Origin of the sequence: Lachnoclostridium phytofermentans (assembly GCF_000733755.1) — a bacterium.
Lineage (GTDB): Bacteria > Bacillota > Clostridia > Lachnospirales > Lachnospiraceae > Lachnoclostridium > Lachnoclostridium phytofermentans_A.
In genome coordinates, this window is record NZ_JPOF01000003.1 from 1,565,001 (window position 1) to 1,622,671 (window position 57,671).

At 36.9% G+C, this 57,671-nt stretch carries 48 protein-coding genes, 2 tRNA genes and 1 rRNA gene (2 of these 51 cut by a window edge); 34 read left to right on the plus strand and 17 right to left on the minus strand.

The window, feature by feature from the left end; genetic code table 11:
• The 5 genes from CC92_RS0112205 to CC92_RS22555 form a co-directional block, all read left to right on the plus strand.
• Window positions 1-663: ribosomal RNA gene (locus CC92_RS0112205) — 23S ribosomal RNA — on the plus strand; it begins 2,235 nt to the left of the window's first position.
• A gap of 65 nt (window positions 664-728) precedes the next feature.
• Window positions 729-800 (plus strand) — tRNA-Asn (locus CC92_RS0112210).
• A 46-nt stretch (window positions 801-846) separates the two neighbouring features.
• Window positions 847-917: transfer RNA gene (locus CC92_RS0112215), tRNA-Cys, on the plus strand.
• A 428-nt stretch (window positions 918-1,345) separates the two neighbouring features.
• Entirely contained in the window at window positions 1,346-1,552 is a 207-nt protein-coding gene (locus CC92_RS0112220) for a hypothetical protein (protein ID WP_155998331.1), read from the plus strand.
• Between the two features lie 225 nt (window positions 1,553-1,777).
• Window positions 1,778-1,936 carry a hypothetical protein gene (locus CC92_RS22555; protein WP_155998329.1) on the plus strand — a complete coding sequence of 53 codons (159 nt, stop codon included), beginning with the start codon at window positions 1,778-1,780 and terminating at the stop codon, window positions 1,934-1,936.
• A 362-nt stretch (window positions 1,937-2,298) separates the two neighbouring features.
• On the opposite strand, the gene CC92_RS0112235 is transcribed toward CC92_RS22555, so the two are convergent.
• A complete protein-coding gene (locus CC92_RS0112235; protein ID WP_029502622.1) occupies window positions 2,299-3,231 on the minus strand; it encodes an AraC family transcriptional regulator in 933 nt (310 codons plus the stop codon).
• 136 nt (window positions 3,232-3,367) lie between these two features.
• On the opposite strand from CC92_RS0112235, the gene CC92_RS0112240 reads away from it, so the two are divergent.
• From CC92_RS0112240 to CC92_RS0112265, 6 genes are all read left to right on the plus strand, one after another.
• Window positions 3,368-4,822, plus strand: coding sequence for a Sapep family Mn(2+)-dependent dipeptidase (locus CC92_RS0112240; protein WP_029502621.1), 1,455 nt, complete (start codon window positions 3,368-3,370; stop codon window positions 4,820-4,822).
• A 59-nt stretch (window positions 4,823-4,881) separates the two neighbouring features.
• Window positions 4,882-5,838 (plus strand): uroporphyrinogen decarboxylase family protein, encoded by a 957-nt coding sequence (locus tag CC92_RS0112245; RefSeq protein WP_029502620.1) that lies wholly within the window; start codon window positions 4,882-4,884, stop codon window positions 5,836-5,838.
• Between the two features lie 58 nt (window positions 5,839-5,896).
• Entirely contained in the window at window positions 5,897-6,886 is a 990-nt protein-coding gene (locus tag CC92_RS0112250) for an aldo/keto reductase (protein ID WP_029502619.1), read from the plus strand.
• 83 nt (window positions 6,887-6,969) lie between these two features.
• Complete coding sequence (locus CC92_RS0112255; protein WP_029502618.1) at window positions 6,970-8,241, plus strand: ABC transporter substrate-binding protein; 1,272 nt, start codon at window positions 6,970-6,972, stop codon at window positions 8,239-8,241.
• Between the two features lie 197 nt (window positions 8,242-8,438).
• Complete coding sequence (locus CC92_RS0112260; RefSeq protein ID WP_242841336.1) at window positions 8,439-9,347, plus strand: carbohydrate ABC transporter permease; 909 nt, start codon at window positions 8,439-8,441, stop codon at window positions 9,345-9,347.
• Window positions 9,348-9,446: 99 nt separating this feature from the next.
• Complete coding sequence (locus CC92_RS0112265; RefSeq protein ID WP_029502616.1) at window positions 9,447-10,286, plus strand: carbohydrate ABC transporter permease; 840 nt, start codon at window positions 9,447-9,449, stop codon at window positions 10,284-10,286.
• Between the two features lie 8 nt (window positions 10,287-10,294).
• Here the strand turns inward: CC92_RS0112265 and CC92_RS0112270 are convergent, their stop codons facing one another.
• Window positions 10,295-11,251 (minus strand): AraC family transcriptional regulator, encoded by a 957-nt coding sequence (locus tag CC92_RS0112270; protein WP_029502615.1) that lies wholly within the window; start codon window positions 11,249-11,251, stop codon window positions 10,295-10,297.
• 352 nt (window positions 11,252-11,603) lie between these two features.
• On the opposite strand from CC92_RS0112270, the gene CC92_RS0112275 reads away from it, so the two are divergent.
• From CC92_RS0112275 to gnpA, 3 genes are all read left to right on the plus strand, one after another.
• Window positions 11,604-12,671: a M24 family metallopeptidase gene (locus CC92_RS0112275; protein WP_029502614.1), complete on the plus strand. Its 1,068-nt coding sequence runs from the start codon at window positions 11,604-11,606 to the stop codon at window positions 12,669-12,671.
• A gap of 189 nt (window positions 12,672-12,860) precedes the next feature.
• Entirely contained in the window at window positions 12,861-14,132 is a 1,272-nt protein-coding gene (locus CC92_RS0112280; protein ID WP_029502613.1) for a serine dehydratase subunit alpha family protein, read from the plus strand.
• A 44-nt stretch (window positions 14,133-14,176) separates the two neighbouring features.
• On the plus strand, window positions 14,177-16,336 hold the full coding sequence (gnpA, locus tag CC92_RS0112285) for a 1,3-beta-galactosyl-N-acetylhexosamine phosphorylase (protein ID WP_029502612.1): 2,160 nt from the start codon (window positions 14,177-14,179) through the stop codon (window positions 16,334-16,336).
• A 243-nt stretch (window positions 16,337-16,579) separates the two neighbouring features.
• Here gnpA and CC92_RS0112290 read toward each other — a convergent pair whose 3' ends face one another.
• The 4 genes from CC92_RS0112290 to CC92_RS0112305 form a co-directional block, all read right to left on the minus strand.
• Window positions 16,580-17,455, minus strand: coding sequence for a prolipoprotein diacylglyceryl transferase (locus CC92_RS0112290; RefSeq protein WP_029502611.1), 876 nt, complete (start codon window positions 17,453-17,455; stop codon window positions 16,580-16,582).
• A gap of 322 nt (window positions 17,456-17,777) precedes the next feature.
• Window positions 17,778-18,602 (minus strand): helix-turn-helix domain-containing protein, encoded by an 825-nt coding sequence (locus CC92_RS0112295; protein WP_029502610.1) that lies wholly within the window; start codon window positions 18,600-18,602, stop codon window positions 17,778-17,780.
• A gap of 474 nt (window positions 18,603-19,076) precedes the next feature.
• On the minus strand, window positions 19,077-20,288 hold the full coding sequence (locus CC92_RS0112300) for a hypothetical protein (RefSeq protein WP_029502609.1): 1,212 nt from the start codon (window positions 20,286-20,288) through the stop codon (window positions 19,077-19,079).
• A gap of 19 nt (window positions 20,289-20,307) precedes the next feature.
• Entirely contained in the window at window positions 20,308-22,695 is a 2,388-nt protein-coding gene (locus tag CC92_RS0112305) for a hypothetical protein (protein ID WP_029502608.1), read from the minus strand.
• Window positions 22,696-23,122: 427 nt separating this feature from the next.
• On the opposite strand from CC92_RS0112305, the gene CC92_RS21685 reads away from it, so the two are divergent.
• From CC92_RS21685 to CC92_RS0112385, 15 genes are all read left to right on the plus strand, one after another.
• Window positions 23,123-24,805 (plus strand): N-acetylmuramoyl-L-alanine amidase, encoded by a 1,683-nt coding sequence (locus CC92_RS21685; RefSeq protein ID WP_029502607.1) that lies wholly within the window; start codon window positions 23,123-23,125, stop codon window positions 24,803-24,805.
• An 83-nt stretch (window positions 24,806-24,888) separates the two neighbouring features.
• Window positions 24,889-25,503 carry an amidase domain-containing protein gene (locus CC92_RS0112315; RefSeq protein WP_029502606.1) on the plus strand — a complete coding sequence of 205 codons (615 nt, stop codon included), beginning with the start codon at window positions 24,889-24,891 and terminating at the stop codon, window positions 25,501-25,503.
• Between the two features lie 316 nt (window positions 25,504-25,819).
• Window positions 25,820-27,199, plus strand: a complete 1,380-nt coding sequence (locus tag CC92_RS0112320; protein WP_029502605.1) for a TldD/PmbA family protein — start codon at window positions 25,820-25,822, stop codon at window positions 27,197-27,199.
• A gap of 84 nt (window positions 27,200-27,283) precedes the next feature.
• A complete protein-coding gene (locus CC92_RS0112325; RefSeq protein ID WP_029502604.1) occupies window positions 27,284-28,627 on the plus strand; it encodes a TldD/PmbA family protein in 1,344 nt (447 codons plus the stop codon).
• A gap of 132 nt (window positions 28,628-28,759) precedes the next feature.
• Window positions 28,760-29,818 carry an alpha/beta hydrolase gene (locus CC92_RS0112330; RefSeq protein ID WP_029502603.1) on the plus strand — a complete coding sequence of 353 codons (1,059 nt, stop codon included), beginning with the start codon at window positions 28,760-28,762 and terminating at the stop codon, window positions 29,816-29,818.
• A 176-nt stretch (window positions 29,819-29,994) separates the two neighbouring features.
• On the plus strand, window positions 29,995-30,378 hold the full coding sequence (locus CC92_RS0112335) for a GntR family transcriptional regulator (RefSeq protein ID WP_029502602.1): 384 nt from the start codon (window positions 29,995-29,997) through the stop codon (window positions 30,376-30,378).
• Entirely contained in the window at window positions 30,368-31,753 is a 1,386-nt protein-coding gene (locus tag CC92_RS0112340; protein WP_029502601.1) for a PH domain-containing protein, read from the plus strand. The genes CC92_RS0112335 and CC92_RS0112340 overlap by 11 nt, the downstream gene beginning before the upstream one ends.
• A 353-nt stretch (window positions 31,754-32,106) precedes the next feature.
• Window positions 32,107-32,880 (plus strand): ABC transporter ATP-binding protein, encoded by a 774-nt coding sequence (locus CC92_RS0112350; RefSeq protein ID WP_031420381.1) that lies wholly within the window; start codon window positions 32,107-32,109, stop codon window positions 32,878-32,880.
• A 1-nt stretch (window position 32,881) separates the two neighbouring features.
• Window positions 32,882-33,940: an ABC transporter permease gene (locus CC92_RS0112355; RefSeq protein WP_029502599.1), complete on the plus strand. Its 1,059-nt coding sequence runs from the start codon at window positions 32,882-32,884 to the stop codon at window positions 33,938-33,940.
• Window positions 33,937-35,196 (plus strand): ABC transporter permease, encoded by a 1,260-nt coding sequence (locus tag CC92_RS0112360; RefSeq protein WP_029502598.1) that lies wholly within the window; start codon window positions 33,937-33,939, stop codon window positions 35,194-35,196. The genes CC92_RS0112355 and CC92_RS0112360 overlap by 4 nt, the downstream gene beginning before the upstream one ends.
• 342 nt (window positions 35,197-35,538) lie before the next feature.
• Complete coding sequence (locus CC92_RS0112365) at window positions 35,539-36,666, plus strand: sensor histidine kinase (RefSeq protein WP_029502597.1); 1,128 nt, start codon at window positions 35,539-35,541, stop codon at window positions 36,664-36,666.
• A gap of 47 nt (window positions 36,667-36,713) precedes the next feature.
• On the plus strand, window positions 36,714-37,343 hold the full coding sequence (locus CC92_RS0112370; protein WP_029502596.1) for a response regulator: 630 nt from the start codon (window positions 36,714-36,716) through the stop codon (window positions 37,341-37,343).
• A gap of 264 nt (window positions 37,344-37,607) precedes the next feature.
• Window positions 37,608-38,153, plus strand: a complete 546-nt coding sequence (locus CC92_RS0112375; RefSeq protein WP_029502595.1) for an NADH peroxidase — start codon at window positions 37,608-37,610, stop codon at window positions 38,151-38,153.
• A 70-nt stretch (window positions 38,154-38,223) separates the two neighbouring features.
• The gene (locus CC92_RS0112380) at window positions 38,224-38,547 is read left to right on the plus strand and encodes a DUF1540 domain-containing protein (protein ID WP_029502594.1); all 324 of its coding nucleotides are present in this window, start codon (window positions 38,224-38,226) and stop codon (window positions 38,545-38,547) included.
• Window positions 38,548-38,558: 11 nt separating this feature from the next.
• Window positions 38,559-39,176, plus strand: coding sequence for a flavin reductase (locus CC92_RS0112385; RefSeq protein WP_029502593.1), 618 nt, complete (start codon window positions 38,559-38,561; stop codon window positions 39,174-39,176).
• Window positions 39,177-39,290: 114 nt separating this feature from the next.
• Here the strand turns inward: CC92_RS0112385 and CC92_RS0112390 are convergent, their stop codons facing one another.
• Window positions 39,291-39,917: a GNAT family N-acetyltransferase gene (locus CC92_RS0112390; RefSeq protein WP_029502592.1), complete on the minus strand. Its 627-nt coding sequence runs from the start codon at window positions 39,915-39,917 to the stop codon at window positions 39,291-39,293.
• A gap of 160 nt (window positions 39,918-40,077) precedes the next feature.
• On the opposite strand from CC92_RS0112390, the gene CC92_RS0112395 reads away from it, so the two are divergent.
• The 4 genes from CC92_RS0112395 (at window position 40,078) to CC92_RS0112410 (ending at window position 44,203) form a co-directional block, all read left to right on the plus strand.
• The gene (locus tag CC92_RS0112395) at window positions 40,078-40,923 is read left to right on the plus strand and encodes a MerR family transcriptional regulator (protein WP_029502591.1); all 846 of its coding nucleotides are present in this window, start codon (window positions 40,078-40,080) and stop codon (window positions 40,921-40,923) included.
• 177 nt (window positions 40,924-41,100) lie between these two features.
• Window positions 41,101-42,123, plus strand: coding sequence for a D-alanine--D-alanine ligase family protein (locus CC92_RS0112400; RefSeq protein ID WP_029502590.1), 1,023 nt, complete (start codon window positions 41,101-41,103; stop codon window positions 42,121-42,123).
• Window positions 42,124-42,219: 96 nt separating this feature from the next.
• Complete coding sequence (locus CC92_RS0112405) at window positions 42,220-43,212, plus strand: glycosyl hydrolase (RefSeq protein ID WP_029502589.1); 993 nt, start codon at window positions 42,220-42,222, stop codon at window positions 43,210-43,212.
• Window positions 43,213-43,222: 10 nt separating this feature from the next.
• On the plus strand, window positions 43,223-44,203 hold the full coding sequence (locus tag CC92_RS0112410; RefSeq protein WP_029502588.1) for an anthrax toxin lethal factor-related metalloendopeptidase: 981 nt from the start codon (window positions 43,223-43,225) through the stop codon (window positions 44,201-44,203).
• Between the two features lie 214 nt (window positions 44,204-44,417).
• Here CC92_RS0112410 and CC92_RS0112415 read toward each other — a convergent pair whose 3' ends face one another.
• From CC92_RS0112415 to CC92_RS0112455, 9 genes are all read right to left on the minus strand, one after another.
• Window positions 44,418-44,678, minus strand: a complete 261-nt coding sequence (locus tag CC92_RS0112415) for a (2Fe-2S) ferredoxin domain-containing protein (protein WP_029502587.1) — start codon at window positions 44,676-44,678, stop codon at window positions 44,418-44,420.
• Between the two features lie 23 nt (window positions 44,679-44,701).
• Entirely contained in the window at window positions 44,702-46,402 is a 1,701-nt protein-coding gene (locus CC92_RS0112420) for a [FeFe] hydrogenase, group A (protein WP_029502586.1), read from the minus strand.
• A 17-nt stretch (window positions 46,403-46,419) separates the two neighbouring features.
• Window positions 46,420-48,306, minus strand: coding sequence for an NADH-ubiquinone oxidoreductase-F iron-sulfur binding region domain-containing protein (locus CC92_RS0112425; protein ID WP_029502585.1), 1,887 nt, complete (start codon window positions 48,304-48,306; stop codon window positions 46,420-46,422).
• Window positions 48,300-48,785 (minus strand): complex I 24 kDa subunit family protein, encoded by a 486-nt coding sequence (locus tag CC92_RS0112430; protein ID WP_029502584.1) that lies wholly within the window; start codon window positions 48,783-48,785, stop codon window positions 48,300-48,302. Before CC92_RS0112430 ends, CC92_RS0112425 begins: the two co-directional genes overlap by 7 nt.
• A 636-nt stretch (window positions 48,786-49,421) precedes the next feature.
• Complete coding sequence (locus tag CC92_RS0112435; protein WP_029502583.1) at window positions 49,422-50,876, minus strand: 4Fe-4S dicluster domain-containing protein; 1,455 nt, start codon at window positions 50,874-50,876, stop codon at window positions 49,422-49,424.
• A gap of 46 nt (window positions 50,877-50,922) precedes the next feature.
• Entirely contained in the window at window positions 50,923-52,095 is a 1,173-nt protein-coding gene (locus CC92_RS0112440) for a SpoIIE family protein phosphatase (RefSeq protein ID WP_029502582.1), read from the minus strand.
• Between the two features lie 68 nt (window positions 52,096-52,163).
• Window positions 52,164-53,897: a [Fe-Fe] hydrogenase large subunit C-terminal domain-containing protein gene (locus CC92_RS0112445; protein WP_029502581.1), complete on the minus strand. Its 1,734-nt coding sequence runs from the start codon at window positions 53,895-53,897 to the stop codon at window positions 52,164-52,166.
• Window positions 53,897-54,139, minus strand: coding sequence for a (2Fe-2S) ferredoxin domain-containing protein (locus CC92_RS0112450; RefSeq protein ID WP_029502580.1), 243 nt, complete (start codon window positions 54,137-54,139; stop codon window positions 53,897-53,899). Before CC92_RS0112450 ends, CC92_RS0112445 begins: the two co-directional genes overlap by 1 nt.
• A gap of 104 nt (window positions 54,140-54,243) precedes the next feature.
• Complete coding sequence (locus CC92_RS0112455; RefSeq protein ID WP_029502579.1) at window positions 54,244-55,083, minus strand: DegV family protein; 840 nt, start codon at window positions 55,081-55,083, stop codon at window positions 54,244-54,246.
• 657 nt (window positions 55,084-55,740) lie between these two features.
• On the opposite strand from CC92_RS0112455, the gene asnS reads away from it, so the two are divergent.
• A complete protein-coding gene (gene asnS / locus CC92_RS0112460; protein WP_029502578.1) occupies window positions 55,741-57,132 on the plus strand; it encodes an asparagine--tRNA ligase in 1,392 nt (463 codons plus the stop codon).
• 500 nt (window positions 57,133-57,632) lie between these two features.
• On the opposite strand, the gene CC92_RS0112465 is transcribed toward asnS, so the two are convergent.
• Window positions 57,633-57,671, minus strand: partial view of a QueT transporter family protein gene (locus tag CC92_RS0112465; RefSeq protein ID WP_031420382.1) — the 3' portion only. 480 nt of this gene lie beyond the right edge of the window; 39 of the gene's 519 nt are visible here — the last part of the coding sequence; its start codon lies beyond the right edge, outside the window; it ends in the stop codon at window positions 57,633-57,635.

The window sequence follows — 57,671 nt, forward strand, 5'->3', positions numbered from 1 at the left end:
GGGGAGTTTGACTGGGGCGGTCGCCTCCGAAAGGGTATCGGAGGCGCTCAAAGGTTCTCTCAGAATGGTTGGAAACCATTCGTAGAGTGCAAAGGCATAAGAGAGCTTGACTGTGACACCGACGGGTGGAGCAGGTACGAAAGTAGGACTTAGTGATCCGGTGGTATAAAGTGGGATTGCCATCGCTCAACGGATAAAAGCTACCCTGGGGATAACAGGCTTATCACTCCCAAGAGTTCACATCGACGGAGTGGTTTGGCACCTCGATGTCGGCTCATCGCATCCTGGGGCTGTAGTAGGTCCCAAGGGTTGGGCTGTTCGCCCATTAAAGCGGTACGCGAGCTGGGTTCAGAACGTCGTGAGACAGTTCGGTCCCTATCCGGCGTAGGCGTAGGATATTTGAGAGGAGCTGCCCTTAGTACGAGAGGACCGGGGTGGACTGACCTCTGGTGTATCGGTTGTTCTACCAAGAGCATGGCCGAGTAGCCAAGTCGGGACGGGATAAACGCTGAAGGCATCTAAGCGTGAAGCCCCCCTCAAGATAAGATATCCCATAGCATAAGCTAGTAAGACCCCTTAAAGACGATAAGGTTGATAGGACAAAGGTGGAAGTGTGGTAACACATGTAGCTGATTGTTACTAATAGGTCGAGGGCTTAACCTAAAAGGTTTGTTTAAACTTTTTCTGAGTTGACATTGTCAACCTCATTTGATACAATGTAGAAGTATTCCTCGATAGCTCAATGGTAGAGCACACGGCTGTTAACCGTGGGGTTGTTGGTTCGAGCCCAACTCGGGGAGTTTTTTAATAGCATAATTTTATGTATATTAATATATAATATAATATGGCGACATAGCCAAGTGGTAAGGCATGGGTCTGCAACACCCTGATCATCAGTTCAAATCTGATTGTCGCCTCTCTTTAAAAGTGCTTCAAACCGAGAAATATAAGGGTTTGAGGCTTTTTTTATTTTTAAACACTCCCAACAATAAGGCAAAATTTATTTCTTATTTTATTATTAATTATTTTTTCTTGTGTTTAAACGATTTCTCCAATACAACAAAAAGCTGATTTTTTTGTTTATAAATATGGGTTTATATGTCCTTGGATAGAATGTCTTAAAAGAAATGATTTAGGAGCAGTTAATATATTTCAGACTGTTTTATCTGATAGTAATTTGGGTATTTTATGGTATCCGCAAAATATAATATTAAGCATTATATTTGTAAACATATTTGTTGTATTTTTTCGTTATACACGAAGAAATTAAAACATTAACATCAAAGAATCCATTTAGATATTTATGCTATTTGGATTCTTTTTTATTACATGAAATTAAGTATACTTGATGTGCATAACATCTGTAAAAACTCATGTTGCATTGATAAAAGAATTGAAGGAAGCTGTAAAAACAGGAAAACTATATACGTATTTTAATATCTTGCGTAACATCCTTGTAACGGCGGCATCGTTTCATGGTTACACGGATTTTAGTGAATGTATTAAAACTGGAGAAAATGACCGTGCAGTTTATCTATGCGAGGTATGTTAATATACTTAGTCATAGAAATTATTCCATATTTGAATCCAAGGAAATGGTGGAGGATTGACGTATATCTATGAATGTGATTATAAATCGTTCCATAAAAAAGAAAATATTTCTTGTAATTCCAAGGATATATTTGCTTGTTGAAATAAGTAGTTATTTAGGATATGATAGCAAACGTAGTTTGTTTTCCCTCAGGGGAATGTGTTTGCTATTTGAGGAGGAAGTACAATGTTGAATATACCAGGAACATGTGTTAAATGTGATAATCATATAAAGTTTGAGCGAAATGAAAATCTTACAGGTGCAGTTTATTGTCCAAACTGTGATTTTGTATTAAAATTATCAAAGGAAGAGTTTGACGAGATTAGTTTATTAGTTGAAGAATAATAATTACATTTATATCTTACATGATTAAGATATAAATCCTTCTTATTCTAAAAATGATAAGTTGAATTTAGAAAGTTAGAAAAATTTTTAGTATAACAAAAATACAGCATGGCTAGAATTGTCTATAAAAATTCTATCCATGCTGTATTTTTATTCATGACAAGGAAACGTACGCGAAGCGTGCTTTTGAGTTGAGGAAAGATTAATACAAAGAAAGATTAATACAAAGAAAGATTAATACAAAGAAAGATTAATATAAAGAAAGAGGATATCTTCTTGTAGAAATTGAAAGTATAAAGGTATTTACTTTATAAATAAAATTATATGAAATCAAATCAAATAATAACCATCCGGTCATCCGTCTACAATGTAAAGAAGCTTTTCGTTGAGTCATCCTCTAAAGATACAATTTCATGATGATCTTTAGTGAAAGTTAGCTTTTTACGCCATTGTGTAGGAGAACAGCCCAGAAGGGAATGGAACTGTCGATTAAAGCTTGAGAGGGTTGTGAAACCAACCTCTTTTGCAATCAGGTTGAGTGGTTTCTCATTTCTGTAAATTTCGTAACAGGATGTCCGGATACGAAGATGATTTATGTAATCCAACGGGCTGATATGCATGACCTCAAGAAATTTTCTGCGAAAGTGTGGCTCACTTAAGTGACAAAGTGACGCAATTTCTCCAATCTGCAACTTTTCGGCGTAATGTTTATGAATATAAAGAAGTGCTGAATGTATCTGTAAATTAGTATTGTGTTCTGTAAATTGCTCAGGGATATAGCGATACATTACGGTAAGTAACGTAAGGAAGAGGCCTCTCAGGGAATCTTGGTAGTTAGAGCCTTTTTCATGAAATTCCGCAAACATCCTGCTGATGAGAAAATGCAAATAAGGTTCCTCACTATGGGGGAAGACCTTAGAGAGATGTGGGGAGCATACAAGAAGGCTTTCCAATTTATTTGTAGCAAAGTTTTTTTCAAATAGTAAGGATGGGTTAAAGTAAATGTATTCCCATTTACTCTTTTGATTGAAGGAACTCTTTGAAATATGAGCTATATTTTCTGGAATAAAGCAGATATCTCCTGCATGAAATTCATATTCTTTGTTTTCTATGTAAAGAGTTCCTTCTCCGCTAAGACAATGACCAATCTCAATGCAATTGTGAAAATGAAGGTATTCTAGAGGGGTATCAGGCAGTACCCAGCTGTCACCTAAAAATGCAACGGAAGGGAAGGAAGGCGGTAAGTTATAATGTCGATAATAATAGTTTTTTTTCAAAGATGATTGTTTTTGCACAGTTGGGACTCCTTTCTACAATGATTTTGATTTGGGTTATCTCTATAATAAGGTATATGAAGTTGATAAACCTACTTCATCAATCTTGTTAAACAAGTCTGCTGTTTTGGAGACAGAAAGGGCATGGTTGGTTCACATGCAGGATACGAATCAAATAAGAGAATGGGTGTATTCGAAACGTAAAGATATTATAAGGGATATTGGGCGCATTGTAAATATACGCAGTGTTTCTGAGAAAGAAGAACTACATAACATACATACTCCATTCGGACAAGGATGCCATGATGTACTTGACGAAATGTTAACAATAGGGAAAGAACATGGATTTCAGACGGAAAATTATGACTACTATTGTGGGCGTATCTATTATGAAAAAAGAAAGACTATAGAAAATAGCATTGCTATATGGGGACACCTTGATGTGGTTCCTGAAGGTGATGAATGGGAGTATACACCATATGAGATGGTAGAAGAAGATGACTATCTGATTGGTCGAGGAGTTCAAGATAACAAGGGTCCCACAATAGGTGCCTTGTATGCACTACTTTATCTAAAAGAATGTGGCATAACAATGAAGACTCCGATTAGTCTGATGGTGGGATGTAGTGAAGAAACAGGGATGCAAGATCTTGATTATTACATAAAAAATTATAATGAGCCTTCCTTATCTATTGTGGCTGATTGTGGGTTTCCGGTTTGCTATGGAGAAAATGGCATCCTAAATATCGAACTGCAAACTTACCTTGACAATAAGGACATACTGTCGTTTCATGCAGGAAGCACCAGTAATTCGATTCCTGAAGCTGCAACAATAGTGTTAAAGAGGAGCTTAATTACTGGGCGGATAAAGAAACAACTAGAAGCAAGCAAGTCACTTCTTATCGAAGAAGAGATGGATCAAGTTAAACTTACAGCAAAAGGGAAAGCAGCACATGTCTGTATGGTTCATGATAGCAAGAATGCAATTGGAATATTGGTCAAGGAGCTTTTAAGGCTAGGTATATTTCCAAAAGAAGAGAAGATTTTAAAAGGAATAGAGCTGTTAAGTAAAGATGCTTATGGGATAGCAGCAAATCTCTGGGATAGAAATTATAGCCTTGGCCAACTGACAGGTGGAGCGACTATGGTACGCTATGAGAATTCATTGCTTACAGTTAGTATTGATTATCGGTACCCAATCCTAAAGGATGGAATCAAATCAGATGGTAAAGAGCTAGTAGAAAGTTTAGAAAAACTTTCAAAGGAAGCGGGATTCACATTTCACATTATAAAACATCTAGTACCATCGTATTTGCCGGTGAATAAACCTCTGATACAAGAGTTAACCAATGTTTTTCAAGAGGTGAGTGGATTTGATAGTAAGCCTTACACAATGGGAGGAGCTACCTATACAAGAAAGCTTAAGAATGCAATCGGATATGGGATGGCATTACCTAATAAACATATTTTAAGGAGAAAACAAGGACATGGAGACTTTCATCAGCCAGATGAATCCATTCATATTGAAGAATTAATGGAAGGTATCGTCATTTACATAAAGGCATTTCTTAAATTAAATGACTTAGAATTAAATGATTTGCTTCTTAATTAAGAATAATCTAGTGGGATATGGATCCCCAAAATCCAAATAAAAATAAAGGTGATGAGGATATGACAAAGAGAGAGAGAGTTTTAAGCAGTTTAAATAATGAGGAAGTGGACAAGGTACCAGTAGGATTCTGGTTTCATTTTCCGGAAGATATGGATTTAAAGAACGAGTGTGTAGATGCAACGATAAAGTTTTATAAAGATAGTGATGTCGACTTTATCAAAATTATGTGTGATGGATATTTTGATTATCCAAATGAGATCATACCAAAGATTGAAAAGCCAGAGGATTGGTTTTTAATGAAACCGCTGGGAGAAGATCATCCTTTCATTGAAGAACAAGTACAGCGTGCAAAGGAAATCGTAGAGAAATTAAAAGGGGATTGTTGCGTATTCTACAATGTATTTTGTCCAATGTCCTCCCTCCGTTTTGGTACTTCAGATGAATTATTAATGGATCATTTAAGAAAAAATCCAGAAGCGGTTATGTATGCGTTTGATGTAATTGCAAAAGATGCAGTTGCTTTATGTAGAAGATTAATAAAAGAAGCAGGTTGTGATGGTGTATACTATTGTGTACAGAATGCGGAAGAATATCGTTTTACGGAAGAAGAATATAACAAATATGTAAGACCAAGTGACCTTTATGTTTTAGAACATGCAAATGAATACAGCCAAAATAATATTCTTCACTGTTGTGGTTGGGCAGGAGATAAAAACAGAATAGAAGTATGGAGAGATTATCCTGCAAAGGCAATTAACTGGGCTGTGTATGTAGAAGATTTGACATTAAAAGCAGGCAAGGAATTCTTCCATGGAAAATGTGTATTAGGTGGATTTGATAACAGACCGGAAGGAATTTTATGTTCAGGAACGAAAGAAGAGATTGAAGATTTTACTGAGCAATTAGTAAAGGAAAGTGGGAAAAAAGGTGTTATGATTGGTGCTGATTGCAGTCTTCCAAGAGATGTAGATAAAAAGCATATCCAATGGGTTGTAGAGAAAGTAAAAACATTGTAATATATTAGGTATCAATATTAACCAATTATATCCATGAAACAAGAGGAGATGAAGTATTATGATATATTCTGCAAACGATAACAGATACCAAACGATGGAGTATCGTCGTTGTGGTAACAGTGGATTGAAGCTACCAGCGATGTCCCTTGGCTTATGGCACAATTTTGGAGGAGAAAGCAGCTTTGAAAATGCGAGAAAAATAGTGCTTGGAAGTTTTGATCTTGGAATTACACATTTTGATTTAGCAAATAATTATGGACCACCTGCTGGCAGTGCAGAGGAGACTTTTGGTAGAATTCTTAATAGGGATTTAAAACCGTATCGAGATGAGATTATTGTTGCTACAAAGGCAGGCTATGGTATGTGGGAAGGACCTTATGGAGATGGGGGGTCCAAGAAATACTTAGTCTCGTCGTTAGACCAGAGTCTTAAGAGAATGAATCTTGAATATGTAGATATATTTTATCACCACAGACCAGATACTGAAACTCCACTAGAAGAAACAATGGAAGCTTTGGCGCTTCTTATTCAGCAGGGAAAAGCGTTATATATCGGTTTATCCAATTATAGCAAAGAGCAAATAAAAGAGGCTTCTGCTATATTAAAAACACTGGGTGTAAGGTGCTTGATCCATCAACATAACTATTCCATGCTAAACCAGCAAAACGCTGCGCTAAAACCGGTATTAAAAGAGGAAGGGATAGGCTCCATTGCCTTTTGTCCATTAGCGCAAGGACTCTTAACTAATAAATATATTCATGGCATTCCGAAAGACTCCAGAGCAGCAGGAAATAGTATTTTTCTTGGACCGGAGGCTATTACGGAGGAAGTTTTGAAGAAGATAGTGAAGTTAAATGAGATTGCGGAAAATAGAAATCAAAATTTGGCACAAATGGCGTTAGCATGGGCGTTACAAACTGGTGAATTAACCTCTGTTATCTTAGGTGCTAGTAAGCTTGCTCAGATACAAGATAATATAGGAGCGTTAAACCGTCTTATTCTTAGCGAGGAAGAACTTCAAACAATTGATACTATTTTATTATCATAATTTATTATAAATTACTTGCTTTAATTAATAAAGCTACATCAATGGTAATGAAAAGGTATAAAAAGAAAGGAAGGTATGTATTTATGAGAATCAAAAGATTGGGAGCAGTGTTATTAGCAGCATCAATGGTACTTCTTACTGCCTGTGGAGGAGGCGCTAAGAATGGGGGAAATCAAAGCAATGATAAAACGTCAGATGGCAAAGTAAAACTGGTATTCTATGATTGGACAGATGAGCAAGCTTACTTAGATCCAGCAGTCGAAGCTTACAATGCACAAAGTGAAGTAGCAGAAGTAGAGGTAGTTTATTTTCCGGCAACAGATTATGCAGAAAAGATTTTATCTTCATTTTCCAGTAATACAGAATTTGATATCTTAGGTGTTAATGGAGTTAGCTATTACGGGGATTATAAGAGTAAAAACTGCCTTCAGGACATCTCCTCCTATGTAAAGGATTCAGGCCTTGATACTTCTGTTTATGGTAATGTTTTCGAACAAAGTAATCAAGATGGTATCTTTGGATTACCTTACAGACAATCGGTTTGGCTACTCTTTGTGAATGAAGAATTATTTCAAAAGAATGGAATTGAAGTTCCAACGAAGCAGTTAACCTGGACAGAATATCGAGACCTTGCAAAACAACTTACCAAGGATGGTACATATGGCGGCCTCGTAGGTATGGATAACTTTGTATACATGCAGCAGATGGGTGGCAGTGTCATGGATAAAGATACTAGCATTATTCGTCAAAGCTTAGAATTATGGAAGTCATTAGAGGAAGATGGGAGCCATGTTCCATTTGCAGAAAAATTAGAACTTGGCCAAAATGCAGGTTCCTTATTTACAACAGCACCAGCTACGAAAGTAGCGATGTTCCAAAATGGTACTTGGGGAGTAGCATCCTATAATTCAAAGTATGACAGTGGAGAGATGCCATTTAAATACACGGTTATGCCTATGCCAATTCCTGAGGGAGGAAAAGAGTATTCTGCACCTTCCGGTATGAATTTCCTTTCAATTTCAAAGACCAGCAAACATCCGGAAGAAGCCTATGACTTTATACAGTTTATGTGTACTTATGAAGGTGCAAGCAGAATTGCCGAGAAGGGTACTTTAACAGCATATAGTGATGATAAAGTTAAGGAAATCTATTTAAATGCAGTAAAACAAGACACAGACACCCTTGCTAAAATTGTGTTCTCAGAAAACAATGTAATTGAGCAGATTTACGATGAAAATTATTCTGCGGTAGAAACTATCTTAAAAGAGGAAATGGAACTTTATATGATCGGTGAACAAGATATTGACACTACCATGAAAAACTTCGAAGAGAGAAGAGCAGAGTATATGAAGTAAACTGATTACTGGTTCAGATGAGGATGTTAGACTTTTAGATTCGACATCCTCATCTATATAGTCGGTGATTAAAATTTCAACATTGTTTCGAGTGAACCGTTTTTGCGAGGAGCAAAAGCGGGTTGTGAGCGAAAAAAGAATGTTAGAAATTAATCACCGACTATATACTTTAAAAAGATAAGAAAGGTGGGTTGGCAGTGGAAGCGAAAACGTTGAAAAAACGCACTAAACTGACGAAGGCAGAGCGACGCGAGGAATTAATTGCATACCTGTTTTTATTGCCAAATATGATTGGATTCATTATTTTCACTTTAATACCAGTTGTATGGGGTTTGCTTCTCTCATTTACCAATTACGATGGGTTCGGTGATGTTAAATTCATTGGGCTAACCAATTTTAAGAAATTATTCCAAGATGGATATTTTATTACTTCTTTAAAGAACAATATATTTTATACTGTTTTTAGTGTTTCTTTTACCTTACTATTTGGTTTACTGCTTGCAGTATTGCTGCAAAAGAAGTTAAAGGGAAGTATGGCATTTAAGACAATATTTTTCTTTCCTCAGCTGACTTCTAGTGTAGCATTTGGTATTATATTTGTTTGTCTGTTCCGTGGAAGCGGACCGATTAATGGAGTTTTACAGGCGATTGGAGTAGAGAATCCTCCGAAATGGCTGACTTCAACCGACTGGTCCATGATCACCATAACGATTGTTTCAGTCATAAAGAATATGGGCTATTATATGGTATTATTCTTAGCTGGTTTACAAACGATACCAGTAGATTTATATGAAGCTTCTTCTCTGGATGGAGCAAGTGGCTGGAAGCAATTTAAAGCAGTTACGTTACCTATGTTATCACCAACAACATTTTTATGTAGTATTATGTGTTTGATTAATTCCTTTAAGGTATTTGACTTAGTAAATATTATGACAGATGGTGGACCAGGTCGTTCCTCCAATGTACTTGTATATCGAATTTATCAAGAAGCTTTTGTTAATTATAAATTTGGCTATGCATCAACCTATGCCGTAGTATTATTCTTAATTGTTTTTGTAATTACAATGATACAGTTTAGAGGTCAGAAAAAATGGGTGAACTATTAGGAGAGAAAGTGATGAAGTCATAAAATCGTCACAATGAGTTTGTGGCAGTGATACCCACAAGCTTGATATGCGAAAAATAGCGCAGAAATGAGGTTAATTATGGACGGAAAGAAAACGAAAAAAGTATTACATAAAGTAGTAATCTATCTCATATTCTTGGTATTTGCCTCTGTAACAATTCTCCCATTTTTATGGATGTTATCGACTGCATTTAAGTTCGAGCAAGATGTGTTTCATTTTCCAATCGAATGGATTCCGAAGGCGATTCGCTGGGAGAATTTTAGTAATGTATTCACGCAAATTCCTTTTACTACTTATTATTGGAACTCTATAAAACTATCATCAATCATTACCTTTTTTACCTTAGTTACAAGTGCACTGGCTGCCTATGCGTTTGCCAAATTAAGATTTCGAGGTAGAGATAAATTATTCTTACTTTATTTAGCAACACTCATGGTTCCGTGGCAAGTTATTATGATACCACAGTTTATGGTAATCACGAAATTAGGATTAGTAAATTCACATTGGTCCTTAATTCTCACCCAAAGTTTTACTCCTTTTGGTGTATTTCTACTAAGACAGTATTTTCTTAGTATTCCAAAGGAATATTCAGAAGCAGCAAAAATTGATGGATGTAATGATTTAAAGATTTGCTTTAAAATTATTACACCGATGGCAAAACCAGGTTTTGTAACCTTACTAATTTTTCAATTTATGGGGATATGGAATGACTATTTAGCTCCACTTATCTTCTTAAATGATGATAAGTTAAGAACCTTACAATTGGGGTTACGCTATTTCCAAGCAGAGCATAGTACATCCTATGCGCTATTGATGGCAGGAACGTTGTTAACTTTGGTACCAGTGGTCATAGTTTACATATTTGCGCAAAAACAAATAATGAATGGTCTTGCTAATGCGGGCGGAATCAAAGGGTAAAAATAACCTTAAGAAGGCGTGCTATTTTTTAGAAAAGGAGAATACCGTATATTTTTCTTTTGGATGGCACGTCTATTATTACGCCAATCGGTAGGCGTAGTTTGAAAAGACTCTTTAAACAAACGGTTAAAATTGGAGACAGATTGAAACCCCACGCCCATAGCGATATCCAAAATAGTTGCTTCTGTGCTATATAACAACTCACAGGCTTTTTGAAGACGCAAGGAGGTAAGATACTTTAGTGGAGATTGCTGCATAGTATCTTGAAAGATACTTCGAAAATGTGCTGCACTCATGTAGCAATTCTTCGCAAGATCTGATAACTGTATTTTTTGTGTATAGTTTTTATTGATGTAATCAATGGCAGGTAAGATGGAAGACATTGTTTGATAGCGGATGGACTCTTCATTTTCTTTCGTATCAATCAGACGAGTGATCGTAACGAAGAAGGATAAAAACAGCCCCTTTACAGCATAGGTATATTCCTTTTGGTGATCCCTTAATTCTTCAAAAAGGTAAGTACAAAGGTCATACAGTTCTTCGTTATTCTTTCTGCTAAACAAATAAGGGAGATTGGAGTTTTTGTACCAATTCATCTCAGGAGCTAGCCCATTTGGATAAAATTCTTTTAGTAAGGCTTCTGGATCAAGATATAAATATTGGCAGCAGTCATCGTCTTTTGATACATTCGGGAGGTTACCTGCAAAGTGCATTGAATATGGTGGGATAATAAAAAATTCTTCAGAATTTAAAGTATAGTGTTTCCCTTCTACAGAAAGATCCTTGCCACCAGATAAGCACATACCGATTTCTATGCAATTGTGAAAATGAAAATAGGTAAGCACTGAGGAATCAAAACTTTGATAGATATATTCGCTTGGAAATAATGCAAGTACAGGAAATTCACTCGATAGCTTATATTCTCGATATACTAATTCAACCTTGGTTGCGTGTCCTTTTACCATATCTGCCTCTTTTCATTGTTATCCCTATCCCTGCGATTATCTTGTTTTTTACTAAGATTACGCAGGTATGAACTAACATGTTGAAAGATTTCTTTCAACCTTACAGGGTAGTAATAGCTTTATTATAGCTGCCTGTAGATTAATTGTAAATAGTATCAATTTTAACCTCTATGCTGTGACGCCCTGATAGGAGCAGCGAATGGATCAAGTTTGACTTAGCACAAACTTATCGGGTATAAGATTAAAAATTATCTTCATACTTACTCCATGTAAGTAAAAGGAAAAGCCTAAAACAGTTGTATTTATGATAACCCGGATAATTTTGAGGAGGAAGTAAAAAAGGAGGGATTTGATGAATCGTGTTGATAAATTACGTGAATATATGAGAGAAAAAGAAATTGACCTTGCTATTATTGAAAGTGAAGTAAACCGTTTTTATTTTACTGAGGTACGATGTAATATGGGGACTTTACTAATAACAGAAAAAGAAGCATTGCTTATTTTAGACCCTAGATTTTCTGAGTCAGCAAAGAAGGTAGCAATTAATTGTGAGGTTGTAGAAAGTAAAGATAGAGATATCTTCCTATATGAATTTATGAGGAAGAATAAAGGGAAGAGAGTAGCGACAGAAGAAGAATATATAACAGTAAAACGAAGGAATGAGTTAAACACGATTACTGAATATGGAGTTATAGATTCACTCTCTCTTGATAATAAAATAAAGCAAATGCGCAGAAGGAAAGACTCGAAGGAAGTTGAGTATCTAAGAAAGGCACAATCTATAGCGGATGAAACTTTTCTACACATGTTAGAGTTTATTGAGCCTGGAAGAACAGAGAATGATCTTAAGATGGAACTTGGAATTACTATGGTTAAGTTAGGTTCTGAAAATTATAGTATGAACTTTTTAGTAGCAGCTGGTGAAAATAGTGGATTCCCTCACGGGGGCGTTAAGAATAGAAGAATAGAAAAAGGAGACTTTGTAACTATGGATTTTGGTGGTTGCATCCATGGATATAGCTCTGATATGACAAGAACAGTGGCAGTAGGAGAGTTAACAGAGGAGAAAAAGCAAGTTTATCAGGTGGTGAAAGAAGCACAAGAAAAAGCAATGAGAAAATTAGCACCAAATGTTCCTTGTGTTATGATTGACTCTATCGCAAGGGATGTGATTGGAAGTTATGGATATCAAGATTATTTTGGTCATGGACTTGGACATAGCTTAGGTCTTGAAATTCATGAAAATCCCAGATGTAACGAAACATCGAAAGATAAGTTAGAACCATATGACATAATGACAATTGAACCTGGAATTTATCTACCAAACCGATTTGGCGTCCGTATTGAAGATATGGTTGTGATTACGGAAGACGGATATAAGAATCTTACCAAGTCTGAGAGGGATTTAATAATATTATAGGAACGAAAAGCGTGTTCCTATAATCGATAGCGGTGCAGAAGCCGCACCTTTTATCAGAATCTGCTTCGCATCTTCTGATAAGTTATATTATAGGAACGAAAAGCATGTTCCTATCATCAATGACGGTGCAAAAGCCGCACCTTTAATTTTAATTAGGACAACATAGCTACAGAAATCTAGGAGGCAACAATGGAGCAACGTTTATATCAAGGATGTATACAGATTTTAAAAGAAGAATTGGTACCTGCACTTGGATGTACAGAGCCAATTGCAATTGCGTATGCCGCAGCGAAAGCACGCGACGTGCTAGGAAGTATGCCGGAGCATATTATCGTAAAATGTTCCGGTAATATTGTGAAGAACGTTAAGGGCGTTATTGTACCAACAACCGGTGATATGAGAGGAATTGAAACAAGCGCTGTGCTTGGTGCAGTTGCTGGAAATCCGGAAGGAAAGCTCGAAGTTTTAGAGGGAGTGACGAAGGAGGATGTGGAATTAACGAAAGAATATCTAAAGAAAAAGATATGTGAGGTTCAGATAATTCATGGTGTATCGAATTTACAGATTATAGTTGTAGCGACAAAAGAGAAGGAACGGGTAGAGGTTGAGATCTGTGAGGATCATACCAACATTATTCGGATAGAAAAAAATGGGCAGAATTTGTTACCCGTTCCTACTGCAAACAAAGAAGATAAGAAAAGGGGTATTGTACAGGAACTAACATTAGATTTGATTTACAATTTTGTTAATTCTGTATACATTGATGAAATTAAAGATATTCTTGATCGTCAAATAAAGTACAATATGAAAATAGCCGAGGAAGGGCTTACACATTCTTATGGAGCTAACGTTGGAAAAACAATTTTAAAGACCTATGGTAAAGATGTAAAAATGTTAGCAAAAGCTTATCCAGCAGCAGGCTCAGATGCCAGAATGGGAGGCTGCACGCTGCCTGTAATTATTAATTCAGGAAGCGGTAATCAAGGAATGACAGTTTCATTGCCGGTGATTATCTATGCCAAGCATTTAGAGGTGTCAGATGAAATGCTATATCGCGCGTTGGCATTTAGTAACCTGATTGCAGTACATCTAAAGAGTGGAATTGGCAAACTTTCAGCATATTGTGGGGTGGTAAGTGCAGCCTGCGGAAGTGGGGCAGCAATTACATATTTACATCAGGCTCCACTTGAAACAATATCAAAAACCATAACGAATGTTTTAGGAAACGTTTCTGGAATTGTCTGTGATGGTGCCAAATCTTCTTGTGCGGCTAAAATTGCTTCCGCGGTTGATGCTGCAATTATGGGACACTATATGGCAATGGAAGATAATACATTTGGTGTTGGAGAAGGGCTTGTGAAAGAAAATGTTGAACTTACAATAAACACGATATGTAAAATGGGACGAGATGGAATGAAGCAGACGGATGAGGAAATTTTAAATCTAATGATTCATTCTTAAGAAGAAATCCATGATCCAATCAGATGGAAAGGATAGAGGTTATTATGTTAGAAAAGATGGGAGGATTCACTCTGCCTGGGGAATCCGGATATGAGAAACTTACCTTAGATTTAGCAAATAAATGGGGAGCTGATGTCATTAGAGACAGTGATGGGACCGAGTTATCCGAAGAAATTCTTAATACGGGTTATGGCATCTACTCAACAGTATGCATCATCCGTGGCCATAATGAATGGGCGAAAAGCCATTCGGATCAATTACAGCAGACCTTTTTAATAACAGCTCCTGTTATAGCAACAGGGGAAGACTTAACAATATCTTTAGTACGAGATTTTTCGAGAGAGCAATTTGAAATTAATGAGTCCAAAGACTCCATGAAATATTGGCAAGTCTATGACCGGACAATCGAAAAAGAGCTTAGTACGAAACAGTGGACATACAGAAACGATACGAAGGAAGTAGTGCTAGAAGGTGTGACACCATGGCATGAATATACAGTCTCCTTCCTTGCTTACCGTATTTGGGAAGAAATCTCGATGTATAACCATACAACGAATGGGTGGGATAAAGAACATTTAATGCCAATTGATCCAAAACATCCGGAGACTAGGGAATATCTGCTTCGTTGGATGAGGGATTGGTGTGAGGAGCACAAGCATACTACAGTGGTTAGATTTACTTCTCTTTTTTATAACTTCGTATGGATTTGGGGAAGTAGTGAAAAGAATCGATTTTTATTTACAGACTGGGCTTCTTATGATTTTACGGTAAGTCCGCTTGCATTAGATGAATTTGAGCAGAAGTACGATTATAGGTTAACAGCAGAGGATTTTGTAAATAAGGGGCAGTTTCAAGTCACTCATATGCCAGCGACAAAACATAAGCTGGATTGGATGGATTTTATACAAGAGTTTGTCTTAAGTCTTGGTAAAGAGTTGGTTCAGATTGTTCATGACTATGGGAAAGAAGCTTATGTATTCTATGATGATAGTTGGGTTGGATTGGAGCCGTACCACAAGAGATTTGCTTCGTATGGATTTGATGGAATCATTAAAGCTGTATTTTCAGGATTTGAATCTAGACTTTGTAGTGGTGTTCCTGTAAAGACTCATGAGCTTCGCCTACATCCGTACCTGTTTCCGGTAGGTGTTGATGGCTCACCGTCATTTTTAGAAGGTGGTAATCCAACACTTGAAGCAAAACAGTATTGGAGAAATATTAGGAGAGCAATGCTTAGAGAGCCTATTGAACGTATCGGTCTTGGCGGTTATCTTCATCTGGTAGAAGAAAAACCTGACTTTATTACTTATATCTCAGAGCTTGCGAAAGAATTCCGCCAAATACGAGAACTTCATAACGAAGGTAGACCGTTGCTATGGGCACCGAAAATTGCTGTGTTGCATTCTTGGGGAGAACTGCGTTCCTGGACCTTATCCGGACATTTTCATGAGACATCCTGGCATCCATTAATTCATGTGAATGAAAGTCTAGCGGGGCTACCATTTGAAGTAGATTTTCTTAATTTTGAGGATATAAAAAATGGGAGAGCGAAAGACTACGATGTAATAATAAATGCTGGGCGAAAAGGAGATGCTTGGAGTGGCGGTCACGAGTGGGAGGATGAAGCGATAGTTACTATGCTTACAGAGTGGGTATACCGAGGCGGTGTATTTCTTGGTATCGAGGAGCCTTCGGCTGTAGATGGTTTTCATCATACATTTCGCATGGCACACGTACTTGGAGTGGATATCGATCAGGGTGCGAGGGTATGCCATGGAAAATGGAAGTATACCATAGAGGAAAGCAATGACATTCTTCCAGATAGTTGCAAGTTTCAACCTCATCAGAAGCTTTACCTGACCAATGGAGAAACGAGTGTCTTAAAGGAGGAGAAAGGAATCCCTGTTGTCACTAGGAATGCTTTCGGAGAAGGATTTGGAGTTTATCTTAGTTCCTATGAGCATACTCCAGAACATGCAAGATTATTGGTAAATTTAATCTTAAGTGCTACCAAAGATAATTTAGTTCAGGATGGAATGACCGATAATCTATATACGGAAAGTGCGTACTTCCCACAGAGTCAAGTATTAGTTATTTGGAATAATTCTAATCAGAGACAGAATACATCGGTAGCCTTAAGAGGTCAATCAATCACCTGTGAACTGGAGCCATATGGAACAAAGTTTTTATCCATAAGAAGATAATAGCTGCCTGTAGCAGACAGAATGTTGTATATTAAATACGAAATATAGAGGGTTTCGTTACTTTTATTGTTATTAAAATAAAAGGAGCTGTTGCATAATGGATGATTCAGCCTAGATATTGATAGAACATAATGTGTTCACAACAATATTTGGTATGAAGATCACATTTAGCGACAGCTCCTTTAACTAACCCACCTATCGAAACTGATAGGTTTTACCATTGAGTACTATAGTGTATTGTTTCTACTCTTTGGATTGCTCCTCTTCGGCATCTGATTCAGAAGCGGATTCCTCTAAATTAGCAGTTACTTTCATCTGCTCTTTGGTTACTTTATCAGTCAATGTTGTTGGTTTTGTAAGCGCTTCTTTTTTAGCAGTAACCCTAAGAACAAAAAAGAAAACAATACCAATCACGAGTAGAAAGATCGAGATAAATTGGGAAGTTGAAAATCGACCAACATTTCCGCGAACTAAGTCTCCTCGGAAGTATTCTAAAACAAATCTGCCAATGCTGTAGCATATCAAATAAAGAGCTGCAACCTGTCCATTTGCCTTCTTACGTTTGGCATAAAACAATAGCAAAAAGCAGTGAAGAAAATCCAAACCGCTTGAAATTAACTGAGTTGGAACTAAACGAATTCCATTGGGTGCGTATTCTGAGTTATGAAAGATGATACCGAGAGCACAGTTTGTCTCTACGCCATAGCAACAGCCAGAAAGAAAACATCCAATTCTTCCGAAGCCTTGTGCTAATGCTATGGAAGGCATTGCAAGATCAAAGTATGTTAAGAAATTCAGCTTATTTTTTTTACAGAATAGATAACCTGCAAAAATACCACCGATAATACCTCCATATACAACAAATCCATCTGCAATTTTCCATAGGATGCTAGGATCTTTAATGATTTCGGGTATTTGCGTTATGTAGTATAAGAGCTTAGCTCCAAGTAGTCCGCCAACAGCACACCAGATAACAAGAGAAAAGACTTTCTCATGCTCTAAATTTAATTTTTTTGCCCGGTACTCTGTAAGAAGATATGCGGATAAGATGCCAATAGCTATCATAAGGCCATAACCATATACAGTAACAGGGCCGATTGTAATCAGTTCATTTTTCATAGGGTCATCCTTTCTTATTTTATGTCATGTATTGATTTCTATTTAAGACTTATTGACATTATATAGCAAGGATGCGTAAGGCGCAATATAATTGGTGAACTTATTTCATTAGTGGGCACACCTAGAATAAACAGATTCTTATTAATATAAATGGGTGATACCTCCATAAATAATTTGTTACGATAAAGCATTCGTTTGTCTATCATTATTGTAGCTTATCATAAGAAATTAGTAAAACAACGCTTCATTAACCATTCCCTCAACTACATAATAAAATAGTGAGGCATAGGAAGAAGTACCACATGCCTCACTAGGAATTAGCTTAAGAGTGAAAAAACAAGGTAAATATATTAAGTAGAAATTTTGGTATGGATGGATAGTGAGTTAATATAATATCTTTTGCCACTGCCTTGGTTTGAATCGCATCGATAGAATAACAATTGGAACCGTAGGTTTCATCTCCTATTGCTAGATTACCGGATGCAATAGCGCCGATTGCTATTTCCTTAGCAATTGCAATAGAGCCAAGGGAATACACACCAACAGAAATAGCGCCAGCTGAAAAGTAGCCAATAGCAATTGATCCCAAAGCAATCGCACCAATGGATATTGCACCAAAGGAAAATAAGCCTAATGCCAGAGCGCCAAGAGCAAGCAATCCAAAGGAAAGTACTCCGATACTAAAAAAGCCCACCGAGATAGCTCCTATCGCAATAATTCCTTTCGCCACTTTGATTCGATGTCTAGAGTATAAAAAGCAGATATGAATCAATGGAAGACCGAACAGTGTTTTTTTACTTTTATACTCAAAACCACGTGGTCTCTTAATGTAATCGTTGATCTCATTAAGCTGAGATTCTAAAGTGGCATAGTCGTGTTTTTTCTGTGCTGTGTCATCATAATTTCCTGCTGTACGATCTGTTTTTTCTCCTGTAGTAGAACGATCCAAAATATTATCTCTGATTAAATAATCAAGAGAAACTTCAAAGATTCCCGATAATGCTACTAATTTCGGAAGCTCCGGCATCGTTTGATCAGATTCCCACTTACTCACAGATTGCCTGGATACATCTAATAAATCTGCAAGCTGTTCTTGGGAGAGACCACGCTCTCGTCTTAGCTCTATTAATTTATCACAAAATTTCATAAAACCTCTATTCTGACGCTTAAACGTCCTATTTATTCATGACAAGGAAAAATTCGCGAAGCGTGCTTTTTCTTGTTGAGGTTGAAAACATTATTCCTTCAACCTAATTTAAGTTAGGCAGTTACACCCTATGAATGAAAGATTTACTTCCGCGGTTTTTTGAGCTTTAAATTCTTCAATTAACTCTTCTTTCAAGTATTAATATATAGCAGTGGAAGAGAAATGACAAGAAAATATGGGTTTGCAAATTGTCAACCGTAGGTTGCATCGCAATTTATCATACAATATCCCAACCTTTTTTAATAAGAGATTATAAAAAAGACAACCGACACTCTCGAAGCTAGGAAGCTTTTCGAAAATGTCGGTTGTCTCTAGTGATTAACAAGAAAGTTTTTATAGTTTACTAAAACTTGTTAGTAAAGAGTATTACATCAATTAAACAAGCTTGATTTCTTTTCCTAACCTAAGCAGTGATTACTGCTTAGGATAAGAAACCTTAAAGCTATTTACTTCAGATGCTAACTTAAGTTCGATTCCCTTTGTTGAATTTTCATTTACGCCCTGTTTACGAATATAAATAGTAGAACCTTCTGGAGCAGTTGTAGATGAAATTGCTTTTGCTTTGGTAGTATTCATAATGGTAAATGCAGTAGTTGTCTCATTAAAGGTAGAACCTGGCTTTACGATAGCGTAGCTATATACCTCTGTTTTGGATGCATTGTTAAATTGCAACATCAGTTTTCCATTCTGATAATAGTAGGAAACATCCTTGCTATTATCACCAAGGGTAGGAGCACCAGCTTGACCGTTAATCTTTAAATAGGCAGTTTTGCTATATGTTTTATTTGCTGTAGCTGCGGTACGAATTTTTAAGGTAACGGGTTTGGAACCGTTTCGATATAGAGTGGTAGGAGCAATATCTTCGAGTGTCATACTCTTATCACATTCTACCCATGCATTAATTTTTTCATTAAAATACTCCATAGATAAAGTAGTGTTTAACATTAATTTATTAGCATTTACTTTAACCGAAGGAGCATTCGCTCTTTTGGCAAGAGTGAGGTTTACTTCCTTTGATGGACGAGCACCTACATTGTTTGCATTTGTTCCCACTATTTGTGGGATACGGAAGGATACTTTAGCACCTTTTACAAGCAAACCATCTATCGTCTTTAAGAAAGACTGGTAGGAGCCTGAATTTGGATCCAGTGAAACTTTATTCCACACATAGTCTGTAGCCTTCTTCCACTCAAAGTGAGTTGCAGCATCGCAATTTTCAAATTCAAAAATATTATCGACTTTATCATATACTACTTTTAATGAGGTATCCTTCGCAGGAAGCGTTACGCTTTGAATGGTTTTATCATTCTCACCTTTAAAATATAGGGTGGTATCGTCAGAGGAATTTACCCAGGAAATATCCATAAGGAATGCATCATTTTCTGTTGTTTTGTTTCCTTCTACCTCGTACCAAGTTGTTTTATCAGTGGAATAGTGGACTACAGTATTATTATTGGTATAAACATACATAGTCAAAGTGTCATAGTCAATTGTTCCAATCGAAACCGGTTTTGCTTCAGCAGCACTGATTTTAGCAATTGGAATGAGCAATAGGAGACCAAACACTAGAAGGATAGGGATACTACAATATCGTATGAAAAAATGTACTTTTTTCTTTGTATTCATCTATTTAAGTCTCCTTTCTCTACTTACCAGCATCGATAATGGTTAACTTGCAACCTGATTTAATCACGAATCCGTTACTTAAGGTAATAACTAGATTATTGGTGGTTGTTGAAGTTGTAGTTAATTTATTAATCTTAGCGTTGGATAAGTAAATGGTTGCAGTTCCGCCAGATACTGTAGCAGAACGTAGTACGGAAGTACCGCCCCAAGTTACATCGGATATACCAACTGCATAAGAGCTGTCATGTAGCTTTAACTTTAGTTCATAGGTAATAACATCAACGGTTTCCGTAGTTTTACTTCCATCCTCATTTGTAGTAACTTTAGTCTCCGTTTCTTTTAAACTACCTTCCATGATAGACCAAGCAATTGGAGAATCTAATAAAGTCGCTGTATCTACAAGTTTTATCGTGACTTTGTTATCGATTTCTTCCCCATTGTTTAAGGTAATTAACAATGGAACTGCTTCTCCCTTGGTAGTAATTGTTGAATGGGTTTCAAACTTATTCACGTGAACGGTAACGGTAGCAGTACGAATTTTCTTACCATCATCGTTCGTATAAGAACCATAGGTTACTTGATAATCTGTAGTTGGTGTCAGAGTATATCCATCGTACTTTATTGTTTTAACTTCAGTATCCGAAGGAGTAAAGCTCCCAATAGCAGAGGTATCTGGTACTTTTTCTGTACCTAAGTCTATTTGGAAAGTAAACGAAGATTTATCGCCATCTTCTGTCGAACTATACAAACGTTCGAATGCTGAGGTATATTCCTTATTCTCGGAGTTATTAATTTTACTGGATGGATAAATGTATAGTAGTACTCCAGTATCTACTGTACTTTCAATCACATCATTATTTGCTAATGTAATATAAGCATATAGCTTTGTTTCAGTAAAAGTATCTAAATTTTCTGTACTAGTAATCTTCGTTGTTATAATGTACTGATCTGTTATAAACCTTGAAGAGGTATTCATACTTACAGAGCTTTTTAAACTTACAGTACCTTTGGTGTTACCGTATTGATCACGGAAGCTAATGGAAGATACGGTAGTTTTTGTTGGACTATAAAGAGTAAATGTTAGATTACCAGCAGAATTTTCGCTATTACATACTCCAGCAGTAGTGATTAAGGTATTTAACGTTGTTACCTGTGCTGAATCTGGGTATTGAACGCCTTTGCTTCCTGTGATATCAAATTCTTTCGAGGCAAGAGAAAACTTCACGTCGTCAGTAGCAGGCATACTCTTCTTTCTCACATAGACATGGCTTCCAGCAGGTGCTTTTTCCTTCTTTATCGTGATTTCTGAATTCGAGGAAACGGAAGTCCAGGATGCAGTTGCATAGTTTAAGGTATCCTCAGGTTTTACTATCGTATATTCAAAGGGTTTTGTTTCACTCGCAGCCTTAATCTGTAAAGTAAAGGTGGTAGAGCTTGTATAATTAATCTCTATACCATTCTCACTTTCTGAAGGAGGGGCTTCCTGAATTGGTACAGTAACCGTTGCGATATGAGAAACCTGACTGGTACTGGTTGGATTTTTTCTAAATTGTAAAGTAACTTCACTTTGAGGTGTTGTTGCATTGGTATACAAAGCGCTACCAGCAATATCCTTTAACCAAAGATTTGTCGAAGTGGTTACACTTTTCCATTCACCAATAGTTCCATCACTAGCCACGGTACGATAAGCCATATTCTTATCCGCTTGGATAGAGAACTTGGAACCATTAATTAAGACAGTTGGAGCGGCCATCTTCTTTGGTATGGTGATTGAAATTTCCTTGCTTGGACGAGCTCCCTCTGTTAGTGCCCCATTGATCAGATAACTATTCGTTGGTGCAAGTCTTAGATATACAGTAGCACCTTGGGTACAAAGCATCTCAAGCTGTGATGCGAAGGAATCAGTATTTACAGTATTCCATATGTAGCTATCCTTTTTTCTCCACTGGATCGTACGGTTATAATGATTTGTAAAGGTAACAGTACCTCGAACTTTATTATAGCTTGCCTTAAAGTTTGATACCTGCTTTGGAATCGTAACTTTTACTACCTCGGTTGAAGAATCAGCTTTAAAGGTTAGTACATATTTACTGGTCGGTGTAATCCAAGAGATATCAAGAGTTACCAGACGATCAGAACCAATATCCGTCGGAACGGCTTCCCAAGTTTTCATGTTTTCATCTGAAAAATAAACGACAGTATCACTTGAATTTACCTTTAGAGTTATTGTACTATTGTCATAATTAATTTCCTGTACACTGATGCTTGCTCCAACAGCATATGCTGTTTTTGAAGAAAAGACACCAAAAGCCAAGGTCAGTAGAAATAAGACACTGGCAGTAATGCAAAGGAAAATGTTACGACTGCTTCTTGCTGTATCTTTCACAGCAATAGTTCCTGTTTGCATGGTTTACATACCTCCTTTAATCATGTAGGTGGTTTCTCAGTCGGTCAAAACCACACCGCTTTCTCTTCCTGAGGCCAAACGGTTTTACATGTATTTGTTTTCTTAAGTTGTATTTATGCTCTGCATTTATTATCGGTTTAGAGAAGAGAAATCTTTAGAAAAAAGCTCTATTGGAACGTATTACCACACCAAATAAGGAGATATCTAGATAGTTTTTCCTCTTTCTTGCCATTAAAAATAGTATAACATAGGTGTGTCAAAAGTAAAGCAGAAGCACGAAAATACTCGAAAATAGGAAAAAGGACTGATTTTTGTAAAAATGTAAGAAAAACCATGAATTATGCCTAATTCATGACATAAAAGTAACACAAAAAAAGAATAAAATGGGACTAACGAGAAGACATTATAGGTAGGGAAGGTGGAGTTTATGTTATTCATTCAAAAAAAGTTTAAATTAATAGTTTCTTTTAGCATTATTTTATTGCTTAGTATTGCTTTTTCAAATCAGCCGAAGATAACGGCGTATGCTAGTAATGAGATGCCAGGATATGAAAATCCAAGGGATATTATTATTGCCACTCCCAAAAATAATTACTCTACCACTGGTAGTAAAGTGAGTATTCTTGGTGCTTGTGATTATGAATATCCATTGTATATGAACGGAGAAGAGATAGAGACAACCGAGTATGGCTTTTTTACGGTTTATGTAGAATTGGAAGTTGGAAAGAACGAGTTTGTTTTTGAAAACAATGGAATAATAAAGACGTTAACGATTAATAGAAAGAAAGTAGCAACTTCATCTGGAAATAATTCGGGTAATAGTGGCACTAGTACTCCCAAGGTAACATATAAAGAGTTTAAAAATGATGTTTATGGGGTTATAACAAGCAGTTATGCAATGCCAAGAAGCAAGGTGAGTGATTCCAATGTTAACTTAATGCCTTTAACACTTGGAACGACCTCTCGTATCTTAGGGGAAGATGGAAGTTTCTATAAGCTCGCAGATGGTACGTTTGTTTCAAAATCCAGTATCAGACGATATGACAAGAAACTAGAATCGAACAAGGTAACAAAGGCAAATATGAGTATTGATTCTGCTATGAATCAATTAGTAATCGAATTATCGATGAATGTAAATGCTTTATATTCGGTATCCTTTGAAGGTCAAAATATCTATCTAAAGCTATATGATACCATAGCTGCAGCAAAACCAAAAACTGCAGGAAATGATATTATTGAGAAAGTGACAGTAAATACTGACAGTAAAAACAAAACAAAGACCTACTGCTTTACCATGTATGACAATGCATCCGTGTATGGTTATGATGTAACATTTAAAAATGATGTGATGCGTTTTGAGCTAAAGCTTCCAGTAAAGTTAAAAGATACGAAATCTTTGACTGGTGCTACGATAGTATTGGATGCTGGACATGGAGATTATGACAGCGGAACAGTTGGACCAATGGGAGTTTATGGTCCAGTGGAAAAAGATATTAACTTAAATATTACCTTGTACACCAAGCAATATCTTGAAGCGCTTGGAGCAAAGGTAATCTTAATCCGTGAGAATGATACGTTTTATAGTTTATCAAACCGTGTAGAAACCATACGAAAAGTAAAACCGGATCTCTCTGTTTCAATCCATGGTAATTCTTTAGACTACTCAAGCGATTATGGAAAAACAAGTGGATTCTTAACCTACTATAGCTATAATTTATTTGGAAATTTGCCAAATCTAATAAATAATAGTATTACTGAGGAATTAGGTTTTAACAAACGTGAACCTAGACAAAAAAGTTTATCCTTAACTCGTTTTACTACATGTCCTTCTGTATTATTAGAAACTAGCTTCTTATCCAATCCATATGATTATGAATATTTAATTCAAACAGAAAATCAAAAGGATTTTGGCATTGCAATTGGTAAGTCAATTCAAAACTATCTGCAAGGGGTAGCAAAGCAAAACGACCATGTATATGTTGTAAAAAGAGGAGATACGTTAGCTTCCATTGCTTCAAAATATGGTATCACGATTAAGCAATTAGCAGAGTATAACAGTATCGAAAATATTAATTACATTGTGGTGGGACAAAAAATTCTCATTCCATAGACACATTAGAAGAAAGAGTTGAATAAGATAGGATAAAAGCAATAATAGGGAGAAATTTAGGTTGTCTCCTAGTTAGGAGTAGAATGGTTGTTTCTTATAATCCAATACGGGCAACGTTATATGCCATACAGTTTGGAAAAGAAGAACAAAACGGAATATTCAAACGGATGTCAGAAGATTGTACGAATTTTATATCGCAGTGTATCTGGGCGGGATATGGTGGTACAGACGGGTATTCCTTGACAAGTGAAGCTGATATTCTGGCACTTAGAGAGAGAGTTGCGCAGAATTATCGTCAAACCAATATCTGGTATGGAAGAAACTATGCTTCTCCCTCCGCATATGCATCTGGAGCATTTATGAGGGTAGAGGAATTGTGGAATTACGTCACTACAAATCAAGGACCTGGACCTAGAGCAAAAGGCTATAATAATCGGCAATACTGGGGTAACGTAACGGTGGAATTAGCGCCTGGCGATGTATTACAGTTTTATCATAGTAATCTTGGACGCTATGGTCATACCGTAATGGTGACGTCACAGACACCGCAGACGATTGATAATGCATTGGAATCTGTCTATGTAGCACAACATACTGCAGATTATAGTTACCGCCCACTCAGCGATGTACTTGCTACCAATGGTGGCATTGAAGGTGCATGGATGAGAGTACTTAAGTTTACAGATGCTTACTTTTGATAAGGTTAATGTATTAGGAATTGAAGGTATCGTAGAATAGAGGATCAGATCGGGTACAAACAAGTTTTTTCAAAGAGGAGTTATTAGCTTTGAAAGTTATTGTTTGTACCTTTTTATTCATGACAAGGAAGGGTTTGCGAAGCGTGCTTTTTCTTGTAGGTTATTTCTTTTTAGTATGTTTCGTTGTGTAACAAAATATTTTATGATAAGATATCAGTTAAAGATGGAAAAACCTGAGATTTCCAGGTAACCATCCATAGTATGTGAAAGATTTTGGTATGACTTCTTTCATAAGGAAAGGCAGGAGAATTACGAAATGATATCAAAGAGTATTTTAAATGCGGTACTTGCAAAAGCGCTATCTACAGGTGCGGATTTTGCAGAGGTTTTTGCAGAGAGAACGTTAAGTAAAAATATTAGCATGATAGATAGTAAGGTAAGTGAAATTACAGATTCCTTATTATCTGGGGTTGGAATTCGTATTCTTAAGGGAACGAAAAGTGTTTATGCCTCAACTACCGATATGAGTTATAGTGGATTAATCAATTGCGCGGCACAAGTAGCTTCTGCATTGTCAGGTGTACCGAATGGAAAGAGTATACATTTAACAGAAACGTTGTTTGGAGATATTCATCCAATTCGTATTGTACCTTCTAGTGTACCGAATGCACAAAAAATAGAATTGCTAAAGGAAGGATACTTTAGCGCAAAAAATTATCATCCTGAAATATCTCAGGTTATGGGAAGTTTTCTTGATGTAGATCACAATATTATGATTGCGAATAGTGATGGACTATATACAGAAGATCGTCAAGTAAGAACAAGAATGTCAATCTCAGCAATTGCTAGTAAAGATGGAGAAAATCAAACAGGAGCTTGTTCGCCGGGCAGACGAATGGGGCTTGAGATGTTTGATGAGATTTCTCCAAAGAAGATTGGTGAACAGGCAGCAAAGCAGGCAGTAACGATGCTTCATGCTGACTATTGCCCTGCAGGAAAATATCCGGTAGCAATTGAGAATGGCTTTGGTGGTGTTATTTTTCATGAAGCTTGTGGGCACTCCTTAGAAGCAACGTCAGTAGCCCTTGGACAGTCAGTATTTAGTAATAAGTTGGGGTTACAGATTGCAAATCCAAAGGTAACAGCAGTAGACGATGGAACAATACCGAATGCTTGGGGATCCATTAACGTTGATGACGAAGGAAATCCATCTAGACGTAATGTTTTGATTGAAAATGGTATTTTAAAATCCTATATGATTGATAAACTTGGTGGACGTCGTATGGGCATGGAGGCTACAGGTAACTGTAGACGACAAAGCTATGCTTGGGAACCGACTTCTCGTATGACCAATACAATGATTCTAGCTGGTCAGGATAAGAATGAAGATATTATTGCCTCCATGGAGTATGGTTTATATGCAGCAGACATGGGTGGAGGATCAGTAAATCCAATTACAGGAGAGTTTAACTTCTCCGTAAAAGAAGGTTATATGGTACGAGACGGTAAGATTTGTGAGCCTGTTCGTGGTGCCAGCTTAATAGGAAAAGGATCAGAAATTCTTATGAATATCGATATGGTCGGCACGGATCTTGCAACCGGACAGGGTATGTGCGGTTCCTCCAGTGGTAGTATACCAACTGATGTTGGTCAGCCATTGCTACGCGTATCATCCATTACTGTTGGTGGAAGATAGTGTGAATCTAAGCGAGTGATTAAAGTGAATCAATGATCGGCAAACAAGACGCTAGATTCAAAATAGAGTTTAGGAGGGAAAGCTATGAATTATAATGAATTTAAGCAAGCAGTGATTGAGGCAGCGAAAGAAGCTGGTTTAACAGATTATGAACTTTATTATAGTACCACATCCGAGATTAATACTGAGATTTATAAGGAAGATGTTAAGAGCTTTAGCAGTAGCAAGAATGGTGGTGCATGTTTTCGGTGCATCGAAAGTGGAAAGATGGGGTATGCAGCTACTGAAAAATACGATGAGGAAGAAGCGAAAAATATTGTTATAAGAGCGATGGATAATGCATTATCGATTGAAAGTGAAGATGAAGTAGTTCTTTATGGCGCGGGAGATTCTTATCAACAGGTTACAAAGAAGGCAGAGGCACTGCCAAGTGCAGATATAATGATAGAGAAAGCTATTGCTTGTAATAAAGCAACGTATGAGCAGGATTCTCGTGTTATTGATGCAACAGAAAGTGGAGCATTTGCCTCTAATGTAACTGTAAGCATCTATAATTCCAAGGGCCTTGATTTAAATCATGAGGTATCGCTATCCGGTGTCTATACAGCTGCTGTCATCGAAGAAAAAGGTGAGATGTTAGATTCTTTGGATTTCCAATTGGGAAATGTCGAAGAAGCTGATATTAAGAAAATAGCAAAGAAAGCGGTGGAGGGTGCTGTAGAGCAAATTGGAGCTTTAAAAGCGGGCTCTGGTAAAATGAAGGTTGTATTTTCTGGTAAGATGATGGCGACCATGCTTTCAACTTTTGCAGAAGTTTTTTCTGCAGAAAATGCTCAAAAGGGATTGTCACTATTAAAAGGGAAAGAAAATACCACAGTTGCTTCCGATATAGTAACCATTGTGGACGATCCTTTTTATTTCGATTCTTCACTCCAAATGCCATTCGATGCAGAAGGTGTTGCTACCTACACCAAAGAAATAGTGAAGGATGGAGAACTTACTACACTTCTTCATAATTTAAAAACTGCAAAAAAAGTTGGGATAAAGAGTACAGGAAATGCTTCTAAATTAACATATTCCTCTAGTGTATCCATCCTTCCATATTATTTCTATATAAAACCAAGCGGCCAAACAAAGGAAGAACTATTTTCCTTAGCAGGAGATGGTATTTACATCACAGAACTCCAGGGAATGCATGCAGGTGCAAATCCAAAGACAGGTGACTTTTCTTTAGGAGCTTCCGGATTCCTTATTAAGGATGGAAAAAAAGAAAGTTGTGTAAAAGGGTTTACGGTAGCAGGTAACTTTTATAAACTTTTAGCTAACATTGAAGCTATTTCTAATGACCTTGAGTTTATTCTTCCAAAGGGACTTAGCTGCTTTGGAGCACCTTGTGTTCTGGTTTCAGAACTATCAATCGCAGGATAATAAAAAAACAACCGTAATTTGTTGCTGTAATCGATTAACTTTGTTGACTAAATCTTCCCAAATGCTATACTAATCTTCAAAACACATCATTATTAAAAGTATAATGATGTATGAAGGCATGAGGTTCTAGCAATGAGGATAACTAGGGGAAAAAAAAATAAGGTTATGGAGAGGATCGGATGGAGGAAGAGACTTCTATTCGGTAGTATTTTCTTGCTTATTACCCTTGTATTAGCAATTGTATTTGTACCACTAATAGGGGTATATTATATTACACGGGGGCCAATTTTATATCAAGGTGAAGCTAATTTAGATTACCCGTTACAAAATATTTATCAGGCTTCAGATTTTGGTCTGGAGAACAAGATGCTTCCTATTAGAACGAAGGATGGATATTCCTTATGGGCAACTGAGATAGAGGTAGAAAAACCGGAAGCGGTTATTATCTATTTGACGGATATCAGGCAACCTTCCATTACTTATTTTTATGGTCATGCAAAATGGATGAAGGAGAAGGGCTATGCCTCAATCCTATTAGAAACCAGGGGGCATGGAGAAAGTGAAGGTAACGTCATTGGACTTGGTTATACTGAAATAAATGATGTAAAGGCTGTCGTCGAATATCTACGAAATGAGGAACGCTATCAAGATGTTCCAATTGTTCTTCAAGGTGTTTCTATGGGTGGTGCAGCCGCGATTAATGCCTTCGGACAAATACCTGAGATTGATGCGCTCATAGCTATGTCTGCTTATACCAGTGTGGAAGATGCCATGATTGATTCTATGAAGAAACATGGGGTACCAGAGTTCCTTTGTAAAATAGAGCGACCATTAATAAAATTTGCTTTGTCCATTGTGTTTGGAAGAGATGCTGTAGAGTCATTAAAACCAATGGAGCAGATTAAGAATACAAATGATCGCCCCGTCTTTTTTATATCTAGTAAAGAGGACTCGAAAATATTAATAGAGAATATCAACCGATTTAAAGAAGTCTATCCTGAGGCAGAATACTGGGTAAGAGACTCTTCGGAACATTATATTATTGATGATTCCGATTTTACTAATGTAGAAAAAGATACGGAATATTGTAATCGAATCTTAGAATTTTTAGATAAAGTTAAAAAAGCGAAGAAAAACGTCCTGAGCATGACGAAAAAGGGCTTATTTTTATTGCCTTTTTTAAAATTATGATAAGGAAGAGTTCGCAATGTGTGTTTTCTTGTTTCGGAACTGCTTGGTTTTATAAAACAATAGATGTTATTCCTTAAAAACTGTTGGAATTTGTATTATATGTATTATAATATATAATACAAACAATACAATAAAAAATATTAGAAAGCTTTGATTTTATATTAGGAGGTGATTTCATGTTACTAGCGCTCGATTTTTCAAGTGATGTACCGATTTATCTTCAAATTCGTAATCAAATTGTCTTGGGAATCTCACAGAAGAAATTACTACCGGGAGAGAGATTGCCTACAATTCGTTGCCTGGCCAATGAAATTGGTGTAAATACGATGACAGTAAATAAGGCATATCAAGTCTTAAAACAAGAGGGTTATATCACAGCGGACCGCCGCAGTGGTGCTATCGTTAAGGCAAGAGAGAGCGAGACATTGGGATGGAGGGATAAGCAGGTTGAGGATTTACGTTTAGTTATTTCAGAGATTAAGTTATGCGGGATAGAAAAGGAAGAATTACTTAAAAAATGCGACTTATTATATGAGGAGGTGTCTCGTCATGGTTGTTAATATTATTATGGTGGTTTCAATGTTACCAATACTGCCAATTATTTATTACCTTATGATAAATGAGGCGGAGCCTAAGAAAAATATTGTGCTGGGGGTAACTCTTCCTGTAGAGCAGTTGGATAACCCTTTGGTGCTACAAATGATTGCGAGGTATAAAAAAGAGTTAAGAATATGGTCATTGTGTTTACTCCCTGTTTTGGCGGTACCTTTTTTCATAAAAAGTTTTGCAATAGGATTTTCTATCTATATGATTTGGATACTTGTGGTTGTTATCTTATGTTTTTATCCATTCGCAAAATACAATCAGAAATTATCCAAAATAAAAAAAGAGCGTGAGTGGAGTACCTCTTATGCGAATACTGTAGTTGTAGATATGAAGGCAGTCATGGTGAGACAATCAAAGAGCCTAACAATTTGTTACCTTATATTAAATGTGATAAGTTTTGCGCCGTTAGGATATGCATTTTTTTATTGGGAAAAGGATGAATATTTTAGCGGGAAGGTTATGCTTTTCGTAATAATGGCATCGATTACACTTCTTTGCTTTCTTATTGACCTCTTATTAAGACGGCAAAAGGGAGAAGTAATTAGTGAAGATAGTATTCGAAATACGACCATGACAAGAATACGCCGTAAGGCATGGAAAGATTGCTTTTTAAGTATGGCAGCATGCAACACTGTTTATGTAGTTATCACGTACTTTTACTTGGATAACAAAAAGGTATCAACGATGAGCTTTATGATTGCTACTATGGTTTATTCTGCTGTCTTAGTGTTTATTAGCTTATTTAGTGAAGTAAAGGTTCGAAAGCTACAAAGAAAGTATAGTTTAGATCAGCCAATGGATGTTATTGTGGATGATGATATTAATTGGATTTATGGGCAGTTTTATTATAACCCAAGAGATAAACATACACTTGTAGCAAAACGAGTTGGTATGGGAACGACTTGTAATCTCGCCACCAAGGCTGGAAAGATCTTATCAGGTGTAGTTATCATCGCCTTACTATCCATTCCCTTATCTTGTGTATGGATATTTTTCGAAGAATTTACACCGATTTCGTTACAGGTAAGTAATCAAGAGGTGGTAGCAACTCATCTAAAGGAAGAGTACAGGATCCCGCTTAACGATATTACAGAATTAGAGTATCTGACAACGTTACCTAGGACATCCAAAAACATTGGTACAGGCATGGATAATCTTTATAAGGGTGATTTTTCAGTGAAAGGGTATGGCAGCTGCGAAGTTTGCTTGAATCCTGAAACGGAGGCATTTCTTGTTCTACATACAGAAGAAGAGACTTATATCTTTAGTGATGAAACTACCGAGAAAACGATAGAGGTATATAAGGAATTAAAGGAAGTAATTAAATAAATAGTGTTAAGTGACAAACGGTTATCATAAAAAAGCAAATTGCTTCGCTATGATTATCGTTTGTTTTTTTATGATAGGATAAAATATATTTCTTGTGCTTTATTCTTACTTATAGGAGGAAACATTCTAATCTGCGGAAAAAGTCTAATCCACGGAAACATTACTTTTTTCACCTCCACGATTCACTCTTTTGGCACTATTAGTAGAAATTGCGAAATGATACAATACTTTCATAAAGTTTTTTAAGAGTTAGGAAGTGGGGAGCAGGTTGAAAAACAAAGTTCAACTGGTTTATGAATCGCACAACATTTCCATCATTGAAAGGGCGTAAAAGCGTCAGAAATGAGGTTAGAATGGATGAAATTATTGTAAAGCTTGAAGGGCTGACAAAACGCTATGATTCAAAAATAGCTGTAGATTTTGTAAATTTAGAAATAAAAAAAGGTGAAATATTTGGACTACTTGGACCCAATGGTGCAGGGAAAAGTACCACTATGAATATGATTTGTACTTTGGTGAAGCCTACCTCCGGGCAGATTAAGCTGTTTGGTAGTGAGATGAAAAAAGAGGAAAGGAAGAGCTTATCAAGAATTGGGTATGTGCCGCAGGATTTGGCAATTCATGAAGGGCTTAGAGCATGGGAGAATGTAGAATTATTTGCTTCCTTATATGGTATAAAGGGAGAAGAATTAAAAAAGGAAGTGGATAATTCGCTTGAGTTTGTAGGGTTATTGGAACATAGAAAGGGGTTTCCTAAAAACTTTTCCGGAGGTATGAAGAGAAGGTTAAACATTGCTTGTGCACTGGGGCATCATCCGGAGCTGCTTATATTAGATGAACCTACCGTGGGGATTGATCCTCAGTCTCGTAACTTTATACTAGAAAAGATAAAGTACCTCAATGAAATGGGTGTAACAGTGCTCTATACAAGCCATTATATGGAGGAGATTGAAGCAATTTGTACACGAATCGCTATTATGGATAATGGAAAGGTGATTGCATGTGGGACAAAAGAGGAGTTAATTCAGTTGGTTTCTGATAATCCAAGTAATGATATAAGCCTAGAACAAATCTTCTTAACTTTAACTGGGAAGAAGCTTCGGGATTATGCGGAAGGAGTAATGTAAGATGCTACGTTATCTCATTAAGAATAATATGAAGCTTATATTTCGTGGGAAATTGATCTTTTTTATGATGATTCTCATACCAGTATTTTTAATTTCCATGTTATCAAGTGCGTTTGATAGTATGTTGAATGTGAATTATAGCTTACAAGAGTATGAAGTAGGTTACTCTGTAACAGAGGATAGTTACATCTTACCAATACTAGAAACTGTCACCATTGCAGGTTCAAAGAATCATATTACGCTATATCCATACTCAAAGGAGATAGGCTTAGAAAAGCTAAATGACCAAACCTTAGACTTATATATTGAATTTGGTACCAAGGAGTACGTGATTTATCAAACAGAAGATACGAAGGCAGCAACAATGATACTGAAAGGTGTGATGTCTTCTTGTATGCAGGGGGAACCGTTACAAGGAGATTCTTATCTGGTTGAGACTTTAGACAGCAATCCAATTCCAGAGGCTAAAAACTATTATGGTATTGCCGAAATCGTTTACATGATGTGGTGTGGTATTTTCTCAATATCAGCAGTCATTAACAGTGAGAAAAAAGGGCAAATCCGTAGTCGGATGAAAATGTCCCCCACTTCATCTTTTCGTTTCTATCTAGGGAAATTCATACCGTGTGTAATGATACTGTGTATTCAAATGGGCTTAGCAATCATTATTACCTCTTTCACACTCGGAATCGACTGGGGAGATAAGTTACATTTAAGTTTTGGAATACTATTTTTACAGGCTATGGCTGTTAGTGCGTTTAGTATTATGTTATATCAGATATTTCAGAATATTGCAGCAACAATTGTTGCCTGTTTCTTTATCGTTTTTAGTTGGGGATTCTTTGGTGGAGCGTTCCAAACTTATATGTTTGCAACTACAAGTGAGACGATGGCAAAATTATCACCGATCTATTACTTGAATCGTACCTTAGTTGAATATTCCACAAAAGGATCCAGTGAATATGCGCTTCCCTGTGTTGTAATTTTATCTGCTATTATCATAACTGGTAGTATGGTTTCGATTTTGCTTAGCCGGTTTTGCAAGGGGGAGAGGATATGATAGGTTTTTTAACTATGTTAAAAGCAAATAGTAAATTATTATTTCGAAATAAGGGCTTTCTATGCTGTATGCTACTTCTCCCAGTGTTAACGTTACTTTGGTTAGCAATCCCTTTGGAATATCCTACCGAATCGGAGGGTGATAAGGTTATTGAAGTCGAAGAAGAGGAAAGAATATTACTATCTATGGTGGAACTTGAACTCTCCATCAAGGTATATGATGCTTCTAATTCTAAAAGTTCTCAGTACTTGCTAAATGGATTATTAGATACTGGCGGTTACAGTGTCTATCGTGAAGATGTAACAGGAAAAACACTAGAAAGGATAAAAGAAGAGGCAATTACGACTGCAAATAAGAGTAATCTAGGGGTACAATTATATTTACCTGAGAATTTTGAAGAACGCATTCTTAATGGAGACTACAAAGAAGCTATCATAATCCTAAAAAGTAATGAGGATGAGAGGTTACAACTTTTGTATGCAAACCTTAATCGTTTGATGGGCGAGATGGTTGAGATATCGCAAATGGAGTCGGAAGGGAAAGAAGTTAGTATTCTTAATTATCACGACTTGCTAAATCAAAAGGGTGAGAGTATTGAAAAAAGGGTGGAAACAGTCTCCACAAAAAGCAGCAGAGAAATTTCAACCAAGGAAAAGCATCAAAAAGAAAACTTTGGTTATACCATATCTTTTATGTCCTTATCCTCGTTATTAATTGGTGTCTTTATTACTGGGATATTCCTAAAGGAGAAGGAGTATCAAGTCCTTAGAAGGATTACCTTAACAAGGACGAATATTGCAAGTTATGGTATTGCAAAAATTATATTAATCATTCCAACGACAATGCTACAGGTAGGGGTGTACCTTATAGGGTTAAACACATTTGTGAAAGCAGATATTGGTATTGGTAATTTAGAGTTTGCATTGGTGGCATTTGGGATTGGAATTACATTTCAATTGCTTAGTATTACATTTGGTACCTTATTTAACAATGTCTTAACTGTTAATTATGTTGCTTTTTTTACTTGGGTGTTTACCAGTGTACTATCCGGTCTTTACTTCCCTGTGAATAAGGCATCGTCTATGATAAAAGCAGTTTCATACTTTATGCCACAATCCTGGAGCATACGCTTTTTTGAAGGTATCAAGGGAGGGGATTCAGGGGTTTATCTAATGTTTACTCTAATCATGCTAGCATTTTGTATTGTATTAATAAGTTTTGGAGTGCTTGGTATGAAGATAAATGAAAAAGAATAAGTAAATCTAGTTTCATTTTACTTGATTAGATCAGGGAACTATTTTATTAAAATGTTGGAGCGAAGGGGAATCTATACTTCGCTCCTTGTTCTAATGATATATATTTTCTAACCTCATCAGTGAAATCCCACGCTTTTGTAAGCGGAGGTATGGACTTACCTGTTTTAAAATGCCACGTAGCGGTAATGAGGTAATAGCGTAGTGGATGGCGAATAGCCGCTTTGGCTTGTGAAAGACAGAGAAATTTAAAAATAGGATTCCTAGTTTGACAGAATTACTATAATTCATTATGCTAAGAATTATAGGGAATAAATAACATTGAATAGTAAGGGAGTGCATGGATTGAACAAGAATATCATTCGGTATCAATTTGTATTAATCAGGGTTATCCTATTGGGAACTGTTTTTTTATACCATGCCGTTGAGCAGGAGAGCCAGCTTCTTAATCAGTATGGAGTTTGGGTAATTTATGCACTTTTATTCTCTGCGGTAATTGCTCAGGGAATTACTAAGAGGCATAAGATCTTTTTGTTACTGTTACAGGTAGCTCTCGTTATTGTTATGATATCTTGGTTTGGAAGAGAATATGCACTCATTCTTCCTGTTATAGTGCTCAATGTGTTAGGTAATCTAAGGGTTAGATATCCATCCTATGTTGGAGCATACCTCGTTGCCTTCGTATACTCTGGTAATATGGCTGTATTTCTATTATTTACTTCAGTTTGCATACTACTGTTTATTCAAAATGATGTAATAATCAATAAATATAAGGAGCTAATACATTCCTATGAGTTAAATGAGCAAAAGCTTAAGTTTTCCATGGATCATCAAAGTTATAGATTCAAAAAGGAGCTAGTGGAAAATAGCCTCTATTTTGAAAATAAATTGTTAGAAGAAAAAGGCCGTTTGTCTCAGGCGCTTCATGATAAACTAGGGCATAGCATCAATGGTTCAATATATCAGTTAGAAGCAACAAAGGTCTTACTAGCAAGTGATACCAATCAGGCAAAGGAAATTTTACAAGCGGTTATTGATAACCTTAGATTAAGCATGGATGAAATAAGGCAACTGCTTCGCAGAGAGAAACCAGACAAGCGGAAAATGGCTTTACTTCAGCTTACAACCTTATGTGAAGAGTGCAAGAAAAAATACAGCATAGAAGCTGAGGTTAATGTGAGTGGAGACAATAAGGCAGTGCCAGAGTACATATGGGAAATCATTTTGGATAATTCCTTCGAGGCAGTATCGAATGCCTTAAAATATGCAAACTGTAAGCATATTACAATAAATATTGTAGTTTTAAATAAACTTGTACGGTGCACCATAGAAGATGATGGCGTAGGGTGTATGCAAATAAAAGAGGGAATGGGAATTTCGGGGATGAGGAAACGGGTTCGAGCAATACAAGGGATTCTAGATGTAACCTCCCAAATAGGATTCTCTATTAATATGATTTTACCAATTTCATAGGGGAGTAATTTATTTAAAAAGCGCAGTAAGCGAGAATAGAGGGGAATATGGAACCTATCAAGGTAATAATTGCGGATGACAGTGATTTTGTAAGAGAGGGTATGCGTATTATTCTAAGTGTAGATGCTGATTTTGAGGTAGTAGGATGTGCAAAGAATGGGAAGGAGGCAGTAGATTTAGCCTCCGGGGGAGCTGTGGACGTTGTGCTGATGGATATTGAGATGCCAGTAATGGACGGTATTGAAGCAACGAAAGAAATCGTACTTCGTAATCTTGGGAAGGTACTCATACTGACTACGTTTGACGATGATGAGTTAGTAGAACAATCAATAAAAAATGGAGCAAAAGGTTACTTAATCAAGAATCACACTCCGGAAAAATTAAAACAAATGATTAAATCAATCTATAACGGAGTAAATGTACTAGATGAAAAAGTATTTGAGAAGTTTACTTCCCGTAGTCTTAATTCGAATGCTGTTTTTGATGCAAATGGGTATACCACCAGAGAGCTTGACATCATTGCTTCGGTAGCCGAAGGGTTATCCAATAAAGAAATTGCCAAAAAGTTATTCATTAGTGAGGGGACAGTAAAGAATCATATTAGTACGATCTTAGAAAAGGGAGGGTTCTCTCATCGTACACAACTGGCAGTTTATTACCTAACTGGGAAAAAATAAGGATATTAAGTTCCTAGTGATATCAATAGGGATAAGTGGGTGTTACAACAGTCTACCTTCTGTAGATCATTTGTAGCACTTTATTACTGCCATTTCCCAAATCTTTCGACAATAAAAACATAGAACCAAATGCAGATGTTTCAATGTATAAATATTTTTCTATTAAAATTATCAGACCCAATGTAATTTATTAAAACATTTCCTAATAAAATCCACAACTTAAGCAAATACTACTGGAAATTATGTGAAAAGGAGATATGTGAATTGAAAAAGTATGTATGTAGTGTTTGCGGCTATGTTCATGATGGTGATTCTGCACCAGACAAATGTCCAATTTGTAATGCGGATAGTAGTAAATTTATTGAAAAAAGCGGAGAACTTCAATGGGCCGATGAGCATGTGATAGGGGTTTCATCAGGAGTTGAAGATGCTATCTTAGAAGATCTTAGAGCTAATTTTATGGGAGAGTGTACCGAAGTTGGTATGTACATTGCCATGAGTAGGCAGGCAGATCGCGAAGGTTATCCGGAGGTTGCAGAAGCATATAGGAGAATTGCGTATGAAGAAGCAGACCATGCATCACGTTTTGCTGAGATGTTAGGAGAGGTTGTAAAAGCAAGTACAAGAGACAATTTAGCAGCCAGAGTCGATGCGGAATACGGAGCTTGTGAAGGAAAGAAGAAACTAGCAACACTTGCTAAGAGTAAGAATCTCGATGCGATACATGATTCTGTACATGAGATGGCAAAGGATGAGGCACGTCATGGATGTGCATTTAAAGGGTTGTTAGACCGCTATTTCAGTAAGTAAAAGAGAGTGCGAAAGAGATAAACTTTCGCACACATGGAAAAGGCGCTAAAGCGCTAGAATGGAGGAACTTATGTCTAAAGTTAAGTGTGGTGCAACAAATTGTTCTTATAACCAAGAACACATTTGCTGCGCAAATACCATTAAAGTAGGTGGAAAGGCGGCAACCAGTGAGGAATCTACTTGCTGTGCAAGCTTTTTAAATAGGTCTGTTTATAGTAATTTAGCAGAGTATACATCAATGAGAGGGACATCTAAGGAGATTCTATGTAATGTAGCAACTTGTAAATTCAATGAGGATGACCACTGTAGCCTTAATAAGATTGAGGTGGGTGGTAGCAGTGAGACGAAATTCTATACCGAAACAGATTGCTTAAGCTTTGAAAAGCTGTCCTAAGAGGTTAAAACATGGATTCAAAGGCGTTACGTAAAATAAGTTATGGAGTTTTTATAGTTTCAGCGGCGGCAAACGAGCATAAAGCGGGATGTGTTATTAATACTCTCGAGCAAGTTACCTCCTCTCCAATGAAACTTTCGATTGCTTTAAATAAAAACAATGATACGCTAAGGGTAATCAAAGAAGCTGGTACGTTTAGTGCAGTCGTACTCAAAGAAGAGGTAGAACTTGAGTTAATTAAACTCTTTGGTTTTTTTAGTAGTAGAGATACCAATAAGTTTGAGACGATACCTTATCAGCAAGACAAATATAATAATCCTTACCCAGTAGAAGGTATTGTAGCACAGTTTTCCTGTAAATTATGTGATACCTTAGATGTTGGAAGTCATATAATTTGTATTGGAGAGGTTACGGATGCAAACTTAATTTCTGATGACCCTCCTCTAACCTATGCTGATTATCACTTAAAAAAAGGTGGTTCTACACCGAAAAATGCGCCTTCTTATCAAGAGGCTACCATGGGATATCAATGCACAGTGTGTGGATATATCGAAGAATCAGAAAATTTACCAGATGATTTTATATGTCCAGTTTGTGGAAAGGATGCTAGCTATTTTCGTAAGCTATAAAAATTAACGAAATCAAGTAGCAAAGCGGATTGCGAATATCCGCTTTGACTGATTCTCCCATGTAACCACCATCTTTAGTTAGAAAGTCAGATACCATAATTGTAGCGCCATGTCCTACCACTGATATTCATACAGGAAGAAGTTCATATCACTTCTTTGATTTTTTATAGTAAGAGAATGACTTTTTTCACATCTTCGAGTCATACCTTGATGTTCGTAAAATTGATAATTACAGGTCGTATCTGTGAATAAATAAAATTCATGGATATTTTCACGTTCCATATAAGCTAATAAAGAGTGAAACAACTTTTTTCCTAAACCCTTTCCACGACATTTTGAATTTATTGCAAAAAAAGCAACTTCACCTTGATAATTCTTTTTGCTGTCTTCCAATAACTCTTTATCTATATCATTTACATTCTGAAACATTTTGGAAACATGTCGCCCTTCTTTTGACAGATAAAGTGAGATAATAGAAAGAATTAATTTTACGCGGAATTTCAAAGGACATCGATAGGAAACTCTGTTTTTTCCCATTATGATACCAACAGGGATCTGATTCTCAACAGCCACCTGTGTAAAGGTCTGGTTTGCGAGGCAACTGTTTAGAAAAACTTTTGCAAGTTTTGCCGCAGTTTTTGGACTGCAAAATTGATCATAGTTCCACGTTTCTCTAATAATATCCTCCAGTTCTTTCGAGTCCTTATTTTGAAATTCTCTTAACATAATCTGCTCAGCCATAAAGTCTTACTCCTTTCTTATTTTTTGTCAGAGGACGCTTCGTTCTCCTCCTAAAGAAACAATAGAAATCAATGTAGAATAGAGTCAACTTCTTGTTGTAATCTATCTTGTATGATATGATAATCCGTACAGTAACTGTACAGTCAAGGAGAATTTGAAAATGTCAAATAACAAAGATACGTTGTTTACAATCGGTCAATTTGCAGCTTTACATGAAATCAATAAAAAGACTTTGATGTGGTATGATGAGGTTGGGTTGTTTAAGCCAGCGGTCATTAAAGATAACGGGTACAGATATTATACTTATCACCAGAGTTCCACATTGGAAACCATCTTAATGTTGCGAGAATTGAATGTTTCCATCAGTGAAATACAAGTATTTATGGAAAATCGTTCTGCAAAGAGTTTGGAAATTCTCTTAACAGAAAAGATGGAAGAACTGGATAGGACTATTTCTCGCCTGAAAGCAATCAGGAAAACTTTGATCAATCAAAAGAAAGGCATATCTACATTACTTAAGATAGATCTATCTAAAATCAGTATCATAGAAAAAGAACAGCAAAGTTTAATCGTGATGAATACGACAAAAGATATGTCCTTGGAAAAAGAAATTGAGATGGTGATTGCAGAATCAAAAAAACGACAATTACACCGGCTGCGTGATGCGACTTATGGATCCATGATATCTGTTGACAGTCTATATCAAGGAAAATTTGATGATTATTCCAATCTATTTATAAAAATTTCAAATCAGACTTCCAGGGAAGGTCTTCATCTGCAACCAAAGGGAAACTATTTGAGGGCCTTTTGTCAAGGTAGTTGGGACAAACTTCCTCAAAAATACAATGAAATATTGGCTTATGCAAACGAACACCATTTAATACTGTGCGGTTATGCTTATGAAATGGGGATAAACGAACTTACCATTGATTCAATGGATCAGTATATTACGCAGATAGAAATTCCTATTAAGAATGAAGAAAATGACGGAATATTTTTGCTATGAAATACTTTATGATACAGGAGTATTCTCTTTTGATTTTAAGCATAGTATGTTCAGAGCACAGAGATAAAGAAAATAGTATAGTTTTAATAACTAAGACGCCAAGAAAATAAATTTATCTATTTCCAGCTATGTGGTATAATCTGATTTAATAATAATATTTCATAGGAAGGGTATGGGATGAAAGTAATCGTATTGGCCGGAGGATTAAGTCCGGAAAGAGAGGTATCATTAAGTTCTGGAAGTAAAATAGCAAATGCGCTGATGGAGAAGGGGCACGAGGTATTATTACTCGATTTATACTTAGGAATAAAGGAGGTAACTGATTTTGATTCCCTATTCCGTAAAGTAGAGGATCAAAACCCATATCAGTATCAAGTACCAAAAGAAGAGCCTAACCTTGCCGAACTGAAAGAGGCTTCTGGCAATGGTGCTTGCCTAATTGGCGAAAATGTGGTGTCATTATGCAAATATGCAGATAAAGTATTTTTAGCATTGCATGGTTCGATTGGTGAAAATGGTCAGTTACAGGCAATGTTTGATAACTATGGCATTTCCTATACAGGAAGTGGATACATCGGAAGCCTACTTGCTATGGATAAAGGCTTATCTAAAATTATAATGAAAGAGCATGAAATAAAAACTCCAGCTTATATCGTAGCAGACCTAACGAAGGAACATCAATTAGAAAAAACGTTAATGGTACCGTGTGTAATTAAACCGTTAAGCTGTGGCTCCAGTGTTGGTGTATCGATAGTAAGAAGTCAGGAGGAATTAGGGAAGGCACTTGAATATGCGAAAAGATACGAGAATAAGGTGCTAATCGAGGAACTCATCGTCGGAAGGGAATTCTCTGTAGGTATATTAAATCATCAAGCGTTACCTTTAATAGAGATTATACCGAAGATGGGATTTTACGATTATACGAATAAATATCAATCAGGAATGACGGTTGAAGTATGTCCAGCACAATTAGAGGAAGAAATAAGTGTAAAGATTCAAGAAGCAGCATTAAAAGTCCATGAGGTGTTACAAGTCGGATTTTATTCCAGAGTAGATTTTTTATTAAAAGACGATGGTAGCTTTTATTGTCTGGAGGCGAACACTTTGCCAGGTATGACTCCGACCAGTTTACTCCCGCAAGAGGCGGAAGCTATTGGAATCTCATATTCTGAGTTATGTGAATTAATTTTATTTGGATAAAAGTATATTTATTACATAAAGCATTTTCTTTCGATAATATAAGTCATTGCGTTTCATGTAGTAATCTCGTACAATAAAAGATAGGAAGGAAATCACATGGAGAGAAAGAATAGTCTTCTACCTTGTAATCCAAATGCATCCAAGGAAGTTATTGCAGTACTGAATTACCTAAATGATATGGCAGGAAGAGGAGTAATAACAGGCCAGCATACACAGACAAGAGAGCAAAAGGAACTTTACTATATAGAACAGATAACAGGAAAACTCCCGGCATTATGCGGATTTGAATTGCTCAGTTATTCTCCAAATATTTCGTATGACTCCTGTGATGAAGAATGTAAAAAAGAAATCCGTGAGAATGAAGGAACATTAGAGACAGCAATGACTTTTGCTAAAAAATACGGAGGGTTAATCACATTTACTTGGCATTGGTTTTCCCCACTTTATAACAAAAACAAGGGTTTTTATACAGTTAACTCAGATTTCGATGCGAGTAAAGTATTAGTGGAAGGTTCCAAAGAGCGTATTGCATTTTATTCCGATATGGACGTTATCGCAAGTTACTTAAAGCCTTTCCGTGATGCTAAGATACCAATATTGTGGCGTCCTTTCCATGAATCAGAAGGAAACTGGTTTTGGTGGAGTGCAAAAGGAATGAAGGTAGCAAGTAAATTATATCAGCTCATGTATGAGCATTATGTTACCGTACATAAATTAGATAATTTAATATGGGTTTGGAACTGCCCTAAAATAGAGGGGTATGTGGGGGATGCGTACGTTGATATTATTTCACGGGACTTATATCCACCAGCTCACGAGCATACGGACCGGGCAAGGGAATATAGGGAACTGATTCAGATTACACCAACAAAGAAGCTTTGTGCCCTTGCAGAAATCGGAACAATACCAAGCGTTAAGGAGCTATCAAGTAGTAGGATTCCATGGTCTTACTATATGACTTGGTCCAACGAATTCGGTGGTAGTGATCAGTTCACCTCAAAAGAAGAACTCTGCTTAGCATATCATGATTCCTATGCGATAACACTTGATAAATTGCCAAAGCTATACGAATGCCAAACAATTATCTAGGGGGCTTGTTATGAGAAAAAATAAGATTCTGATATTATTTCTTGTAGTTTTTATACTAGCAACAACCAATATTGCCACGTTATTATACTTAAATCACACTATTCATAATAATAGTGAACAATTAGTATTTGCTTATGATGCGATTATGGTACGTGACAATGAGATTAGCAGGTTAGAAGGGCTAGAGGAAGAAAATAATCGATTAACCTTAGAAAATGAGACGCTGAAGACGACAAACGAGAATCTAATCAGTAAAATGGATCAATTAGCTCGTGAGCAGTCATCCTTAAAAAAACAGGTCTTAGAACAATCAGAGGAAATCCTCGAAATAACAAATCAGAATCTCAATATGAACAGAACGCTGGAAAGCTATAATTACTTTCTAGGGTATAACCCTGAAACATTATATGAATATCAAACCTATATCAAAGAATTAGAACAAAAAGTAGAAAAATCAGGTAGTTATGATATCTATGAACTTCCAAAGAGAAAAAAGGTATATGAGGGTTATACCGTTTGGTTAGAAGATGGTGCTAGTGAAACATGGGCAGATCAAGCCATGGAGTATTTACGGCTGTTACCAGAGAAGGCTTTGGAAGCACTAAATAAAGATAAGTGGTACTTTATTATTACTCCGAGAAGTTTAGAAGAAGTATATCATAGCGGAGTTGAGAACACGATAGGGCTTACGATTTATTATAAGAAGCGGATATATATTAAAAATGACGAATTCTCAATAGATTCCTGTACCTTGCATGAGATAGGTCATGCACTCGATGCCTTAAACAGCTATCAATCATTTTCGGAAGGTTTTAATGATATTTATAATGAGGAGAGCCAAACATCTGGTTTATCTAAGTACTTTACAAGCTCTCCAACGGAGTATTTTGCTGAGACTTTTCAGAGTTATTTTATCAATCCAGAATTAACAAAAGCAAATGCACCAAAATCCTATGCGTTTATAGAAAAATTTCTAGAGAAGTATGAATAGACGTGCTACAAAAAGAATTGACCAGGATGTTGTAAATCTGGCCAATTTTTTTTTCATGGCTAGAAAAAGTACTCGTAAAAAATAGATACATAAAACCCTCCAGATATTCTATTATTACTAAATATTCTGGAGGGGAATCTTGATTATACATTAGTAGTTTGCTGCTTGGTTATATCATAAGCGATATAGGTGAGAAACTTTATTTTGCTTCCTATTATAATTCTTTTTCCTTTAACTTAGGTATAACAGTATTATAGTAGAAATCCTTTACAGAATCTTTGGAAACGCTGTAAATGGTAGGTTCATCGTCAATCTGAACAGAAACGCCCGACTGACAATGGCCGAGACAAAACACGGACTTTAATTCAATCTGTGAGCCATAGCTGTCTTCTTCCATGAGTTGCTGCATTGCGGTTATCACGTTGTAGGAACCTTTTAAATGGCAAGCACTGCCAATACAAATATTAATCAGCATAAGGATACCTCATTTCTGGAAGATTAGTCTTCCTTTCGATAGGATACGTGGAGTAGTTCATGAGTACGGTGTTTTAACAAACCGTTGTACAAGGAGAGCATCAAAGGATTTTCCTCACATCTCTTAATCTGTGATACCTTATCGGCTTTGTACATACCAGTTGCGCGGGCATTTTTCTCTTCTTTATGGCTAAATGGCTGACCAGCACCAGCTATACAACCACCAGGGCATGCCATTACTTCAACAAAATCAAAATGTTCTTCACCGCTTTCAATCTTTTCAATTAAAGCTTCTGCATTTGCTAAACCACTGACAACGCCGATGCGGACAACGGATTCCTCCATAGGAAGTTCACAAACCTTTACTCCCTCCATACCACGTAAACCTAGGAACTCGATATCTTTTAGGGCCTTTGGACTTTTGTCAGCGACGACACGGCGAACAGCAGCTTCTGTGACACCACCAGTGACACCGAAGATAACACCGGCACCAGAGTATAAGGAGAATGGCATATCTGGAGCTTCTGGATCTAGTTCTTCAAACTGAATGCCGATTTCCTTAATCATCTTTACGAGTTCTATGGTTGTAATTACATAGTCTACATCAGGAACATTATTACGTTTAAACTCTTCTCGGGATGCTTCAAACTTCTTTGCGGTACATGGCATAATTGCAACAGAAATCGTTTCAACACCTTCTGAGGAATCAAGTCCCTTAAAGTGTTCTTTTATTACTGCACCAAACATCTCCATTGGAGATTTGCAGGTTGAAATGTATGGTAGTAATTCTTTATGCTGTGTCTCTGCGTAGCGGATCCAGCCAGGACAGCAAGAAGTAAAGAGTGGATATTTACTATCACCAGACTCGAGCTTCTTTAATAACTCCTTCGATTCCTCCATAATGGTTAAGTCTGCACCAACTGTAGTATCAAAAATTGCATCGAATCCTAATCTACGAAGTGCAGCTACAATTTTTCCGATGACATTCTCACCAGCCTTCATATGAAACTCTTCTCCAAGAGCTACACGAACGGCAGGAGCAACTTGAACAACAACACGTTTCTTAGGATTGTAGATTGCCTTCCACACTTCCTTTAAATCAGATTTTACGGTAATCGCAGCGGTAGGACAAACAGCAGCACATTGACCACAGTTGACACAATTGGTTTCAGCAATTTTTTTATTAAATGCAGGACTTACTACCATTTTAGCACCACGGTGTGCAAAGTCAATAGCACCTACATTCTGAATTTCATGACACATTCTAACACAGTCCCCACAGAGAATACATTTGCCTGGATCACGAATAATGGAGGTTGATGAGGTATCAAGTTCCATCTCTTCCGTCTTATTTTCAAAACGAACGGTTTTAATACCGAAGCGGAGTGCTAACTCTTGAAGACGACATTTTCCATTTTTGTCACAAACGGTACAGTCTCTACAGTGTGCAGCAAGTAATAACTCTAGAATCATCTTTCTATGTTGATGTAGCTTTGGCGTATTTGTTTTAACCTCCATCTTATCCTTTGGGGGCGTGGAGCAGGACGCAATAATGCCACCCCATTGATCTTCTACGACACACATTCTGCAAGCCCCATAGATGGATAAATCAGAATAGTAACAGAAAGTAGGAAGATCGATTCCAGCTTTACGAACTAAAGCAAGGATATTAGGCTCATCGTTAAATTCTACTCGGTTGCCATCAATAATCATATATTTTGCCATCGTTATTCTCCTTTCTCCTATTCCTCAATAATTGCTTTAAAGCTGCAGCTATCCTTACAAGCACCGCATTTGATACACTTCTTTGTATCAATCGTATGAGGCTTCTTAACCTCACCGGAGATTGCAGAAACTGGGCATAATCTGGCACACTTAGTGCAACCTTTACAAAGATCAGGAATGATCTTTAAGGATATTAATGCTTTGCACTGGCCAGCAGGACATTTTTTATCAACAACATGAGCGATATACTCATCTCTAAAATACTTGATTGTAGAAACAACTGGTGACGCAGCAGTTTTACCAAGACCACAAAGAGCAGTAGCAGAGATGGTATCCGCTAACTCTTCCAGCATATCAATGTGTTCCAGAGTTCCTCTGCCTTCGACAATGTCGGTTAAAAGCTCTAACATTCGTTTGGTACCTTCACGGCATGGAACACATTTTCCACAGGATTCATTTTGGGTAAAGTTCATGAAGAATCTAGCAACTTCCACCATACAGCTCTTGTCATTCATGACAACAAGTCCGCCAGAGCCAATCATTGCACCAACTTTCTTTAAGGAATCGAAATCAAGAGGCATGTCAAGATGGTCATTGGTTGCGTTTAATACAAGACATCCTCCGGAGGGACCGCCAATTTGAACCGCTTTGAATTCGCCGCCCTTTACGCCACCACCGATGTCATAGATAACTTTTCGGAGGGTAGTACCCATTGGAACTTCAATTAAACCAGTATTCACAACATTGCCTGTTAATGCAAAAGCTTTTGTTCCATGATTCTTTTCAGGACCATATGTTTTATACCAGTCGGCACCTTTTAAGATGATAGAAGGTACATTACAGAAGGTCTCTACGTTATTTAATACAGTTGGTTTTTCAAACAATCCCTTTTCTACGGTTCTAGGTGGCTTTACTCTTGGCATGCCACGGTTACCTTCGATGGAGGCGGTTAAGGCCGATCCTTCTCCACAAACGAAAGCACCTGCACCTTGGCTGATTCTAAGATCGAAGGAAAAGCCAGAACCTAAGATATTACCACCAAGTAATCCTAAGGTAGTTGCTTGCAAAATTGCTGTCTCTAAACGGTGTACCGCAAGAGGATACTCTGCACGAACATAGATATAACCATGATGTGCTTTTGTTGCAATTCCAGCAATAATCATACCTTCTATCATACGATGAGGATCACCCTCCATCATACTACGATCCATGAAAGCACCTGGATCACCCTCATCACCATTACATACTACGTATTTCGTTTCTTCTGTTTGGCGAAGTACTTGTGCCCATTTTTTCCCTGTTGGGAAGCCACCGCCCCCACGGCCACGTAGACAGGAATCGGAGATTTCATCTACAATAGATTCTGGGGTCATATCAAAAAGTGCCTTAGCTACTGCCTGATAGCCTCCCATTGCTATGTATTCGTTGATAGATTCTGCATTAATATGTCCACAGTGTTCCAATGCAACACGCGTTTGCTGTTTATAAAAAGGTATTTCTTCTTGTTTTTGGTAGGAATTACCTACGATATCTTTATATAGAAGTCTTTCTACCACGTCATCTTTTAAAATACTATGTTCTATAATATCTTCACAATCTTCTACCTTCACCTTGATATAAAGAATTCCGGCAGGTTCGATACGAAGCAAAGGTCCCATCTCACAAAATCCATGGCACCCACTCTTTTTTAAACCTACAGCTTCATGAGGCTCCTCTTCTAGAGATACGGAGACATTAATTCCTCTTTCTTCGATAAGCTCTTGAAGGCGTGCATAGATGTTTAAGGAGCCTCCGGCTACGCAGCCAGTTCCACCACAGATAAGGATCTGTTTGTATTGGCTCTTAAGAGACTTTTGGTAACGGACTTTTAACGCGTCCAATTCTTCTCTGTTTTTGATTAGCATTGGAGAGCCTCCTCTCTTAACTGTTCAATCAGTGTTTTAGCTTTTTCTGGTGTCATTGCAGCATGAACGACATCGTTCACGGTACATACTGGCGCCAGTCCGCATGCTCCAAGACAAGATACCGTTTCCACAGTAAACATCATGTCATCTGTCGTTGGTTTCTTCTCTGTAACACCAAGAACTTTACGAAATTCCTCCAAGATAGGGATGGATTTTCTAACATGACATGCAGTTCCGTCACAAACCTTGATTACGTATTTTCCTTTTGGTTCTAAAGAGAAGTTTTCATAAAAGGTTGCGACACCATAGATTTTTGCTTCGCTTAACTTTAGTTTTTCTGCTATGTAACAAAGAACTTCCTCGGGTAAGTAGCGATATACTTTCTGTACTTCCTGCATAATCGCAATTACATGTGACTTATTATAGTCATGGGCTTTGAGGATGTTATCAATGAGCCCTTTTTCGTCTTGCGCTAACATAAGGTAACTCCTTTCTCAATCCATACGTTTTGAAAAGCGACAGATTACTGTCGGTTGATTCCAATTCATGACAAGGAAAAGTTCGCGAAGCGTGCTTTTTCTTGTTGAAGATAAAAGATTGATAAAAAATTATCAACTAGAAGATATGTTAACATGCTTTACTAACAAATACAAGAAAAATAATGAAATTAAATGTACAAAATAATCACTATAATTTAATCTATTGCATATCTATTGTTTACAATTTACAAAGAGTATACCAGAATATTCAAAATATATAAAATTATTGAAACCAATTCTGTTCCATATATTGTCAAGAATGTAACAAGATAATAGGGACTTACTTCTTAATGTCTAATTGTATTATATGGATGTTTTAATGAAATGAACAAGAAAAGAATGGGTTAAATTCGAAATAAAGTAGTATAGAGTAATAAGATATTCATGAATCTAATCATTAAAATAAAGTAAAGCTAAGAAAAAATAAAAAAAATCAAAGAGGCTCATAATAATGTAGGAGTAGAATATCACTTCTCATAGCATATAGTATAAGTCTCTTTGATTATAAATAAACAATAATATAAATTAAAATCTGCCTATAATGATCAGAAAGTAAAGCAAATCGAAACGAATGAATTAATGGCGGTGCATTTGAATATTTAATTCCTCACAGGAATCTACGGTATCATAAATCTTTCGATCGTCTACTGTGCTTAATAGCTTCGAACGATTTTGCTCTGCAAATCTTCCAGTTAAAATACTTCCAGGGCCATTGACACAGCCACCCTCACAGCACATACCTTCCATAAAGTCTTGAGGGAATTTACCAACTTTTAAGAGCATGAGCGCCTTCTTACATTCTGCAGCTCCATTACAGCCAGCAACTGAGATTGGAGCATCAATTCCCTTTTCTTTGAGAGCCTCCACAACAGAAGCAGTAACGCCACCAGCAACAGCAAAATTCTTAGCATAAATACTTCCATGCTGTATGTTCTCGCCAATTGTTGCTAGATTAATTTCTTTTGCACGTAGCATAGCATATAGTTCATCAAAGGTGAGAGCGTAATCCGTGCCACCTTCTGCAATATGGTCAAGTACTTCACCTTTTTTTGCAATACAAGGTCCTATAAAGACTGTGATTGCATCTTTATGAATTGCTTTCACGTATTTGGCAGTTGCCTGCATAGGTGAAATGGTGCTTGAAATATGGTCTACAAGGCTAGGGTAATGTTTTTTTATCATTTTAACAAAGGCAGGACAGCAGGAAGTTGTTTTCTTCTTACCCTCTTTATAAGCTTCCGCCCATTCTTCTGCTTCCGAAGCGGCAACTAAGTCAGCACCAAGTGCAACCTCGTAAACACCAGTAAATCCTAACTGCTTTAATGCTTCTGTGATAACGCCAGTGGAAGCAGTTGCACCAAACTGTCCTTCAATTGCAGGTGCTATCATAGCATAGACTTCTTTTTCTGAATTCAATAAATTAATGACATCTACCATAAAAGAACGGTCAGAGATGGCACCAAATGGACAGTTCTTGATACATTGTCCGCAATTGATACATTTTTCTTCATCAATGACTACAATATTGTTCTCATCCATAGAGATTGCATCAACAGGGCAACTCTTTTTGCATGGGCGCTTTAAATCGGCAATCGCATTGTATGGACAAGCCTGGGCACATTTTCCACATTCTTTACATTTTGCAGGATCGATATGAGCACGGTCGTGAGACATAGAAATTGCTTGAAAATTACAAGCTTTCTGACAGCGTTTTCCCATACATTTTTGACAGTTGTCTGTTACAAGAAATCGAGTAATTGGACATTCTTCACATGCAGAGGAGATGACTTGTACGATGTTGCTGTTATCCTGACTTAAGGATGGGGATTTTCCTTGTGCTAGTCGAATTCTTTGACGGATGATTTCACGTTCTTTGTAGATACAACATCTAAAATTAGCTTGTGGTCCTGGGATCATCTCAAAAGGAAGAACGTCTTCTTTTTCTGCTAATTCCTTATGGAATGCTAGCTTAGCAACCTCAAAGAGTACCTCGTGTTTAATGGTTCCGATGTCATTATCTGTTTGTAACATATGTAGTTCCTTACCTTTCCAGACCGATTTTCGCGGTCACAATAAATTAATAATACTTCACAAAAGCTTCCTTTCCCATCTTACGTACGGTATCAATAATCTGGGATACTAGATTCATACGAATACTTAAATCAAAAGGAAGACTAGGGTTTTGATGCGCTTCGTTCATGGTACGCCCAACAAAAAGATGAAGATCTGTACAGTCCTCAATAATCATTTTGGCAATTTTAGATCCGCCATTATCCTTATCTAACTCTAAGAAGAAGTCTTCATTCACTTCTTCTTCTACATATTGTCGCATAAGCTTAAGGGCACGCGTGAGCGTTAATACACCTTCCGTAACTAAATCAATGCCTTCAATATATGCAATTGGAGGCAGATTTGGATCGGTATAATTTAAGGAAGTGTGTATCGGACGGTCTAAAACTCGTGCTACGATATTTGCTGAAGTACCTCCGCTCACGATTCGTTTTGCATTCCCTTCTAAGAATGCCTGAACCGCTGCCATATCATCTACCGGATTTAATGGGGGACCGGTAAATAAATGCACTGGTTTTGAGTCAATGACTCTGGCTACCGCAACCGTAGTATCATCACCTGGTGATTGCATATACAAATCATCGCAGGCTTTACTAAGGATAGAAGCCAAACGCGATGCAGAGAGGGTTGAGTTAGTTGCCTTTACAGAGTATTCTGCCATGTTTTGCCAGGTCCAGCCAAAGTTTAAGGCTTTTCCTACACCTGCATGAATTACTCCATCACTCATTAGAATAAAACAGTCATTTAAGGCAACCTTAAAGCGGTACTCACGAATGCACTTACCTTCTATCATACGTTCTTTATATGGCACTGTCAATAGTGCACCATCACGAATAAATACGCATTCAGGGTTATCAAATTCTACTAAATAAGCATCACCAGATTCAAATATCTGAAGAATGCTAAAAGTAGAGTAGGCAACCTGTCTTACCTGACATACTGGTAAGGTTTTAACGATTGTTTGGACGCATTCTTCAATTCCAGCGCCATTTAAAAACATGGTTCCGAGGATCTTTGAGGTTAGGGTAGCGAGGATATTTGCTTTTACGCCGCTTCCCATACCGTCAGCAAGAATGATTATATTAGAATCCTTTGTTTTTAATATCTCAACTTTGTCTCCGCAGAGTTCTTCCTGGTTCTTATTAAGACTCTTATAAGAGACATCGACTGTTACACTCATGTGAACTCTCCTCTGTCCGCTTTAGCGGATGTTAATTTTAAAGAATGAAAAGCGTGTCTTTCCAACCTTTAGATACTATCATAAGGTTTTCCATCGTTTAGTATGGTATCTCGTAGTTTTGTTAAGGTGACTTTGGTTTCTGCTGTGGTTTCTCCAAGTAAGCCTGCAATCTCTTGTGCAACTTTCATCTGCTTATCGATAACCCGTTGTGCCATCTCGATAGTTTCCACCTTCATTATATAGGCTTGACGATCAAGTTGCTCTTGATGTGAGATATCTTGAAAGATACCAAGAACGCAGTTTTGTTCCTTGGAGTATACAATAGTTTGTAAAGTTGCAAGGTTTCGATCTTCGTAAATCACTCTTTTACCTATGATGTCTTTGTGTGTTTCCAGAACTGCCTGAAAATTACTATGGTCAATAAATTCATAAAGATACATTTCTTTTGCAACAGAGCGAGGAGTACCAAAGTATTTTTCAGCAGCAGCAGAAAATTCCATGATTTTCATCTCCGCATCCACGATAATAATAATGTTTGGTGTCGTATCAAGAACGAAGTTTGCCATGGATTGTGCACGTTCGTGCATATATGGGATACACATATTAAGCTCTGCCTTCCCTTGATAAACAGCGATTGCTTTATCACGGCAAGTAGCATAACCACAAGCACCGCAGTTTAACATATCTTCTGTTTTTGTTTTTCCTATTTTTCTAAGTATTTGCATAATTTCTTCTTCGGTCGGAACTGGATCTTTTGGAGAACGATCAAAAAAATGTTTCTCTAAAAGTATTGGAAACTTTGCATAAAAATCCTCGTCCTTAATTGGTGTCTTAGGGATGGATTCCTCCATATCAAGTTTTACTTTAAATCGAGAGATACGTGCGCGGTCAATTGCAGGACCTTTAATACAGCCACCGTTGCAGATATTAGCTTCAATAAAGCAGCCAGTTACCTCTCCGCGGTTCATACTTTCCAGTAAATCTATGCAGTTTTTAATACCATGGACATAAAATTTACGATAACGGTCAGACGTATTTCTGGAGGCTACGACAGAAGAAAGGACACCACTGCTGATTGGATAGAGGCGGTTAACGAGTGGATTTGGGTTACTAGGAGGGGTATCTGGCTGTTCTAGGATATCAATTCCTTCTTCTAATAACCATTCTTCTAGTTCCTTAAAGTTAATAACAGCATCAATGATACCAACCGTTCTTGGATCACTTTCTGCTTCTCTTTTTTTTGAAATACAAGGGCCAAGAAATACTACTTTTACATTAGGTCCGTATTCTTCTCGTATAATCTTTCCGTGAGCAATCATAGGAGAGATAACTGGCGCAAGATATTTCGTTAGAGAGGGATAATAAATCTCTACGAGATCATTCAGACTAGGACAGCAAGTAGTAATGATATTCTCCATCTCCCCTGCTGCTATTAATTTATCATATTCTCTCGTTACATAAGCCGCACCTTCTGCGGTTTCTCTTACTGCAGTGAAGCCTAACTTTAATAAAGCGCTGATCACCTGTCCAGGAGTGTTGTACTTTAATACGCCAAGGTAAGCAGGTGCAAGAGAAATGATAGTTTGGTGTCCCTCTTTTATATATTCTTTTACACGTTCTAAATCACTGATTAAGGTTTTGGCATTTTGTGGGCATACCTCTAGACAGTGTCCACACAGAATGCATTTATCATTCATAATATAAGCTTGAGCATCCTTTACTGTGATGGCTTTTACATCACAGTTACGCACGCACTTATAACAGTTTTTACATTTTGCTTCTTTAAATCCAATCACATTCATTATGTAAGCCTCCTTAAAACCTCTCCGTGAAAGAAACTATCCGTATCCTTAGGAGACAGAGAAAATAGCTCACCATCTAGCTTTACACAAACCCCCTTTACACATTGCCCCATGCAAAATGCTCCGTTTAGTTCGACTTGATTTTTTAGTTTATACTCAGAAATTAAGGTTTCCAGTCTCGTTATTATCTCTCTGGAGCCTTTTAGATGACAGGAGCTCCCAACACATATTGTAACTACCATACCGTACCTCCTTATAATGTGTGCTAAAAATTTAACAAACTATGTTTATTATAGCACTTTTTTTGAAGGGATACAAGTTTTCTTAAGAAGCTTAGCATGGTTTCTTACGCCATGCTAAGTGATTGAATTGCAATACAGAAAGGGCCTCCCTGTGTTGTAAAAGCTGGGCTTAATTTGTGTATTAATATGTCAGAATGAGGGAAAGCAGCTTTTAATAATTCACTCGCTGTTTTAGCAAGGGAAGGTGCAAGGGAATGGGAAATATAAAGTTTATGATCTTCCCCTACCTTATCCTCCTCAAGACTTCGAATAATTTCAAGAATCGCTTTTGTAAAACTACGCTTAATTGAAAAGTTACAGATCTGTTTACCATCTTTCGTTAAGGTCATTACAGGAACAAGATGAATGGTTTTACCAACAAATGCTGCAAGATGGCTTAATCTGCCGCCTCTTCTAAGATAATCAAAATCTTGTGGAATTAGGAAAGAGCGGGAGCTTGCAATCATCTTTTCAAGTTTAACTACGATTTCTGAAACAGTATGATTTTGATCTGCCAGACGTTTTGCATGCTCTACAAGTGTTCTGTGAGGTCCGCAGAGTGTCTTTGAATTTAGGACAGTAATTCGTTCGCTGTCATCGACCATATTTTTTGCTAATAGAGCAGACTGATAGGTGCCGGATAATCCATCTGCCATCGTGATGTTTAGAATCTCATCTTCTGGAAAACGATTATAAAGGTCTACGACTCTTCCTATTGCAGGTTGTGAGGATAGAGGAATGTGTCCTTGATGAATTAATTCAACGAATTCCTCTGTTTGTATCTCCTCAAACTCTTCATAGGTTTTATCATTAATAGTTACTGCTAAAGGAGAAACATAGATTCCTTTTTCTTCTGCCTCGCTAACGGAGTATAGAGTAGATGTGTCTGAAATTATTCTGATCATGAGTTCCTTTCTATGTGATGGATTTCTCCATACCTTATTCATAATGACAATGAGAAGTTCGTAAAGCGTGCTTTTCATTGTATGAGTCTTGCTCATTATATCGAAAAGTGTCGAAATATGCAAAGAAGATTATTTAAAATATTTATAAAGAATTTGGAACGGAGCTAAAACGATATGGAAAGTCATAAATAATAAAAAGTAAACGATGAAAATCAGTGTGTTTCTCTTAAAAATTCAGGATGCCTCTATCTTGTTTACCCTATTTTAAAGAAATATTGTTTAAATCTATTGAAAAATATATAAAATTAAGAAGTATTTTGTGTGGTGCTATTGAAATCGTAAGGGTTCTCATACTATAATAGAGCTATCTTTTATAAAGAATATTTCAACCACTGAATCAATGGGTAAGTCTTATGCTTAAGTTATAGAGGCAAATAAGACACGCTTTCTTAAAAAAGGAATTGGTTAATGCCAAGAAATAAAACAAGAGGGGTATGAAGTTACCTCATTTGTTAAGAATAAAGAAAACGGAACTTGCAGGAGCACAAGAGTCAAACCTTTCATTAGCATAACTGAGATTTTGTTAAGCAAAATAAGGGGGATGTAGTGGAGTGAAAACAGAGAAAAAGAATGGGATATAGGAAAGGAGAAATAGAGATGGAACTTGTACAAGTAAGAGAACTGTTTCGTAACAAGGAACAATATCTAGGAAAGAAAATAACAGTCGGCGGCTGGGTACGCAGCGTCAGAGACACAAAAACATTTGGATTTATCGTTATGAGTGATGGTACATTTTTTGAAACCTTACAGATTGTTTATACGGACAAGCTAAGTAATTTTGCAGAAATCTCCAAATTCAATGTAGGTTCTGCAGTTGTTGTAACCGGTACACTTGTTGCTACTCCAGATGCAAAACAGCCATTTGAAGTTCAGGCAGAGGAGGTACTCTTAGAGGGGGCTTCTACATCCGATTACCCACTTCAAAAGAAGAGACACTCCTTAGAATTTTTAAGAACGATGACACATCTTCGACCAAGAACAAATACGTTCCAAGCAGTATTCCGTGTTCGTTCTCTTGTTGCTTATGCAATTCATAAGTTTTTTCAGGAGAGAGATTTCGTCTATGTTCATACACCATTAATCACTGGAAGTGACTGTGAGGGTGCTGGTGAGATGTTCCAAGTAACTACTCTTGATCTAAACAATATACCTAAGACAAAAGAGGGTAAGGTTGATTTTGATCAGGATTTCTTTAATAAGCCAACCAATTTAACCGTAAGTGGCCAGTTAAATGGTGAGACTTATGCGATGGCATTTAAAAACATCTATACCTTTGGACCTACTTTCCGTGCAGAAAATTCGAATACAACAAGACATGCCGCAGAGTTCTGGATGATCGAGCCGGAAATCGCATTTGCTGACTTAAAGGATGACATGATCTTAGCAGAGTCTATGCTTAAATATGTAATCAAGTATGTATTAGAGCATGCACCAGAAGAGATGAACTTCTTCAATTCTTTTGTAGATCAGGGATTACTTGAGAGATTACAACACGTTGCTAACTCAGAATTTGGTCATATAACCTATACAGAGGCTATTGATATCTTAGAGAAGAACAACGATAAATTTGAATATAAGGTATCCTGGGGTTGTGATTTACAGACAGAGCATGAGCGCTACTTAACAGAACAGGTATTTAAGAAGCCAGTGTTTGTTACTGACTATCCAAAGGAAATCAAGGCATTTTATATGAAGTTAAATGAAGATAATAAAACCGTTGCAGCAATGGATCTCTTAGTTCCTGGTATCGGTGAAATTATCGGTGGTAGCCAAAGAGAGGATGATTATGACAAGTTAGTTGCAAAGATGAAAGAAAGCAACTTAAACGAAGAAGATTATGATTTCTATCTTGATTTAAGAAAATATGGATCAGCAAGACACGCAGGATTTGGTCTTGGTTTCGAGCGCTGCGTCATGTATTTAACAGGTATGGGTAACATTCGTGATGTTATTCCATTCCCAAGAACAGTGAATAACTGTGATTTATAAAAATCGTATCAAGGTTAATGGTAATACGATCTAAATATACTAGTATCAAAAATAAGAATGCAAAAGAAAAAGCATGTTAACTCTGATACCTGACAAGGAAAAGCTCGCCGCGCGAGCTTTTCCTTGTTTCAGGCATAACTATATGGAAAGCAGAGATGGTAATGTATGTACTATATATAAACCAACATTTGAAATTATGAATTCATTGAACTCTTATCATTATAATGAACTAATAACTCATAGGAACTTCTAGTACTTGATAGCTGCTTCCAAGATTCTATGGAGTATCCTAGGAGAAATCAAAACATCCCTCTCGAAGACCTTAACCGAGAGGGATGTTTTTGAAGAAAATAATAATCCTAATTATTTAGGATACAAATCGCTTATTTAAAACCAGTGAATTATCTTATTAAAGACCAAAATCAGTTTCTATAATCGATTGACGGTGCAAAGGCCGCACCTTTTATGAGAACCTGCTTCGCAGCTTCTCATAAGTTATATTATACAATGTCATATTTATTTTTTTCTTTTGCAAATCC

Bases quoted from the DNA above. Each gene is read 5' to 3' on its own strand.
- CC92_RS22555 (WP_155998329.1), top strand. From the start codon at position 1,778: ATGTTGAATATACCAGGAACATGTGTTAAATGTGATAATCATATAAAG.
- CC92_RS0112240 (WP_029502621.1), top strand. From the start codon at position 3,368: ATGCAGGATACGAATCAAATAAGAGAATGGGTGTATTCGAAACGTAAA.
- CC92_RS0112245 (WP_029502620.1), top strand. From the start codon at position 4,882: ATGACAAAGAGAGAGAGAGTTTTAAGCAGTTTAAATAATGAGGAAGTG.
- CC92_RS0112250 (WP_029502619.1), top strand. From the start codon at position 5,897: ATGATATATTCTGCAAACGATAACAGATACCAAACGATGGAGTATCGT.
- CC92_RS0112255 (WP_029502618.1), top strand. From the start codon at position 6,970: ATGAGAATCAAAAGATTGGGAGCAGTGTTATTAGCAGCATCAATGGTA.
- CC92_RS0112265 (WP_029502616.1), top strand. From the start codon at position 9,447: ATGGACGGAAAGAAAACGAAAAAAGTATTACATAAAGTAGTAATCTAT.
- CC92_RS0112270 (WP_029502615.1), bottom strand. From the start codon at position 11,251: ATGGTAAAAGGACACGCAACCAAGGTTGAATTAGTATATCGAGAATAT.
- CC92_RS0112275 (WP_029502614.1), top strand. From the start codon at position 11,604: ATGAATCGTGTTGATAAATTACGTGAATATATGAGAGAAAAAGAAATT.
- CC92_RS0112280 (WP_029502613.1), top strand. From the start codon at position 12,861: ATGGAGCAACGTTTATATCAAGGATGTATACAGATTTTAAAAGAAGAA.
- gnpA (WP_029502612.1), top strand. From the start codon at position 14,177: ATGTTAGAAAAGATGGGAGGATTCACTCTGCCTGGGGAATCCGGATAT.
- CC92_RS0112290 (WP_029502611.1), bottom strand. From the start codon at position 17,455: ATGAAAAATGAACTGATTACAATCGGCCCTGTTACTGTATATGGTTAT.
- CC92_RS0112295 (WP_029502610.1), bottom strand. From the start codon at position 18,602: ATGAAATTTTGTGATAAATTAATAGAGCTAAGACGAGAGCGTGGTCTC.
- CC92_RS0112300 (WP_029502609.1), bottom strand. From the start codon at position 20,288: ATGAATACAAAGAAAAAAGTACATTTTTTCATACGATATTGTAGTATC.
- CC92_RS0112305 (WP_029502608.1), bottom strand. From the start codon at position 22,695: ATGCAAACAGGAACTATTGCTGTGAAAGATACAGCAAGAAGCAGTCGT.
- CC92_RS21685 (WP_029502607.1), top strand. From the start codon at position 23,123: ATGTTATTCATTCAAAAAAAGTTTAAATTAATAGTTTCTTTTAGCATT.
- CC92_RS0112315 (WP_029502606.1), top strand. From the start codon at position 24,889: ATGGTTGTTTCTTATAATCCAATACGGGCAACGTTATATGCCATACAG.
- CC92_RS0112320 (WP_029502605.1), top strand. From the start codon at position 25,820: ATGATATCAAAGAGTATTTTAAATGCGGTACTTGCAAAAGCGCTATCT.
- CC92_RS0112325 (WP_029502604.1), top strand. From the start codon at position 27,284: ATGAATTATAATGAATTTAAGCAAGCAGTGATTGAGGCAGCGAAAGAA.
- CC92_RS0112330 (WP_029502603.1), top strand. From the start codon at position 28,760: ATGAGGATAACTAGGGGAAAAAAAAATAAGGTTATGGAGAGGATCGGA.
- CC92_RS0112335 (WP_029502602.1), top strand. From the start codon at position 29,995: ATGTTACTAGCGCTCGATTTTTCAAGTGATGTACCGATTTATCTTCAA.
- CC92_RS0112340 (WP_029502601.1), top strand. From the start codon at position 30,368: ATGGTTGTTAATATTATTATGGTGGTTTCAATGTTACCAATACTGCCA.
- CC92_RS0112350 (WP_031420381.1), top strand. From the start codon at position 32,107: ATGGATGAAATTATTGTAAAGCTTGAAGGGCTGACAAAACGCTATGAT.
- CC92_RS0112355 (WP_029502599.1), top strand. From the start codon at position 32,882: ATGCTACGTTATCTCATTAAGAATAATATGAAGCTTATATTTCGTGGG.
- CC92_RS0112360 (WP_029502598.1), top strand. From the start codon at position 33,937: ATGATAGGTTTTTTAACTATGTTAAAAGCAAATAGTAAATTATTATTT.
- CC92_RS0112370 (WP_029502596.1), top strand. From the start codon at position 36,714: ATGGAACCTATCAAGGTAATAATTGCGGATGACAGTGATTTTGTAAGA.
- CC92_RS0112380 (WP_029502594.1), top strand. From the start codon at position 38,224: ATGTCTAAAGTTAAGTGTGGTGCAACAAATTGTTCTTATAACCAAGAA.
- CC92_RS0112385 (WP_029502593.1), top strand. From the start codon at position 38,559: ATGGATTCAAAGGCGTTACGTAAAATAAGTTATGGAGTTTTTATAGTT.
- CC92_RS0112390 (WP_029502592.1), bottom strand. From the start codon at position 39,917: ATGGCTGAGCAGATTATGTTAAGAGAATTTCAAAATAAGGACTCGAAA.
- CC92_RS0112395 (WP_029502591.1), top strand. From the start codon at position 40,078: ATGTCAAATAACAAAGATACGTTGTTTACAATCGGTCAATTTGCAGCT.
- CC92_RS0112400 (WP_029502590.1), top strand. From the start codon at position 41,101: ATGAAAGTAATCGTATTGGCCGGAGGATTAAGTCCGGAAAGAGAGGTA.
- CC92_RS0112405 (WP_029502589.1), top strand. From the start codon at position 42,220: ATGGAGAGAAAGAATAGTCTTCTACCTTGTAATCCAAATGCATCCAAG.
- CC92_RS0112410 (WP_029502588.1), top strand. From the start codon at position 43,223: ATGAGAAAAAATAAGATTCTGATATTATTTCTTGTAGTTTTTATACTA.
- CC92_RS0112415 (WP_029502587.1), bottom strand. From the start codon at position 44,678: ATGCTGATTAATATTTGTATTGGCAGTGCTTGCCATTTAAAAGGTTCC.
- CC92_RS0112420 (WP_029502586.1), bottom strand. From the start codon at position 46,402: ATGGCAAAATATATGATTATTGATGGCAACCGAGTAGAATTTAACGAT.
- CC92_RS0112425 (WP_029502585.1), bottom strand. From the start codon at position 48,306: ATGCTAATCAAAAACAGAGAAGAATTGGACGCGTTAAAAGTCCGTTAC.
- CC92_RS0112430 (WP_029502584.1), bottom strand. From the start codon at position 48,785: ATGTTAGCGCAAGACGAAAAAGGGCTCATTGATAACATCCTCAAAGCC.
- CC92_RS0112435 (WP_029502583.1), bottom strand. From the start codon at position 50,876: ATGTTACAAACAGATAATGACATCGGAACCATTAAACACGAGGTACTC.
- CC92_RS0112440 (WP_029502582.1), bottom strand. From the start codon at position 52,095: ATGAGTGTAACAGTCGATGTCTCTTATAAGAGTCTTAATAAGAACCAG.
- CC92_RS0112445 (WP_029502581.1), bottom strand. From the start codon at position 53,897: ATGAATGTGATTGGATTTAAAGAAGCAAAATGTAAAAACTGTTATAAG.
- CC92_RS0112450 (WP_029502580.1), bottom strand. From the start codon at position 54,139: ATGGTAGTTACAATATGTGTTGGGAGCTCCTGTCATCTAAAAGGCTCC.
- CC92_RS0112455 (WP_029502579.1), bottom strand. From the start codon at position 55,083: ATGATCAGAATAATTTCAGACACATCTACTCTATACTCCGTTAGCGAG.
- asnS (WP_029502578.1), top strand. From the start codon at position 55,741: ATGGAACTTGTACAAGTAAGAGAACTGTTTCGTAACAAGGAACAATAT.